The sequence below is a fragment of the Duganella violaceipulchra genome, assembly GCF_019166075.1.
In the GTDB taxonomy this organism is placed as follows: domain Bacteria; phylum Pseudomonadota; class Gammaproteobacteria; order Burkholderiales; family Burkholderiaceae_D; genus Rugamonas; species Rugamonas violaceipulchra.
On sequence record NZ_JAHTGR010000001.1, the window covers coordinates 571,918 to 629,588 of the forward strand.

Below are 57,671 nucleotides of genomic sequence, written 5' to 3' on the forward strand. Positions count from 1 at the left end.
TGAGCTCGCTGGCCAGGATGCCCCAGATCACGATGCCGGCCATCAGCCAGCTGCCCAGCATGGCGTTGCCGATCACGCAGCCGCCGACCAGCATCACCAGCAAGGCTGCGACGGCGGCGGGATTGGACACCAGCGCCAGCCCGACCACGGCCAGCGCCTCGCCCCACACGCCCGGCACCCGCGCCGCCAGTGGAAACAGCGGCCGCGCCCATGCCGACAAGGGCCGCAACAAACGGTTGACCAGCGCCAGCGGCGACCAGCGTCCACCGCCGCCGGGAGCGACCTTGACCCGGTCCGGCGCATAGCGATGGAACAGCGGCAGCGCCAGCAGCAGGGGCAGCAACGCCAGCAGCGCGCAACCCACGCGGCTCAAGATCAGCTGCATGCTCCACAAGGTGTCGGGCAAGGTGATCGGCGCCAGCGCCTCCTTGAAATCCGCGCCGCCGATGGCGAAGTTGGCCGTATCGACGCTGCTGTGAAACGTCATGAGCGAAGTGCTGATGCCGGAAAAATCGATCAGCAGCCATGGCGACCATCCCTTCACGCCGAGCATCAGCGCGGCCGGCGCGCCGACCTGCGCGATGAACAGCAGGAAGTACAGCACGTCGCCGCCCTTGCCCATCAGCGGCGCCCACGATTCGCACAACAGCGCCAGACTGGCCACCAGGAACACGGTGGGCAGCAGCAGCAAGGCGTAGGTCTTCAGGTAGATGTCCAGCTGTATCGGCCCGACGCCGCGCACCAGGTGCAGCACCAGGATGGTGGCCATGAAGATCAACAGCAGGCAGCACAGATAGGCCACGCTGCCCAGCCAGCGGCCAAACAGGAACACCGCATTGCCGACCGGCGCAGCCGCCAGCACCGGCGCCACGCCGCTGCGGACATCCTCGCCCATGCGCCCGCGCACCAGGTAAAAGCCGGCGAGGCCGAACAGCAGCCCGGCCAGCAGCGCGGTGCCCAGCGCCAGGCAGCTGCTGGTGTACAGCACGCGCGCGCTGTCGATGGACATCAGCGTGTAGCCCCACTGGGGATCGCCGACCATCATCCAGCTGACCGCGATCAGCCCCAGCACCGCCACCAGCGTGCCGGTGCGGCGCATGCGCAGCCGCACTTCGGTCAGCACCAGCAACTTCAAGGCCAGCGCGTTCATGCCGCCGCTTCCTGCACGGCGTAACGCTGCGTCATCAGCGCTTCTTCCAGCGTGGGCTCGGCCGGCACCGCGCCCGCGCACGGCGAGCTCGGATGGGCGATGCGCAGGTTGATGCCATGTTCATTGCGCTGCGCTTGCAGCACCTGCACCTCGGCGCGCAAGGCTTCGTAGTGCTGCGCCTCCACGGTAACCGACCATACCTGGCTGCGCGCGCCGTGCACAAAACTGTCCGGCGTATCGAAGGCCACCAGCTTCCCCTTGTTCATGATGGCCAGGTGGCCCGCCATGTTCTCGATGTCGGACACGATATGGGTCGACACGATCACCAGTTTGCGGAAGCCGATCTCCGACAGCAGGTGGCGGAAGCGCAGCCGTTCTTCGGGATCGAGGCCGGCGGTCGGTTCGTCGACGATCAGCACATCGGGATCGTTGAGCAGCGCCTGCGCGATGCCGAGCCGGCGCCGCATGCCGCCCGAGAAACCCGCCGCCTGCCGGTGCGCATGCTCGTGCAGGTTGACCATCTCCAGCAGCAGCCGCAGACGGGCCGGATCGCGCACGCCCTTCAGCGCCGCGAAGTATTGCAGGAACTCCAGCGCCGTCAAATTGGGATACACGCCGAAGTCCTGCGGCAGAAAGCCCAGGCGCCCGCGGATCGCGTCGGGTTTCTTCACGATGTCCGCGCCGTCGAACAGGATCTCGCCGCTGGTGGGTTTGGTCAGCGTGGCGATCATTTGCATCAGCGAGGTCTTGCCCGCGCCGTTATGGCCGATCAGGCCGACCACGCCGGCCGGAAGGTTCAAACTGACGTCGTCGACTGCCCGCACGTTGTTCGCATAAGATTTGACGACGTTACGTAATTCAAGCATGTACAAAGCGCTCCTGGAAATGAAAGCGGGGCCGCTCCAGCACCATGCCGGACCGGCCCCGCTTGCGGGTGCCTTTATTCTACTGTGTTATCTAATTAACACGGCAGCTTTTTGCACCGTCAGCCACACTAGTGACCGGTCCTAGGGGTAGCGTTTCAAATCCTCCAACGAAAACCACAGTTCCTTGCGCCCCAGCGGGGTTTGCGGGCTCAGCAAGGGGTTGGGAAGCTGAATGATCAGGCGCTGATCGAAGCGGGCGTTGCGCAGCAGGCGGCCATAGTGCAGATAAAATAGCTGCTCGAAACTGCCGTCGGCCAGGGCCGCCTCCAGCCCCGTCCGGACCGCCTCGGCCAACGCCGGGTTGTTGCGGTTGACGAAGAAATAGTCGGCGGTGGGATAGCGCAGCACGATATGGCTGTCGATCGCCAGCTCGGGATGGCGCGCCGCTTCGGCCCAGATCTCGTTGGTCGAGCGCGGCGCCCAGTCGATGCGGCCGGCGTTCAGCATGCCGAACAGGCCGCTATACACGGCGACTGGATGCACGTGCAGCCCGCTATGCCGCAGAATCTCCAGATCCGGCCAGTCATGCCCCTGGGCGGTGCTGAAGCGCTTCAAGTCCTCCACCGTGCGGACGTCGCGCAACAGGTCCTTGTGGTCGCCGCGCACCAGGCCGATGCGCCAGCCGATCAGGCCGCGCGTCATCGGTATCCGCACCGGCAGCAGCGCGGCCTCGCGCTCGGCCGAGGTCATGGTGCCGACGATGTCGATGCGGCCCGAGCCGGACTGCAACTCCACCAGCGCCCGGTTCTGCTGCATGCGTGTCGGCGACAGCTCGACCCGGTACAGGCCACCGGACTTGGCCAGCGCCAGTTCCAGCAGCGCCAGGCCGTATTCGCCGCGCTCGTCGTCGATGCTCTCGGCGCGCGGATAGTGGATCAGGATGGGATCGGCCGCTGCGGCCGCCGCAAGCAGGATCAGGCAGGCACACAGCAAGCGGCGCAGCGTAGGCATGGCTCCGGTTCCACAAAAGTATCTCCATGACAATAGTCACCCAGTTGCCCGGCGGCGTCAAGCCTGCTGAATTTTCAATCAAAAACGTGCATTCCGCCCGACACAGGTGTACACTTTCGGTACTTGCCGAAGGGAAATATCATGGCCATCGCCGCACTCAGCTCAGGAATCACCGGTCTCAACGCCTCCGAACGGGCCTTGGGCAACAGCGCGCACGCGATCGCCAACATCGGCACCCAGGGCTTCCAGCCGACGCAGGCCGTGTTCAAGGAAAACGCGCCGGCCGGCAGCGGCGTGTCGATCTCGTTCCAGGCGCAGCAGCTGCAAGCGGCGGACGCGCCCAGCGCCACCGACCTCGCCACCGAGACCACCAATTCGCTGGTCTACAAGGCGCAATTCGATCTGTCGGCCAAGGTGATCCAGGCCGCCGACCAGAATATCGGTACCCTAATCAACACCAAAGCTTGACAGGGTCTGGCCGAATCGGCACATTGAAGTCTGCCGAAGAGGGAGACCCATGATAAGAGACCAGGAAACGCTGAACATCCTGCTGGACAGCATCCGCCGCTTTGTGCGCGAACAACTGGTGCCGCACGAGCAGCAAGTGGCCGACACCGACGAAATCCCCCCCGCGCTGGTGGCGCGGATGCGCGAACTGGGCCTGTTCGGCCTGTCCATCCCCGAACAATACGGCGGCCTCGGCCTGACGATGGAAGAGGAAGTGCTGGCCGCGTTTGAAATCGCCCGCACCTCGCCCGCCTTCCGCTCGCTGTTCGGCACCAACAACGGCATCGGCTCGCAGGGCATCCTGATCGACGGCACCGAAGACCAGAAGAACACCTGGCTGCCGCGCATGGCCTCCGGCGAAGTGGTCGGCTCCTTCGCGCTGACCGAGCCGGGATATGGCTCGGACGCCGGCTCGCTCGCCACCTCCGCCGTGCGCGACGGCGACCACTACATCATCAACGGCACCAAGCGCTACATCACCAACGCACCGGAGGCCGGCGTGTTCACCGTGATGGCGCGCACCGACGGCACCCGCAAGGGACCGAGCGGCGTATCGGCCTTCATCGTCGAACGCAACACGCCCGGCATCTCGCTCGGCAAGAACGACAAGAAGATGGGACAGCAAGGCGCCCACACCTGCGACGTGATCTTCGAGAACTGCCGCGTGCCGGCCACCAGCATCATCGGCCGCAAGGAAGGCCAGGGCTTCAAGACCGCGATGAAGGTGCTGGACAAGGGCCGCCTGCACATCTCGGCGATCTGCGTCGGCGTGGCCGAGCGCATGCTGGACGACGCGCTGCGCTATGCGATGCAGCGCCAGCAGTTTGGCCAGCCCATCGCCGAGTTCCAGCTGATCCAGGCCATGCTGGCCGACAGCAAGGCCGAGATCTACGCCGCCCGCAGCATGGTGCTGGACGCCGCCCGCCGCCGCGACAACCGCGAGGACATCTCCACCGAAGCCTCGTGCTGCAAGCTGTTCGCCTCCGAGATGTGCGGCCGCGTGGCCGACCGCGCGGTGCAGATCCATGGCGGCGCCGGCTACATGTCGGAGTACGCGGCGGAGCGCTTCTACCGCGACGTGCGGCTGTTCCGCATCTACGAGGGCACCTCGCAGATCCAGCAGCTGGTCATCGCCCGCAACATGATCAAGGCGGCCGAGGCCTGATGGAGGCCATCGCCACCGACCACCTGCTGGCGACGCTGCCCGAGCGCCTCAGCGGCATCCCGCGCCGCTGGGCCGAACGCGCGCCGCAATCGTGGGCGCTGCACGACGGCGCGCGCCACTGGACTTACGCCGAGCTGGCCGCGGCCGTCGATGAAACCGCCGCCCTGCTGCGCACGCTGCAAGTGCGGCCGGGCGACCGCCTGATGGTGGTCGGCGAAAACTGCGCGGCACAAGTGGCGCTGATCTTCGCCGCCGCCGAAGTGGACGCGTGGATCGTCAACGTCAACGGCCGCCTGTCCGCGCGCGAGGTGGACCAGATCCTCGACCACAGCGGCGCGCGGCGCGCGATCTACCTGTCGATGCCCGCTTCGCCCGAATCCACCGCGCACGGCCAGCGGCATGGCGCCGTGTCCACGCCCTCGCCGTTCGGCGCGTGGATGATAGGCGCGCTCAATCCCGACTGCATGCCGGAGCCGGCACACGCCGACCCGGCGCGGCAAGTGGCGGCGCTGATCTACACCACCGGCACCACCGGCCAGCCCAAGGGCGTGATGCTCACGCACCGCAACCTGCTGTTCATCGCCGCCGTCTCCAGCACCCTGCGCGGTCTCACGCCCACCGATCGCGCCTATGGCGTGCTGCCCATCACCCACGTCTACGGCCTGGCCTCGGTCATGCTGGGCACCCTGTACGCGGGCGCCTGCCTGCACCTGTGCCCGCGCTTCACGCCGGACGCCGTGCTGAAGGCGATCCGCGACGACGGCCTGACCATCCTGCAAGGCGTGCCCGCCATGTATGCGCGCCTGCTGGAGACGCTGGGCGGTGGCGAACAGATTGCGTCGCGGCTGCGCTTCCTCTACGCCGGCGGCTCGCCGCTGGCACCCAGCCTGAAGGCGCAGGTGCAGCAGCTGTTTGGCCTGCCGCTGCACAACGGCTACGGCATGACCGAAACCTCGCCCACCGTCAGCCAGACCCGCCTCGACCGGCCGCGCGACGACGCCTCGGTCGGCCAGGTCATCCCCGGCGTCGAGGTGCGCCTGGTGGACGCCGGCGGCGACGACGTCGCACCGGGCGATGACGGCGAACTGTGGGTGCGCGGCCCCAACGTCATGGCCGGCTACTACCGCGAGCCGGAACTGACGGCGGCGGCGATGCGCGACGGCGGCTGGCTCAATACCGGCGACGTCGCGCGCCAGGATGCCGACGGCGCGCTGTTCATCGTCGGCCGCACCAAGGAGCTGATCATCCGCTCCGGCTTCAACGTCTATCCGCTGGAAGTGGAGACGGTGCTCAACGCCCATCCGGCGGTGACGCAGTCGGCCGTGGTCGGCCGCAATGCCGCCGACGGCAACGAGGAAGTGGTGGCCTTTGTCGAAATCGATCCGCGCCATCGCGTCACATGTGAAGAATTGCAGCACTACCTGGCGGGCCTGCTGTCGCCGTACAAATGCCCGTCCGAGATCATCGCAATGCAAGCCCTGCCCGCAGCGGCAACCGGAAAGATATTGAAAGGACAGCTGCGGCAACTGGCACAAAAATAACCACAAGGGAGACCAGCATGAAGAACACCACAATCGCGGCGCTGATCGCGATGGCACTGGCGGGCGGCGCGCGCGCCGAGGAATTCACGGTCGGCGCGGAGCTGCCGCTGACCGGCGCATTGGCCCGCGTCGGCTCGGGCATGCAGGAAGGCGTGCTGGTGGCCGCCGAAGTCTTCAACAAGACCAACGGCAAGCACAAAATCAAGATCATCACCATCGACGACGAATCGTCCCCGGCCAAGGCGGTGGCGGCGGTCGAAAAGCTGGCCAGCCAGGGCGCGGTGGCGATCACCGGCGGCTACGGCTCCAACAATATCTCGCCCGCGTCGGACGCGGCCAACAAACTGGGGCTGGTCTACATGACCTCCGGCGGCGTGGACGATAGCCTGGTCAACAGCGGCCGCAAGAACTTCTTCCGCATCAATAACACCGCCGGCTACGAAAAAGCCGTACTGGGACTGCTGGCCGACATGGGCGCGAAGTCCGTGTCGATCGTGTTCTCGACCAAGCAGGCCACGTCCGACCTGACTAGCTCCGTGCAGAAGGCGCTGACGGCCAAAGGCGTCAAGGTCACCACGCACTCCTTCGATCCGGCCATCACCGACTTCAAACCCATCATCAACAAAATCAAGCTCCAGGACAAATCGGAAGCGATCCTGATGGTCGGCTACGAGAACGATTACGTCGGCATCCTGCGCGCCGCGCGCGTGCTCAAGCCGCCGGTCAAGGCCATGATAGGCGTGTGGTCGCTGGCCACGCCCAAGATGGCCGCCGAGTTCCCGGACCTGATGCCCAACGTGTACGGCACCGCGCTGCTGCCCTTCCCCGCGGTTTTCGACACGGCGGACGGCAAGGCCTTTGCCGACGGCTACAAGGCGCTGTACAAGAAGGAACCGGACTACCTGGGCCAGTTCGGCTACGTGCAGGCGACGCTGCTGTTCGAAGCCATCGCCCGCGCCGCCGACAAAGGCACGGTGAAGAAGGGCGGCATCGTCGATGAGCTGCACAAGACCGACCGCGAAACGCTGATCGGCCGCGTGCAGTTCGGCGCCAACGGCGACAACCCCAACTTCGTGCACCGCATGGGCCAGCACCAGGGCAAGAACATCGTCATCGTCTGGCCCAAGGAGACCGCGACCGGCAAGATGGTGTATCCAGGCCTGCCCTGGTAAGCCGCCGTGACGGAACTGATACTCCAGGCGCTGTATTCCGGCCTGCTGCAGGGCGGCTCCTACGCGCTGATCGCGCTGGGACTGGCGCTGGTGTTCGGCACCATGCGGGTGATTAACCTGGCCCACGGCGAGCTGGTGCTGCTGGCGGCCTACATCGCCTACTCGGTGGAGTCGGGGCTGGGGCTTAATCCTGCATGGGCGATACCGATCGCGGTGGTGGTGGTCGGCGCGACGTCGGCCGGCGTGTACTGGATCGTCAGCCGCATCAAGCAGGACCGCGAGATCAATTCGCTGATACTCACCTTCGGCATCGGCGTGATCCTGACCAATCTGATCCTGCTGATCTGGAAGGCCGACGTCCGTTCGACCAGTTCCAGCTGGTTGCAGGAAGCCTTTGTGGTCGGCCCCTTGTACAGCATGCGTAGCGAGTTGATCTTCTTCGTGGTCAGCCTGGTGCTGATGGGCGGCCTGTGGTGGTGGTTGTCGCGCAGCTGGTATGGACGCGCGTTGCGGGCCGTCTCCAGCAACCGCGACGCCGCCAAGTTGATGGGCATCGCGCCCGGACGCACGGAGCTGGTGTCGTTCATCGTGGCGGGCATGCTGGCTGGTTTCGCCGGCGTGGCCTTGTACAGCTACGGCGTGATCCAGCCCGCGTATGGCGGCGCGCTGACGGTCAAGGCCTTCATCATCACCGTGCTGGCGGGAATAGGTTCGATCCCCGGCGTGCTGCTGGGCGCAGTGCTGCTGGGCGTGGCCGAGGCGCTGACCGTGACGCTGGCCAGTTCCGCCTTGCAGGAGCTGGCCGGCATGACGCTGTTCCTGCTGGTGCTGCTGGTGATGCCCAATGGCCTGATGGGCGCAACAAGGAGACGAGGATGACCCCGGCATCCAGCTTGCGGGGTAACGCTCAATCGAAGTCCGCAGGGCTGATCTACGCCCTGTTGATCGCGGTCGCCTATCTGCTCGTTCCAGCAGTCCTGGGTTCCAACAACTACGTCATGAGCCTGATCGTCGCCGCCATGGTGATCGGCTGCGTCGCCCTGTCCTGGGCGCTGCTGGGGAATATGGGCGGCATGGTCAGCTTCGGCCACAGCGCCTTCTTCGGCGTCGGCGCTTATGTCTCGGCCATCGTCACCGTCAAGCTGGGCGTGCCGGTGCTGGCGGGGATCGCGCTGGGCGGCGCCGGCGCGCTGCTGGCTTCCGTGGCGATGCTGCCGGTGCTGCGGCTGCGCGGCCCCTACTTCGCGCTGGCCATCCTGGCCTACGCCCACATCTTCCGCATCCTCGCCACCGAATGGAGCTCGCTCACCGGCGGCTCCGGCGGCATCGCCAACATCCCGGTGCTGCCGACCATCTTCGGCTACGACATGAGCGGCAAGACCGGCGCCTACCTGACCATATTGACCATCGTGCTGCTGTTCGCGCTGGCCTACCGCGCCATCCGCGCCAGCTACTACGGCATCGCGCTGCGCGCCATGCACGACAGCGAGGACGCCACCCGCGTGGTCGGCGTCAACAGCACGCTGCTCAAGGGGCTGATGCTGATGGTATCCGCCTTTATGGCCGGCGTGGCGGGCGCGTTCAACGCCCACTACATCAACTTCCTCGAACCGGACTACGCCTTCAACAGCGTGTGGGTGACGGTGCCCATCGTCGCCGCCATCTTCGGCGGCTACCGCACCATCGCCGGGCCGGTGGTCGGTGCGCTGGTGGTGTACCTGCTGGACCAACTGGTGTTCAAGTCGCTGATCCCCACCGGGCATCAGCTGGTGTTGGGAGGACTGCTGGTGGCGATGATCATCTTCAGCCCCACCGGACTGCTTGCCCTGCTGCGAAGGAAGAACCATGCTTGAGTTGATCAATCTCTCGGTCCGCTTCGGCGGCCTGACGGCGGTCAACACGGTCAACCTGACGGTCGGCACGCACGACGTGGTCGGCCTGGTCGGTCCGAACGGCGCCGGCAAGACCACGCTGTTCAACGCCATTTCCGGCCTGGTGCGCCCGACCGGCGGCACCATCCGCTTCGACCGCCACGACGTGATGCGCACGCCCATCTACCGGCGCGCGCGGTTGGGCATAGGCCGCACCTTCCAGATTCCGCAGCCCATGCACGAACTGACGGTGCGCGAGAACCTGATCGTGGCCCAGCGCTTCGGCACCGGCAAGGTCGACCAGGACAAAATCGACGAGATCCTGGAGTTCACCAGCCTGACCGACAAGGCTCACCGCGACGCCGCCACCGAACTGGCGCTGACCGAACTCAAAGCGCTGGAAGTGGCGAAGGCGCTGGCCACCACGCCCAAGCTGCTGTTGCTGGACGAAGTGCTGGCCGGCCTGGAGACCAGCGGCAAGCGGCGCTTCATGGGCATGCTGAAGGAGATGCACGCGCGCTTCGGCGTCGGCATCATCATCATCGAGCACGATATCGAGACCATCAACTCACTGTGCCAGCGGGTGGTGGTGCTCAACTTCGGCCAGCTGATCGCGGACGGCACGCCCGATGAGGTGTTCAACGATCCGGAAGTCATCCGCAGCTACACGGGAGCGGCGCATGCTTGAAGTAGACCAGATCCGTGCAGGCTACGGCGCGATCAACGTGCTGTGGGATGTAACGCTGAAGGCGGAAGCGGGCAAGCTCACCACCATCATCGGCCCGAACGGCGCCGGCAAGACCACGCTGCTGCGCGCGATCATGGGACTGACTCCGCTCACCGGCGGCGCGATCCGTCTGGACGGCCAGCGCCTGAACGGCACGCCGACGTGGGACATGGCGGACCATGGCATCGCCATGATCCCGGAAGGCCGCATGGTCTTCCGCGACATGGGCGTGGAAGAAAACCTGGTCATGGGCGCCTTCCACCAGTCGCACCGCGCGCATGTGAAGCAACGGCTGGAGCAAGCCTACGCAATGTTCCCCCGCCTGCGCGAACGCCGCACGCAACTGGCCGGATCGCTGTCCGGCGGCGAGGCGCAGATGCTGGCGATGGCGCGCGGGCTGATGTCCAACCCGCGCCTGCTGATTATCGACGAGCCGTCATTGGGCCTGGCGCCGCTGGTCGTCAATGAGCTGTTCGAGATACTGGAACGGCTCAAGGCCGGCGGCCGCACCATCATCCTGGTCGAGCAGAATACCGAACGCGCGGTAGGCGTGGCGGATCACGTCTACCTGATGCAAAGCGGGCGCGTGGCCTTGTCCCAGCCGGCGTCCCAGGTCGAACTCCAGCACCTCCACGCGCTTTACTTTGCACGCTGAAGGACGCCTCCGCAAAACGCGGCTCAATGATCGCTGTGGCCGGATGCCAACAACTGCCGGCCGCTGGCGGCCCTGAGCGGGCCACCCAGCGTTAGAATGGGCTAAGACTTTCCTTCTGCAAGCGCGCGTATGATTTTCGTCCCGCACCAATGGCAGCCCTTGCGCCAAACGCCACGTCGCGCTTTGCGGCGCCGTGCCCGTGTGTGCGCAATGCTGGCGGCATGCTGGAGCGGCATCCCGCTGCAGGCGGCGCCAGCGACGCCGACCGAGCCGGTCGTGGTCGGCGTATTCACGGTGGCCCCGTTCATCCTGCCCGGCCCGAACGGACCGCAGGGCGCGCTGATCGACTTCTTCGACCGCGAGATCGCCCCCCGCATGGGTGTGCGCTTTCAGTGGCAGCGCCCCGTCACGGTGGCGCGTCTGGAAATCAGCCTGGCGAGTGGCGCCGTGCTGTTCACCCCCATCCTCGCCCGTACCCCGCAGCGCGACAGCGCCGGCATACGCTTCGACGACACAGCCTATATCAAGTTCGAGCCCTGCATCGCCGTGCTGCCCGGACACCGCCTCGACCACCTGCGCAGCGCATCCGACCTGGCCGGCATGACCATAGGCTGGGTGCAAGCCGGCGTGCTGCCGCCCTTTATGCACAATCCGGCGATCCGGTTGGACCTGGTCGCCGGCGTAGACTGGGAAAAAGTCAACCTGGGCAAACTCCAGCTAGTGCGCATCGACGGCGCCTATTTTTCCAACTGCGCAAGCGCCAGCTATTACGCAGCGCGCAACAACATAAAGCTCAAGCTGCTGGCCGTGCCGGCGCCCGGCGTAACGCTGTATGGCGCCTTTTCGCCGCTGGCATCCCCGGAACTGGTGCAGCGCTACCGGCTCGCCGCGCAACAAGCCTTCGCCGGCGGTCGCTTCGACACCTATCTGAATCAGGCACTGAACGAAACGCACCCCTGATCGAAAGCTTCGGCGGCTGCAGGCACCTGGTGCAGAGCGCTAAACAGTTGCCCTGATACGCTTAGGCGCGGCGGCGCGCGCGCCAGCCCAGCAGCGCCAGACCAGCGCCGAGCAAGGCCCATGACGAGGGTTCCGGCACCGGCGTCGTAGTCAGCACCATATTGTCCAGATTGAGAATGTTGCCCGGATTGTCAGGCAGGACGGCAAAGCCGGCGATCGCTTCCGCGCTGGACAAGGACAACGTCTGGCGCTGGAAACCCTGGCCAGCATTGAGAACGTGGTCACTGGCGATCACCTTGCCGGTGGCGTCGTATGCATACAGAGTCGCATTCCAGTAGGAATAGCTTTGGATGCTGATGCCGTAGACCGGGGTGCTGAAGGTGCCAACCGGATTGGTCGACGACAGAAAGTGATTGCCTGGATTGCCGTCGAAGAAAGGCCCCTCGAACAGCGTGCCTTGCGTGAAGGTGATGCCGGCAGGCGTCAGCTCGTTACGTATCCAGCGGATGCTATCGCTGAACATGGGCAAGTCATCGGCAGTCCCCAAGCGGCCATCGGCGCCTGGCGTGGTCTCAAAATCCACAAGAATGGTCGCGGCGGAGGCGGAACCCGCCATGAGCAGCGTAGCCAAGGTAGTGGCAAGCAGACGGTTGATTGCGGCCATATTTACTCCATATTGATTAAAATTCAATTATCAAATATTTAATAATACCTGTCCAGCATTGTAACGCCCCATCGTGAGGCTCCGGCTTCCCCGTCCCCCTGACTAACGCGCCGATGCCGGCACAGCGCGGAAGGCCGCAACCTGGTTCGACATGATGCTGATAGCAGGAAGCACATAGGTGGAGTCGGTGGCGGTGAACGTAAACGCTTTAACGGCCGCGGCAGCATTGGCGTTGAAGGCGGAGTTGGGGATAGCCGCCAGCGTATCGTACTGATAGACATTGTATTTAACACCGGCGGTCAAGCCGTACACGGTCGCGGTCAATGTCAATGGCGCTGCCGCTGGCGGCGTATTCGATCCATTGCTGATGGCCGGGTTCTCGTAATTCAAGTTGGTCGCCAGGCGCACCGGGACGGTCTCGCGATTCAGGTCGGTGACGCCGGTGATCGCAACGGCGGAATTCCGGTTGCCGCTGTTGCTATGCAGGGCCAGTGAATACGGCGGCGCAGTGGGCGAGTTGGCCTGGACACGGGTCATCTGGAATGCGCCGTAGCTGTATTGGAACAGGTAGGCCGCAGCCACCGGCGGGCTGCTTGCAGAGCTGGGGAACTTGACGTTGTGGTTGCCGCTGTTGTCGCTCAGTTGCAAAATGTCGTCGGCATAATAGCTCTGCTTAAATCCCTGTGCCAAGGGATGATTGGATGCGATGCCATTGACCGGGACAATGTGATCGTAGCTGGAAAAGCCGGTCGCCGGATCGCCGCCAGGCTCATACAGATTCACGTAGACCCCGATAATCACCGGGTAGCCTGCCAGCACATAGCCCTTCACCCAGGCCAGGTACTGGCTGGTAGTGACCGCTTCTGTCTGCCCATCCCACTCAACCGCATTCAGATGCATATTGGCCGCCGCCGTCAAATCGTTGACCGAAATGAGCAACTGGCTCTTGGGATCGCTTTGATTGACGCCCGGTGTCGCGGCAGCGCGCGCGGTGAATTGCGACACATACTGACCGTAGTACAAGCCGGCGCTGATGAATGCGGTTTCGCCGCGAGCCGTAGTTGCCGTTCCACTGGTGGCGCGGTGGAATCGCCAACGACATCGCGTAGCTCGCGCCGGTTGGAGGGCCGGGCGAATCCGACGGTATCGACCCCGGCAAGATCGCTGGCACGAGACTCACACTGGGTTCGCTTTGGTTGCCGGGGTCCGGCGCCGTGCTGGCGCTGCTGCCTGAGCCGCCGCCACAGCCAGCCAGCACTAATCCCGACAGGCTGGCCACCAAAGCGACCGTGAGTTTTTTATTCATTATGTCTCCGTTTTTTTGTGTACTCCCTGAGTTATTATAAATGCAATCTGATGCAATTGACTCCGGGGATGACTATGCCATTTCGAGTAGGCCAGTATGTAACGGTAGACAAAGGGCGGGCCGAGTGGCATGGCGAAATCATCGCGCGCCTGCCCGGCGCCATGTTCGAAATCCGCTTGGGCGGTACCTCCGGCAGTTCCATGATAAGCAGTCAGGTCGCGCAAGACCGGCTAAGCGCGATTGTGCTGACTCGCCCGGAAAAGCCATCACTCAACGTCGTCCGGCGCGTGTACGTTGGCATGCTTCTGGAAAATACTGATTTACAAAGCAAGGAAATTGAACAACGATTCGAGCTCGTTAAAAAAGCGCTGTGCGGCTTTGAGGCTATGGTAGAAGACAAACTTCCGATCTGCGACAACCAACACCGCTTACGTGGAATTTTCCTCGCTCCGGAATATATGTTTGCAAGACATAAACCCGCAAAAACAAGGCTGATAGGGATCGAAAAAAGAGAAAAGGTAGTCCCACAACTTCATGCAACGGGCGACACGCGTCATCTTGATGAGATAGAAATGCAGAATTTATGCCGCGCCTTCGCAGCGTTAAGCGCGACTCTAAAAAATATACTGATCGTCCCAGGCACGATAGCCTGGCGACGCAGTATCACGCACTGCACGCCGGAAAAAGTTGGGCGATACCGCCAAGCAGTGACCGAATCGTCCAAATTTCGTCCTGCGCCCAGAGACCTGACCAAGGATGTCCCGGACCCGGAAGACGTCGATTTGCGTTTTGTAGCGCCGCCGCTTGCCGGTACATTACTGCCGCAGACCTACAAGGAGAGAATTGCCTCGGCATCAGGCGCCAGATACTTCGCCCGTAATACGGCGTTTGTTTACTACAATGGAATTAACGTCGCAAAGTATCACAAGATCGGCGATTTCCACGAGGTCTTGGGGGCCGAGGATACCGTACACATTCCCAGTGTCCAACCTTGCAGATTTGATTGCGGCGGCACGACATTTGGCATGTCGATTTGTGCGGACGATGATCTGCATGCAGGTCCGTTCGGCCAGCGCGTTCAGATACAGCGGACGCTGGCCCCGGTCGATTTTCACATCAAACTCTCTGCCAGCTGCGAGGCGCAAGTCAGATGCGCATATTTGCTCCCCACCGGCTTTTTACTCAGCAGCGACAGTCAAGAACTGCATTGCAAGGTCATCAATGCCTCGGGGAGCGACATCGCCAGTCTCGCTCCCGAAAAGGTGGGCATCGAAGGTCTCAGAGTGTTTGCCCTGTAAAAACGACGATCAGCGGAGCCTGATGCGGCCGGAGAAATCCATGTCTTGATCGGCCGCGCGCGCCCTGGCGGTGATGTGGGCTTGCTGCCGCTGCGCAGCGAAGCCGCCCTGCCCGGCCAGCGCGCCGATATCGTACAGGTAGCGGTCCAGGTAGCCGGAGGCCAGCAAGCGCCAGTCCAGCGGCAGGCCGGGATCGATGCGGCGCGCCATCTCGAAGACGATGGTGGTGCAGTTGGCGGTGAGCGTGTTGTAGAAGCGCGGCTCGCGCTTGAGCAACGCGCCCTCGTCCAGATACGACAGGAACAGCGAGCGTATCACTTCCGGCGGCATCTTCAGGCGATACAGATACATGTCCTCGCCGCGCGCGTTGGTGCGCACGCGCAGGATGTCGCGCTCGTCGGCGGCGATCAGCACGGTCTCAAAGCGTTTGAAGAAACCGGCGATGCCGTCGAAGCGCTCGCCGCGCTCCTTGCGGATCTCGATCGAGAACGTCAGGTAGCGGCCATCGGAGAAACCGAATGACACCAGGGTATGCGCGATGGCCGGCCCCATCCAGTACGACATCGCCACGTCGACCGACTGCAACTGCTGCAGGTCATACGAACGCTGCTCCCAGCGCTGCGTGTAATCGGCATCGCTGCGCCAGTCGAAATTGCGCACCTGGTCCAGCGTCACGATGCTGCCCTGCACACGGCCCGTGACCATGCGCGCCACGTCGTCCGCCCACACGCGGTCATGGCTGGGTTCGATGGTGCGCCACCAGCCCATCATCAGCACGACCGCCAGCGCCCACGGCAACAGCACGCGCGCGCTGCGCCGGCGCCACCACCACACCAGCGTCGCGACGCTGGCCACGCCCCAGGCCACCGCCATCACAGGCGCGGCCTGGAACCACAGCGCGCCGCCGCCCCACAGCGACAGGCACAGCATCAAGAGGAAGGCGCACAGCTTGGCGGCGAAGGTCAGGATTTTTTTGAGCATGCGCGATTATAGGGGCATCAGTCCTCTTTATCGTCGACGCCGCTTCCGCAGCCGATCTGGACGCATATTAATTTTAATGCAATACTTACGATCACGCCGATTATTCCGATGAGTTCCAACATGGCGGTACCCGTTAGTGGTGAAGAGACGCTTCACTGTAACGGCGCTGCGCTGAGCAATCCAATATCAAATACGGCGTCCAACTATCTCGAAACGGCATAACGGTGATTTCGCTTAAACAGTTTAAATATTTTGTAGAGATCGTGGAGGCCGGCAGCTACTCGCGCGCGGCGGAAAAACTGTACGTCGCGCAATCGGCGCTGAGCCGGCAGATCAAGGAGCTGGAGGACGAGCTGCAAACCCAGCTGCTCACGCGCGACTCGCGCCACATCTTGTTGACGCCGGCCGGCCGCCTGTTCTTCGAACGCAGCAAGCGCATCCTCGAGGACATCGACCACACGGTCGTGCAGGCGCGCCAGGTGGGGCTGGGCGCGCAAGGCCTGATCCGCTTGCAGCATTCCAGCTCGGTGATCCTGACGCCGGCGATGACGGCCGCGCTGAGCCGCTTGCTGGCGGAGTTTCCCGGCGCGACCCTGGAGATCTCGATGGCGCCGTCGGAAGACCAGACCATGGACATCGAAGAAGGCCGCGCCGATATCGGCCTGATCCGCATGCCGACCTTGCGCAAGTATCCACACATCCAGGTGCGCGAGCTGACCACGGAGCGGCTGGTGGTGGCGGTGTCGCAGCATTCGCCGCTGGCCAAGCTGGACAACATCGAACTGGCCAGCCTGAGCAAGGAGCCGTTCATTTCGATCCCGCACAAGGACCGTGGCGGCCTGAGCTACCTGGTGGCCAACCTGTGCCTGGACCAGGGCTTCTTCCCGACGCCGGCGCGTGTGCTGTCGCGCAAGTCCTCGCAACTGAGCCTGATCGAAGCCGACCTCGGCATCGCCATCGTACCGGAGTGCATGCAGTTGATGGCGCCGGCCGGCGTGCGTTTCATCCCGCTCTCGCACGGCAGCCTGGTTACCAAGGTCGGCCTGGCCAGCCGGCGCGAGGCCGAACCGCTGGTGACCGCCTTCGCCGACGCGCTGCTTTGCGAACTGGCGCAACGCCCTTAGTTCCTTCGTCCGCGCAAAAAATGGCGGCCGGAGGCCGCCATGATGTCCCGTTTACACCTGCTTAACGGTCGTTCTTGTGGCTTTGACGCCCGGCTTCGGCATGCTGTTCCGGCGTGCCGCCGCGCGTGCCGCCGGAGGAACCCGTACCGCCCGAGCTGCCCTGATTGCCTTGACTGCCGCTGCGCGTATTGGCATTGGACGAAGCGCTTTGCTGATTGCCGTCGTTCTTGTGGCTCTGGCTGCCGGCCACGCGCGCCTCTTCGGGCGTGAACTCATGGGCATGGCCAGACGCGTGTGCCGCACGTCCGCCTTCGGCCGCGATCTCGCGCTGCTTGTCGGGGTCCATCGACGCGAACCCGCGATTGCTGGTGTCGCTCTGCTGGTTCTGTCCCCTGCCACCCTGGTTGCCTTGATTGCCTTGATTACCTTGATTCGAGTTTGCCATGATATAGCCTCCGGTTAGTGTAAAAAACCCTAGCTCATCAGTACTGTCACTGCCGATGTGTCAAGGAGGTGTCATCGTAAAGCTGGTTCAACGGACAGGATATAAGTCTGCTCGCTGTGTGCGTGTAGGAGATGACTGTCGAATTGGTACTGCAAGTTTTAGCGCGAAATTGTCAACTACTCGTTTCTGTTTTTCAAGCACTGTAGCGGGCGACTGATGGCGCTGGTCTATGGCACACTGCAATCCTGTAGACAGGCAAGAGGCAAGCATGAGCGCGGGACCGGAAGACAAGGAGCAGCCATCGCAACACCGGCGCAGCAGCGACCGCGACCGGCGCACAACGCGCCAGGAGATCGGCACGCCGAGCTATCTGGACCCCGGCGACACCGTCTTCAGCCTGTGGGGCCGCGTGCTGATGGCGCGCTACCGCCGCATCGCCGTCGCCGTCACGCGCCACATCATCCAGCGGCCGCTGCACATCGGCGTCTCGGCCCGCATCTTTCATCCGGAGCCCGGCGCCGCCGGCCTGCGCAGCAAGAACCTGCAATACCTTGAGGAATCCATCGCGCAGTGGGTGATGTCGCGCGACGTGCTGGTGTTCATGATCCCGACCGTCAATACCGACGGCCTGCTGCACCCCTCCAACATCCGCCTGCGCGACTACGCCAAGCACCTGGACGGCCTGGTGCTGCAAGGCGGCGCCGACGTTTCGCCGCAAAGTTATTCGGAAACGCCCACCCGCCCCGAATGGAGCGGCGACCGCGCGCGGGATATGTACGAGCTGGAACTGCTGCATGAATTTGTCGAAGCGGGCAAGCCGGTGCTGGGCATCTGCCGCGGCTGCCAGCTGATCAACGTGGCCTTCGGCGGCACGCTGTACCAGGACATTGCCTCCGATGTGCCCGACTCGCTGGCCCACGTCAACGACGACTACGACCGCAACCGCCACCAAGTCAGCTTCCCGGCCGGCTCTTCGCTGGCCAAGCTGTTCAAGGGCAAGGGCGCCGGCCTGGTCAACTCCATCCACCACCAGGCCGTCAAGACGCTGGGGCGCGACATGGCGGTGGAGGCGCTGTCGGTGCCGGACAATATGATCGAAGCGATCCGCTACCGCAAGGCGCCCTTCGTCATGGGCCTGCAATGGCATCCGGAATTCCACCAGGCCGGCGGCGTCGAACTGCTCGACTGCACCGCCATCCTCGACAACTTCCTGCGCGTGGCGCGCGAGACGCGGTTCTAGGTGATCCACGACGCCACCGCGCCGAACTGCGCGGTCGGTTGGTACCACTGCCGATAAATTGGAGGTGGTCACAAACTGTGGCCACCTCTCCAGCAAGAGAAAGAAGTAGATTCCTCCTCTTGACCGATCACTCGCCGCGGAAGCGCTGGATCGCCGCGTCGACCATGCCTTCGGCGCTGCCGCTGCGGTCGAACTGCTGGCGCAGGTAGTGGGCGTCGCTGCCCTCGTGCGTGACCTGCACCAGATGCTGCAAGCCCGCAGTGCCGCCCAGCGCCGCACCGTGCGGCTCCATCTTGCGCAGCGTGGTCAGGATGTCCTCGCGCAGCGACAGGCTCTCGTAGTTCTTCGGATGCACCAGCGTGCCGTCCAGGCCGAAGCGGCAGGCCTGGAAGCGGTTGTAGTTGTAGACCAGGTAGTCGTCCTCCACCGGCGGCGCCTCGCGGCGCTCCAGCAGATAACGGCACAGCGCCTGCAGATACACGGCCAGCGCCGCCGCCCGCTCCACCGTCAACGGCGTGTCGCACACGCGCAGCTCGATGGTGCCGAACTCCGGCTTCGGCCGGATGTCCCAGTAGAAGTCCTTCATGCTCTTGATGACGCCGGTGTGCTCCATCTTGGCGAAGTACTCATGCTCGAAGGTCGACCAGCTTTGCGTGAACGGCGCCCGCCCGCTCATCGGGAAGGCGAACACGGAGTTCAGCCGCGCCGAATTGAACAGCGTGTCGTTCCCCTGCACATACGGCGACGACGACGACAGCGCGATGAAGTGCGGCACGTAGCGGCTCAGCGAATGCAGCAGGAACAGCGCGTCGTCGCCCGAGGCGCAGCCGATGTGCACGTGCTGGCCGAAAATCGTAAACTGTTTAGCCAGATAGCCATACAGCTCCGACACTTCCTTGAAACGCGGCTTGGCAAAGATCCTGCGGTCCGACCATTTCTGGAACGGATGCGTGCCGCCGCCGCAGATGCCGATGTTGAGCTGCTCGCCGGCCTGCACCAGCGTGTCGCGGATCACCTGCAACTGCGACACCAGCTCGCTGTGATGCGTGTGCACGTCGCTGTTAATCTCGATCATGCTCTCGGTGATTTCCGGCGTGACGTTGCCGGGAAACGGCTTGCGGCTCAACAGGTGCAGCAGGTCCGGGCTGGACGCGGTCAGGTCGAAGTCCGACAGGCTGACCAGTTGCAGCTCCAGCTCCACGCCCATGGTGAGCGGTTGCGATGATTTGAAGGGTTCCAATGGCATGTCAATGCTCCTCTTTAGCGGCGGTTTCATTCGCCCAGATCAGCGCCCGCTGCGTGATGATGGGGCCTACCACTTCCAGCAATAAGGTCATGGCCGCCAACGCGGCCAGTTCGTCGACCAGCACGATGCCCATGTAACGCGTCTGTTCCAGCAGCAGCGTGACGAACACCGACATCGGCGACAGCGCGATCCCGGTCAGCAAGCCCTTGCGCCACGAGATGCCGCCGACGTGCGCGAACGCCGCCACGGCGGCCGCCTTGACCAGGAAGCGCGCCAGCACCAGCACCACGCCGAGGCCGGCGCCGGCCACCACGCGATCCCACTCCAGCGTGGAGACGGCAAACACGAACAGCAGCACCGTCAGCAGTTCGCCGATGCCGCCGAAGTTGCGCTCGGTGCGGCTGAACGCGACGCGGCTGTGGCGCGCGGCCAGGCCGAAGGTCAGCGTGGCCAACACCGGCGAGACGTCGAAGGCATGCGCCAGCGCCACCAGCAGCACCACGCCCATGGCGAAGGCGACGGTGCCGTCCTGCGCGATCGCGCCCAGGCGGCGCAGCACGGCCGGCACGATAAAGCCCAGCACCGCGCCCATCACGGCCGACATCACCAGTTCGATCAGGCTGTGCGACACGGCCTGCGTCAGGCTGCCCGAGGTCTGGAACACCCAGAAGCCCACCACCACCTTGAACACGAACACCGCCAGCACGCAGTTGATGGCCACCAGGTGCAGCACGCGCTCGGTCACCTGCCCCGAGCTGTCCTCCTCGTTAATCACGCGCAGCACGCCGGCCGGCGAGGTGGACATGGCCAGCGACGCCAGCAACAGCGAGGTCAGCGGCGGCATGCCGGTCAGATGCGAAATCAGATAGACCACGCCGAAGGTGGCGGCCGATTCGGCCAGCCCGCTGACCGCGATCCAGGGATTGATGCGCAGCCAGTGCAGGTTGATGCGATAACCGAATTCAAACAGTATCAGTCCGAAAGCCAGGTTGGCCAACAGCGTCACGGTGCTTGAAGCGCCGCTGCTCAGTGCAGTGGGAAACGCCTGCGCCATTAAAAAACCCACCAGGCCGTAGACGCTGATGCGCGGCAAACGGGTCCAGCGGTGTATGAATTCTCCTGACAGCCAAGCCAGCGCTATCGCCAAGGGCCAGCCTAGTTCGGCCATGAAGACCTGAATATCCGGCATGTACTTCTCCTTTTAAAAGATACTTGTACAATTCTGTACAATTGCTCGCGTTTTGACTGTGCGCTAAGAGACATAAGGGAGCAACATGCTTGAACTAATCAGCGAACACGCCTGTTTTGGCGGTGTGCAGCGCTTCTACCAACACGCATCGCGCGAAATCGGCCTGCCGATGCGCTTCTCCGTTTTCATTCCAGTCAAGGCCGCCGAAGGCCGCGCGCCGGCGCTGTTCTACCTGGCCGGGCTGACCTGCAACGAAGAGACTTTCATGATCAAGGCCGGCGCCCAACGCGCCGCCGCCGAAGCGGGCCTGATCCTGATCGCACCGGACACCAGCCCGCGCGGCGCCGGCGTCTACGGCGAAACGGACAACTGGGATTTTGGCGTCGGCGCCGGCTTCTATCTCGACGCTACGCAAGCACCGTGGGCCACGCATTACCGCATGTACAGCTACCTTCACGAACTGCGCGAACTGGTGGTGGAGGAACTGCCGGTGGACGCCGAACGCATCGGCATCTTCGGCCACTCGATGGGCGGGCACGGCGCGCTGACCATCGCCTTGAAACGGCCGGACCTGTTCCGTTCCGTCTCAGCCTTCGCGCCGATCGCGGCGCCGTCGATGTGCCCGTGGGGTAAGAAGGCTTTCAGCGGCTACCTCGGCGACAATCCCGGCGCATGGGAACAGTACGACGCCAGCCTGCTGATGGCGCGCTTGCAGACGCCCTTCCCGGCCGGCATCCTGATTGACCAGGGGCTGGGCGACAAGTTCCTCAAGGAGCAGCTGTATCCGGAAGTGTTTGAAGCGGCCTGCCGCACCGCCGCGCAGCCGCTGGAACTGCGGCGGCATGCGCGTTACGATCACGGCTACTACTTCATCGCCAGCTTCATGGAAGACCACATCCGCTTCCACGCGCGCTGCCTGGCGGCGCTGTAGCGCAAACTTGATCTACAGCTTGATTTCCGTGCCCAGGCGCTGCAGGAACTGGCCCAGCCACGCCGGGTGCGCGGGCCAAGCCGGCGCGGTGACGAAGTTGCCGTCGGTGACAGCCTGGTCCACAGGAATGTCGGCGTAGCTGGCGCCGGCCAGCTTGACCTCCGGGGCGCAGGCCGGATAGGCCGAGATGGTCTTGCCGCGGATGACGTCGGCCGCCGCCAGCAATTGCGCGCCGTGGCACACGGCGGCGATCGGCTTGTTCGCGGCGGCGAACTGCTGCACGATCTCGATCACGCGCGGATTGAGCCGCAGGTATTCCGGTGCGCGGCCGCCGGCGATCATCAGCGCATCATAATTGGCCACGTCGACATCGGCGAAGCTGGCGTTGAGCGCGAACAGGTGGCCCGGCTTTTCCGTGTAGGTCTGGTCGCCCTCGAAATCATGGATGGCGGTCTTGATGGTGTCGCCGGCCCGCTTGTCGGGGCACACCGCGTGCACCGTATGGCCCACCATCTGCAGCGCCTGGAACGGCACCATGGTTTCGTAGTCCTCTGCAAAGTCGCCCGTCAGAAACAGTATTTTCTTAGCCGCCACGGTATATCCTTTCGAGAAATGAAAAACAAAAAAAGGGCCGTGACGTCGCCGTCACGGCCCCTCGATAGTACCCTTGTTCGCGTCGGCGTGCTTAGGCCGCAGCCTTGGCCAGCACGGTGCGGATGGTGCCCGCCAGCTCCTCGGCCGAGAACTTGGCCACGTAGGCGTCCGCGCCTACGCCCTTGACGTGGTCTTCGTTGGTCTTGCCCGACAACGAGGAATGGATCACCACAGGAATCTTGGCGAAGCGCGCATCCTGCTTGACCAGGCGGGTCAGCGTGAAGCCGTCCATCTCCGGCATTTCCAGGTCGGTCAGGATCATGGCGACGCGGTCGGTGATCGGCACGCCTTCGGCTTTGGCGCCGTCGGAAATATGCTGCAGGCGATCCCAGGCTTCCTTGCCGGACTTGGTCATGATGAAGTGTACCCCCATCGCTTCCAGGCCCTTCTCGATCAGGTTGCGGGCGACCACGGAATCGTCCGCCGCCAGGATGACCGCACCCGGCTTGAGGATGACTTTCGGGCCGATGGTTTCAGGATCGACGTCCTTGCCTTCGGACGGCACCAGCTCGCGCAGGATGGTTTCCACGTCCAGCACCTGCGCCAGGCGGGTGTTCTGCACGTCGCCGTCGACGCGGGCGATGCTGGTGACCTTGCCGCCGGCGGTGCCTTCGGCGGTCAGCACCTGGCTCCAGTCCAGGCGCACGATCTCATCCACCGATTCCACGGCGAAGGCCTGGGTGGTGCGGGCGAATTCGGTGACCAACATGATGTTCAGACCGGTTTTTGGGGTCACACCGACGATGCCTGGCAAATCCAGCACCGTGATGATTTGTCCGCGCAGATTGACGACGCCCAGCATATGTGGCGGGGACCCGGCCACTGCGGTCACTTCCGGCATCGCGACGATTTCGCGAATTTTGAAGACGTTAATACCGAACAACTCGGAATGTTCGCCGTTGGCGTCGGCGCCAAGGCGGAACAGTAGCAGTTCGAATTTATTGGAGTTGGTCAGGTTACTGCGCTCATCAACTTCCTGCTGAACTGATTTCATAGATTTCTTCTCCGTCGGTGGTAGCTTCGTAGCAAGTATAGCGGCTGCCACTGCCCCCGTCACACTTTGGCGCAGAGATATTGTTATACAGCACGAGATACAACGTTTGCCGCACCATATGCACAACTGCGGACGCAAAAAAGGAAGCCCGCAGGCTTCCTTTTAATGTGCTACCGAATTCTGGAGCGGGAGAAGAGTCTCGAACTCTCGACCTCAACCTTGGCAAGGTTGCGCTCTACCAACTGAGCTACTCCCGCAGAAGACGAAATTATGACAGAAAGATCTCGACTTTACTAGTGCTCAGCTCCAACTTTTTACAAAACCATCGATGGTGTAAGCTGGCTAACATTTCGCAATGATGAAGGAATGGGATGGATTCGATCGAAGTCGTGCTGGTGATGCTGCTGGCAGTGGTGGCCAGCGCCTATCTGACCCGCTTCCTGCCGCGCGCGGTGCCGTTGCCGCTGGTGCAGATCGCGCTCGGCGCGCTGATCGCCGCCAAGTCCAGCCGCGGCGTCGACCTGGAGCCGGACCTGTTCTTCCTGGTGTTCCTGCCGCCGTTGCTGTTCCTGGACGGCTGGCGCATCCCCAAGAGCGGCCTGTTGCGCGACAAGGGCACCATCCTGGAACTGGCGCTGGGGCTGGTGATCTTCACCGTCATCGGCGCCGGCTTCCTGATCCACTGGCTGATCCCCGCCATGCCGCTGGCGGTCGCCTTCGCGCTGGCCGCCATCATTTCGCCCACCGATCCGGTCGCCGTCAGCGCCATCGCCGCCACCACGCCCATCCCCAAGCGCCTGATGCACATCCTGGAGGGCGAATCGCTGCTCAACGACGCCTCCGGCCTGGTGTGCTTCCGCTTCGCCGTGGCCGCCGCGCTGACCGGCGCCTTTTCGATCAGCGGCGCCACCCTCACCTTCGTCTGGCTGGTGGCGGCCGGCATAGCCGCCGGCGTCGCCGTGACGATGCTGGTGACGCGCATGCAGCACTGGCTCAGCTGCCGCTACGGCGAACCGGTGGGATCGCCCATCCTGGTCAGCCTGCTGCTGCCGTTCGGCGCCTACCTGGTGGCGGAGCGCCTGCACGCCTCCGGCATCCTGGCGGCGGTGGCGGCCGGCATCACCATGAGCTACGCGGAGCTGGGCGGCCACACCTTGGCCAACACCCGCATCCAGCGCTCGGCCGTGTGGGACACGGTGCAGTTCGCGCTGAACGGCATCATGTTCGTGCTGCTGGGCGAACAACTGCCCGACATCTTCCGCGGCGCCAGCGCCACCATCGAGGAGAGCGGCCATCTGAATCCGTGGTGGCTGGCGGTGTATGCGGTGGCCATCAATGTCGGCCTGCTGGTGCTGCGCATGCTGTGGGTGTGGGCTTCGCTGCGGCTGACCATCTACAAGCAAAAGATCCGCAACCAGCCGCGTATCAAGATCAACCCGCGCCTGCTGCTGGCGACCACGCTGGCCGGCGCGCGCGGCGCCATCACGCTGGCCGGCGTGCTGACGCTGCCGCTGGCCATGCCCGACGGCACGCCCTTCCCGGCGCGCGCGCTGACCATCTTCCTGGCCTGCTCGGTGATCCTGGTGTCGCTGCTGGTGGCCAGCCTGGGCCTGCCGCGCCTGCTGGCCGGCATGACCTTCCCCGCCTCGCCGGAGCAGCAGCAGGAGGAAGACCTGGCGCGGCGCGCGGCGGCCAACGCCGCCATCACCGCCGTCGAGCAGACGCAGATCGCCTTGATGGAGGCCGATTCCTGCGTCGACCCGGAGGTGTATCCGCAGGCGGCGGCGCGCATCATCGCCTTCTATCAGCACAAGCTGCGGGAAGTCGATCCCGACAACGACGCCGCCTGGCGCAAGACCGACCACGCGGAAAAGGAACTGCGGCTGGCGGCGCTGGCGGCGGAGCGACACGCCGTCTACGACCTGGCGCGGCACGACCATATCTCCGACGAGATTTCGCGCAAGCTGGTGCGCGAGATCGACCTGGTGGAAGCGCGCTACCGCTAGTCTTTATGGCTCATTGACGTATTGATAAGAATCGGTAATCATCTGGGCCATGCTACCGAAGCGCACACAAATCACCGTCGCCGCCGCCTGGATCTTATTCTGGCTGCTGATGAACGTCACCGCCGTTCAGGAATACCTGCGCGACCATCAGCATGGCGTGTGGAAGCCTATTCTGTGGGAGAGCTCCTCCGCGCTGACCGGCACCTTGCTGCTGCTGGCCCAGCGCCGTTTCACGCGCAGGTACGACCATCTGCTGGCGCAGCCGCTGCACTGGTTCGCGCGCCAGCTGGTGTGGTTGCCGATCTACTGGGTGCTGTTCGTGCCGGTCGCCTTCGGCATCCGCCAGGGCGGGTACGCGCTGGCCGGCGAAACCTACGACCACCTGCCGTGGCCGCAAACCTTCCTGTACGAAGACGTGAAGATGACGGTGTTCTTCAGTATCTTCGCCACCATCATGTTCGGCGTGCTGTCGTATCACGCGATGCAGAACGAGAAGCTGCGCGTCGAGCGCGTCAACGCCTCGCTGCGCGAGGCCCAGCTGCTGCGGCTTACCCAGCAGATGCAGCCGCACTTCCTGTTCAACGCCCTCAACACCATCTCCTCGCTGATGCACAGCGACGTGGCGCGCGCCGATGCGATGCTGATCCAGCTGGCCGACGTGCTGCGCGCCACGCTCGACGTCAGCGAACAGCACCAGGTGACGCTGGAGATGGAGCTGCGCCTGCTGCGCGGCTACGCGGCCCTGATGAGCGAACGGTTTTCCGACCGCGTGCACATCGACTGGCATATCGACGATGCGCTGCTGGGCTGCCAGGTGCCGGTGATGAGCATGCAGCCGCTGTTGGAGAACATCTTCAAGCACACCGTCGAACGGCGCCGCCAGGCCACCGGCATCACCATCTCGGCCAGCCGCGAGCAAGGCGCGATGCTGCTGCGGCTGGAGGACGACGGCGGCATGCTGCCGGCCGCCGACGCGGCGCCCGATCCGCGGCCCGGCGGCGGCATCGGCGTGCGCAACCTGCGCGAGCGGCTGGCGGCCCTGTACGGCGCCAGCGCCTCCTTCGATCTGATCCAGTTGTCGCCCGCCGGCGTGCGGGCAGAAATGCGCTTGCCATGCGCGTCCTGATCGTCGACGACGAGCGCCCCGCGCGCGACAAGATGCGGCGCCTGCTGGAGCTGGAACCGGACATCAGCGCCATCGACGAGGCCCGCGACGGCGTCGACGCGCTCGAACGCCTGCCCGGCTTCGCGCCCGACCTGCTGCTACTCGACATCCAGATGCCCGAGATCACCGGCCTGGAAGTGGCGGCCTCGCTGCCGGCGCCGGCGCCGCTGGTGGTGTTCGTCACCGCCTACGACGAATACGCGATCCGCGCCTTCGACGCCAACGCCATCGATTACCTGCTCAAACCCTACGACCAGCAGCGCCTGCAACGCGCCCTCCAGCGCGTGCGCGAACGCCTCGCCCAGCAGCGCGCCGCCCTGACCGTCCACCCCAAGCCGCCGACGCTCATCGAAGAAGCCCCTGCCCCGTCGCATCCGCTGCCCGCCATCAGCCAGCTGCTGATTCCGGAACGGGGCGGCACCCGCATCGTCAAGGTCGAACAAATCCAGTGGATAGAAACGGCCGACAACTACGTCGTGCTGCACACCGCCGACGGCCAGCCGCTGATGCGCCAGACCCTGGCCGGCCTGGTCGACAAGCTCGGGCCGCGCTTCCAGCGCTGCCACCGGCGCGCCGCCGTGCAGCTGGACTGGATCGCCAGCGTGCAGCATCTCGACAAGGGCGACGGTGAACTGGTGCTGCGCAGCGGCGTGCGCGTGCCGTGTTCGCGCCAGTACCGCGCCGAAGTGATGGCGCGCCTGCAAGCGCCGCCTATCCGTGCGCCGGAGCGGCCGCCGTCCTGCTAACCTGTCAGTCTCTCACCAGACCAGGAGACAACCATGCACAGCATCCAGAAGATCACCCCCTTCCTGTGGTTCGCGGGGCAAGCAGAGCAAGCGGCCGAGTTCTACGTCGGCATCTTCCGCAATTCCAAGATCTGCGACATCGTCCGCTACACCGAGGCCGGCCAGGAACAGCACGGCCAGCCGCCCGGCAGCGTGATGATCGTCAGCCTGAAACTGGACGGCCAGGACTTCACCCTGTTGAACGGCGGCCCGGCCTTCCAGTTCACGCCGGCGGTATCGTTCGTGATCAACTGCGAAAGCCAGGAGGAAATCGACCACTTCTGGAACCAGCTGTCCGAGGGCGGCGCGCCGGAAGCCCGCCAATGCGGCTGGCTGGCCGACAAGTACGGCCTGTCATGGCAAGTGGTGCCGACGGCGCTGCCGACCATGCTGATGGACGCCGACACCGAGAAGGCCGGCCGCGTCATGGCGGCCCTGATGGGCATGAAAAAGATCGACCTTGCCGCGCTGAAGAAGGCCTACGCCGGATAGCGGGCCGGCTCGCCCCACCGGCATCCCGGTTCGCCCCAGCGCGCTGGACGCCGGCAGTGGGACCTCGCTAGACTGGCTTCATTCAACCAGGAGCGAGCCCCATGAACCCTCACGAGAACAATCGCCTGTACTTCCTCGACTGGATACGCATCTTCGCGTTCTTCGTCCTGATCTTCTACCACACCGGCATGTACTACGTGAGCTGGGGCTGGCACGTCAAAAGCCCGTACGCCAGCGACACCATCGAGCCGCTGGTGATGTTGTCCTCGCCGTGGCGGCTTGGCTTGCTGTTCATGATCTCCGGCGTCGCCACCGCCTTCATGCTGCAAAAGATCCGCGTCGGCGCCCTGCTCAAGCAGCGCAGCTGGCGCCTGCTGGTGCCGCTGGTGTTCGGCATGCTGGTGATCGTGCCGCCGCAGCCCTATTTCGAGGTGATCGAAAAGTTCAACTACGCCGGCAGCTACGCCGACTTCATGCGCCTGTACGTCAGCGGCTACCACGGCTTCTGCAAGGACGGCGGCTGCCTCGACCTGCCGACCTGAAACCATCTGTGGTTCGTGATCTACCTGTGGGCCTATACGATGGTGATCGGTGGCGTGGCCGCACTGGCCGGCGCCGAACGTCTGCACTCGTGGTCCGCCGCGCTGGGCCGCCAGCTGACCGGCTGGAAGATCATCACGCTGCCGGTGCTGGTGTTGTTCGTCGCCCGCTATGCGCTGGTCGAGTCCTTCCCTGAAACCCACGCCCTGGTCAACGACTGGTACAACCACGCCCACTACTTCTTCCTGTTCGTGATGGGCGTGATGCTGGCGCTGCAAAAGGGCTTCTGGACCAATGTGGACAGACTGCGCTGGACCAGCCTGGGCCTGTGGCTATTCAGCTGGGTGGTGGTGGTGGTGCTGAATGCGATGCCGGAGCCGGTGGCCAACCTGCCTGTCATCGCGCAACTGAAGCCGCTGCTGCGCATGATCGTCTGCGTCGGCCAGTGGGCGCCGATCATGGCGATCTGCGGCTTCGGCCATCGCCACCTGGCCTTCGACAGCGCCAAGCGCCGCTACCTGACCGAAGCCGTGTTCCCGGTCTACATCGTGCATCAGACGCTGATCGTCAGCATGGCGCACTGGCTCAAGCCGGTGAAGCTGGCGCCCGGCATCGAAGGCGTGGTGCTGGTCGTGCTGACCTTCACCATCAGCTTCGGCGTGTTCGAGACGGTGCGCCGCATCGCCGTGCTGCGCCCACTGTTCGGCCTTGGCCGCGCTACTTCACAAACGTCAGCGTATGCGTCGCGGGACCAGGCAGCAGCGGTGAGTCCCGCCCGCTGAGCCAATCGCCACGGCCATCCAGGAAGTACGGCGACAATGGATGGCCGCTCTGGCCACCCGGCATGTTGAAGATGCCCTGCTCCTCGTGGCCCGGCGACACCGTCAGCCGCTCCGACTGGCCGAACGACGGCCCCGCCACGCGCGGCATATGCTGGTCGCCCGACAGCATGTCCGGCGCCACTTTCAGGTATTTGCCCAGCACCGGCACCACCGCGGCAAACGGATGCGCGCTGGCCGCCGTATTGCGCTCCCCCCAGGTGGCCTTGGCCAGCGGCTTGCCGTCCTTGGTCAGGTCGGCGATCACGCGGTCCAGCGCGGCCAGCTGCAAGGCCTGCCAGCTGGCGTACTGCGGCGGCAACCAGCCGGCCGGCTGCTGGTCCAGCACACGGGCCACCACCACCGGCCAACGCGAGGTCACCGCCGCCATGGTGGACTTGGGATCGATCTTCGCCATTTCCTCGTTGGCGCTTTCGAACAGGATGTCGTACAGCGCGTACATGTAGGCGCGCGTGATGCGGTAGCCCACCGAATCCACGCTGGCCTTGCCGGTCCAGCTGTCCTTCAACATCTTCAGTGCTTCGGCGCGTGGCGCGTTGCCTTCGACGGCCTTGCCATCCAGCGCCGCGATGGCGCGTTCACGCCACGGTGTCATGAAGATGGCGCGGTCGTCCAGCGTGATGGCGTAAACTTTTTTCACGTCGGTCTTGGGGCCCAGCGCGGTCAGGTCGTCGCGTACCTGGTGGGTGCGCGCGCCGAGATCGAAGCCGCCGTCGCCCAGCAGCTCCGCGCCGGCATTGGCCAGCTGGCGGCTGTTGGCGGTGGCCAGCTGGCCAGCGGCCGGGTTGACGACCTTCGGATATTCCTCAGGTTTGAGCCAGCCGGTCCAGACGCCGGCCTGGTCGTCCGCCGACAGCGGATAGGTGCCGGCCACGCCGGCCGGCGCGCGGCGCGGCAGCGCACCGGCGATGGTCCAGCCGATGTTGCCCTTGTCGTCGCCGCCGACAAAGTTCTGCGCCGGAATGCCCATCGTCGGCGCGATCGCCAGCGCCTGTTCCAGCGTATCGGCGAACTCCAGGTTCTTCGCATTGACGTTGACGGCGGCCGCCGTGTGCGCAACCCAGTGGATGGCGTAGCTGTGGCCCATGGCCTCGCGGATCGGACCGAGGCTGGTTTCGCGAACGGCCAGTTTGGCGGCCGGTTCGCCTTTGATTAATATCGTTTCCTCATGCAGCACCGGGGTCTCCCAGCCGGCCTGGGTGCGCACCTGTCCGGGCTTGGCCGGGTCGGTGTCGAGCTTGATCAGGTCGAGATAGTCGCCGTAGCTGTTGGTGAAGCCCCAGGCCACGTGGCCGTTACTGCCGACCACCACCACCGGCGCGCCGGGTAGCGTCACGCCGACCACGCGGCGCTGGCCACCCTTCCCGTCGGGGAACTGCAAGGCCGCGCGATACCAGATCGCCGGCAGCTGGATACCGAGGTGCATATCGTCCGACACGATGGCGCCGCCGGTGTCGCTGCGGGCGCCGGCCACGGCCCAGTTGTTGCTGCCCACGGTGTTGAGGAATTCCGCCGCCGCCACCTTGGGATCGGTGTGCGCCGCGCCGCCGTCGGCCTTGGGCTTGCCCCACCATGCGGGCGGCGCGGCGGGAATCACGATATCCGGCGCGGTGATCGATTGCGCGTCAAGCGGCGCATCCCACTGCGTCGATTCCGGCGCCAGGAAGGCGCGCTGTTCGTCCGTCGCATGGTCGCGGAACCAGCCACGCGCCAGTTCGCGCGGTTCCTGGCTGCCTTGCAGGTCGAAGTACATGGCCCAGATCACCAGCAGCGAATCGGCCGGCGCCCAGGCGCGCGGCGCCATGCCGATCAGCGAGTACTCGAATGGCTTGGCGCTCAGCTTTTCCAGGCCGGCGTTGACGCCCGCCACATAGCGGTCCAGCAGCGCGCGGTCGGCCGGCGGCATGGCAGCCAGGGCCAGCTCGGCGCGGGCGCGGAAGCGGTGCAGGCGATGGGATTTATCCAGCGGCAGTGCGCGCGCGCCAAAGAGTTCGGACAATTCGCCGGACGACACGCGGCGCAGCAAATCCATCTGGAAGTAGCGCTCCTGCGCGTGGACGAAACCGGTGGCGTAGGCCACGTCCAGCCGGCTGCCGCCGCTGATGACCGGCACGCCGTGTTCATCGCGCGCCACGCTGGCGCCGGACTCCAGCCCCGCCGCCTGCACCGTGCCTTCCAACTGGGCCAGGCTGCCGCGCAAATACATCCAGGCCGCCGCGATAGCCAGCACGATCAACACCACCAATCCGATTACGACACGCTTGGACCATACCGCCAGCCTGTTCTTTTGCATAGCATCCCCATGATTGATTAAAGTACCATGTTGAGGATAGTGCCAGAGAACCGGCCACGCAGGCAATCAGATGGTTGATGTCACAGCGCCAGCTCCCAGGTTTCGTTGACCATGTCCTGGCCGAAGGCGTGCACCGGCTCCTCGGCCACCAGCACATAGCCTTTGCTGCGGTAGATCTGGCGAGCTTCCTTCTGCTGGTCCGTGGTCCACAGGCGCATCTTGCGGTAGCCGGCGGCGCGCGCATAGCGATGGCATTCGTCCACCAGCCGCGAACCGAGGCCGTAGCCGCGCGCCTGCTCTTCCACCAGCAGCAAGCGCAGCTTGCCCACACCCGGCTCGCCACTGCGCGCCAGCGCGATCGAGCCGACCGGCTGGCCGCCCATCTCGGCGATCCAGCACTGCTCCCGCGCCGGATCGAAGTTTTGCGCGAAGTCGGCACAGATCTCGCCGACCAGCGTTTCAAAGCTGTCGTCCCAGCCCTGCTCCGCCGTGTACAGCGCGCCGTGGCGGCGGGTGATCCATTCCATGTCGCCGGCGCGGAAGGTGCGCAGCACGAAGGGCTGGGCGTATTTCAGGCCGCTGCCAGCGTCCAGCAGCTGCTCGATGGTGCGCATCGCATCGAGCATGCGCAGCTGGTCTGCCTCGCCCAGGCGGCCCAGCAGATCGCCGATTTCGTCGCGCGAACGGCGCTCCAGCGGATCGTAGACGGCGCGGCCCTGCGCCGTCAGGTGCAGCAGCTTGGAACGGCCGTCGGTGGCCGACGGCACCTTGGAGACCATTCCCGCGCTCTCGAACTTGGCCAGGATGCGGCTCAGGTATCCGCGATCCAGGCCAAGATCGCGGCCCAGCACCGCGGCCGGCTGGTCGCCATGCTGGGCCAGTTCGTACAGCACGCGGGTCTCGGTCAGCGTGTATTCGCTGTGCAGCAGGCCTTCGCGCAGCACGCCGATCTGGCGCGTGAAGAAGCGGTTGAAGGAACGGACCGCCGCAACGCGGTCATCAAAAACAGGAACAGGCATACGACCTCCGACTGGAACATCAGCCGATTTTGCAACAGATTGTTGACTCAGTCAACAATAAATCCCATGACCGGCCCGGCGGTGCTAGAGTCACAACAACCCGACTCCGAGCCGACGCCCATGCAAACCGCTCCGATCCCCGACAACGACGCCGAGCGCCTGGCGGCGCTGCGCGAACTGCTGATATTGGACACGCCGCCGGAAGAGCGCTTCGACAAGGTGGTGCAGTTCGCCGCCGAGGAATTCGACATGCCGATCGCGCTGATATCGCTGAGCGACGAGAACCGCCAATGGTTCAAGGCCCGTGTGGGCATGGATGCGTGCGAAGGCGCGCGCGACACCTCCTTTTGCGGCCACGCGATCCTGCAACCCGATATCTTCGTCATCCCCGACGCCCGCGCCGATGCGCGCTTTGCCGACAATCCCATCGTCACCGGCGAGCCTCATGCGGTCTTCTACGTCGGAGCGCCGCTGACCATGCCGTCCGGCTTCACCATCGGCACCCTGTGCATGATCGACCACAAGCCGCGCACGCTGGACGCGACCGAACTGGCGATCCTGGCGACGCTGCGCGACCTGCTGCTGGAAGAACTCAGCCAACGCCAGGAGGCGCCGCATGCCTGAGAACACGACCAGGAACCTGAACATGCTGCTGGTGGAGGAGCAAGCGCTGTTGCGCCGGACCGTCGCGCTGACGGCACGCTCACTGGGCTTGGGAACCATCCATGAAGCGGCCAGCATGGAGGCGGCGGAACGGCTGCTGCGGGAGCACAGCTTCCACGGCGCGGTGATCTCGATCGACTGCGGCTCGCTGCCAAACTGCACCTACAACCTGGCCTTGCTGGACCGGGTGCGCAAAGGCCTGTATGCCAGCGACAGCGGCATCCCCATCGCTGTGATGGCCCAACACGCCACCGCCGAACTGCTGAACGACCTGCGCGAGCGCAACGTGAGCCGCGTGATCCTCACGCCGTTCCGCGCCAAGGTACTGCTGGACACCTTCGCGGAGTTCGACGCGAACCACAAACCTGGCTGAAAGCGCGGCAACGCACAGAATGGCAGCTCCCTCCGACGTAGCATGATTTCAGTTCACCGCAACTGAAAGGACATGCCATGCAAACCGTAAACGATATGCAGGACTGCATAGACGCCTGCAACAATTGTCATCAAGCCTGCCTGCAAACCGCGCTGACGCAATGCCTGCAAATGGGCGGGCGCCACGTCGAGCCGGATCACTTCCGGCTGATGATGGACTGCTCCAGCATCTGCGAGCTATCGGCCAATTTTCAGCTGGGCGGATCGCCCTTCAGCCGCCGCCTGTGCGCGCTCTGCGCGGAAATCTGCCATGCTTGCGCGCTGAGCTGCCGCGGCCTGGATGACATGGAAGACTGCACGCGCGCCTGTGAAGCGTGCGAACACTCCTGCCGCGCGATGGCGGGCTAGTACATTTCCTGGGCCACCTCACGCACCGCCTTCAACAGCAGGCCGGCGCCCGGCGACAGGATGTGGCCATTCACCGTGATGATGCCGTAGGCGTCCATGCGGCACGGCAGTTCGATCGGCAGGATGCTGAGCACATTCTGCGACTCGTAGTATTTGGCGACGGCGATCGGCATGACGTTGAGCGCGTCCGTCTGCTGCAACAGCGGTTTAATCAGCAGCACGGCGGTGGTGTCGACCACGTTGACCGGCACTTCCAGGCCGGCGCGGCGGAACATCAATTCGCAGCGCGCCCGCAGGATGCTGCCCTGCGGCGGCAAGATCCACGGCTGGCTGGCGATATCGCGCAGCGACAGGTTGCGCGCCTCCAGCAGCGGATGGCCGGGACGCACCACCGCGCACGCCGGCTCGTCGCCCAGTTCCTCGTAGCTCAGGCCCTCCGCGCTTTGGCGCTCGGGAATGCGGCCGATCATGAAGTCCAGCCGCCCGCGCTGCAACTGCTCCAGCAGGATGTTGGACTGCTCCATCTCGACGCCGATGCGCAGCTTGGGCGCCTGCAGCTTGGTGCGCGTGATCGCCTGCGGCAGCAGCGCGATCCCCGGCGTCATGATGGTGCCGATATCCACCTGCCCGGACAGGCCGGCCTTGATGGCGACGATGTCCTCGTGCGCCAGCGAGAGGCTGGTCAGCGCCATGCGGGCGTGGCGTATCATCGTTTCGCCGTAGATGGTCGGCTCCATGCCGCGCGGCAGACGGTCAAACAGCTGCACGCCCAGCATCTCCTCCAGGTCCTTCAGCTGCTTGGAGGCGGCCGGCTGCGTCATGTGCAGCTCTTCGGAGGCACGGTGGATATTGCGTTGTTCGTCGAGCGCGATCAGCAGCAGCAGCTGGCGCGTTTTGAGGCGCGCGCGCAAGAACCAGTTCGGGTTAGTTTCCATGGAAAAATGATATCACAATCGGTATTGATGTTGATGGCATACCGACTGTTGCGGTATCACTTGCATGCGGCGGAAGGATTGGCGGCAGGGCCTTCCCTGGTCTGCTTGACGAACGGGATGGTGCCGTCGGCGTTGTACTGGAACTCCTCGACCGCGACCGAACGGCGGTACTCGGCGCCGCCCGGTAGCTTGGCGTTGTGATAGAAGATGTAGGACTTGCCGTTGAAGTCGACGATGGCCTGGTGGATGGTCTTGACCTTGGCGTTCTTCGACATGATCACGCCGCGATACTGCCAGGGGCCGGTGGCGCTCGGGCCGGTCATATACGCCGTCTCTTCCGGGAAGTTGCGGGAATAGGATAAATAGTATGTGCCGTTATGCTTGTGCAGGTAGGACGCTTCGGTGAACATGTCCATGCCGACGGTTTGAATCGGGCCGTCGAATTCGATCATGTTCGGTTTCAGCTTGGCGTACTTCAGCACCGTGTTGCCCCAGTAGAGATAGGCCTGGCCGTCGTCGTCCTGGAAGATGGCAGGGTCGATGTCGTCCCAGGCGATCGGGGTTTGCAGTGTCATATCGTTCGTGACCAGCGCCGAACCGCGTGCGTCGACGAATGGGCCGGTCGGGCTGTCGGAAACGGCGACGCCGATGGCGTGGCCGGGGATGGTCGCGTGGTCGACGGTCGAATAGAAGTAGTACTTGCCATCGCGCTTGGTGATATCGGCGGCCCAGGCATGTCCCTTGGCCCACTTGAAGGTGGACGCCTGCACCGGCGAACCGCGGTCGGTCCAGTTCTTCATGTCGCAGCTGGTGTAGACGCGCCATTCGTTCATCACGTAGTCCTTGCTCTTCGGCGTGGCTTCGTCATGGCCGACGTAGAGGTAGACGGTGCCGTTTTCCACATATGCCGAAGGATCGGCCGTGAACAGCTTGGGGAACAGCGGGTTGGCCGCCTGCGCGGCGCTCAGCGCCAGGCCAGCCATGGCAAGGGCTACGAATTTGGTCAGCTTGACTTTCAACGGTCTCTCCGGTTATTTTTTATGTTTTGCGCCCAGCGCCATCAAGCGCTGCACCAGGCAGAATACGAACAGCAGGCCGCCGATCACGATCTTGGTCCACCATGAGCTGAGGGTGCCGTCAAACGCGATCAGCGTTTGTATCGTGCCCAGCACCAGCACGCCGGACAGCGAGCCGGCCACGTAGCCATATCCGCCGCTTAGCAAGGTGCCGCCAATGACCACCGCCGCGATGGCATCCAGCTCCGTACCCTGCGCGTGCAGGCCGTAGCCGGACAACATGTAGAACGAGAACAGCACGCCGGCCAGCGCGGCGCAAAAGCCGCTGAAGGCGTAGATCAGCACCTTGGTGCGCCCCACCCTCAGGCCCATCATCAGCGCCGACTGCTCGTTGCCGCCGACCGCGTAGATGGCGCGGCCAAACGGCGTGCAGTGCGCGACGTAGATCGCTGCGGCCAGGGTCAGCACCGCGATCAACGCACCGGGCGAGATGAAACCGCCCAGTATCGGCAACTGCGTCTGCGACATGGCGACGTACAGCGGATCGTCGATGGTGATCGAGTTAATGCTGATCAGGTAGCACAGGCCGCGCGCCAGGAACATGCCGGCCAGCGTGACGATGAACGGCTGCAGCTTGAAGTAGTGGATCATGGCGCCCATCGCCGCGCCGAAGCCGGCGCCCAGCGTCAGCGCGATCACGATCACCAGCAAGGGCGGCAGGTGCCAGCTTTGCAGCAGCCAGGCGGAGATCATCGTCGTCAGCGCCAGCACCGAGCCCACCGACAGGTCGATGCCGCCGGAGAGAATGACGAAGCTCATTCCCACCGCGATCACCAGCAGGAAGGCGTTGTCGATCAGGAGATTGAACAGCACTTGCATGGAAAGGAAGCCGGGATAGGCCACGCCGCCCGCCGCCAACAGGACGATCAGCAGCATCACCGTGACCAGCGACGTGAAATACGGCGACGCCATCCAGGCGCGCCCGCGAAGTATCATGGTGCTCATGCTGCCCCACCTTTAATCCGGGCGCGGAAGGCGCGCCACATGTTCTTGAATTCCGCCGACTGCGACAGGCATACCAGGAACACCACCACCGACTTGACGACCATGTTGATTTCCGGCGGCAGGCCGATTGAGTAGATGGTGTAGGTCAGCGTCTGGATGATCAGCGCGCCGATCACGCTGCCCGCCAGGCTGAATTTGCCGCCGGCCAGCGAGGTGCCGCCCAGCGTGACGGCCAAGATGGCGTCCAGTTCCAGCAGCAAGCCGGCGTTGTTGGCGTCCGCGCTCTTGATGTTCGCGCTGATCATCAGGCCGGCGAGGCCGGCGCAGGCGCTGCAGAACACGTAGACGAAGAGGATCAGCACCGCAGTTTTCAAGCCCGCCAGCCGCGCTGCGACCGGATTGATGCCGACCGCCTGGATGAACAGGCCCAGCGCCGTCTTGCGCATCAACAGCGCGGTGACCAGGAATACCGCCGCGACGATGTAGAGCGAGAACGGCAAGCCAAACAGGTAGCCGCTGCCGAGGAAGAAGAACGGTTTGTAGTAGACGGTGACGATCTGGCCGTCCGTGAACAGCTGCGCCAGGCCGCGCCCCGCCACCATCAGGATCAGCGTGGCGACAATGGGTTGCAGTCCCAAGCCGGCCACCAGCAGGCCGTTCCACGCGCCGCACAGCAGCGCCGCGCCCATGGCTGCGCACAAGGCCCAGACCATCGGCGTGTTGGCGACGTATTCGGGCACGCCATCCTGCATCACCATCGTGCCGCCGATGAGCATGGCGGCGACGGTGCCGCTGATCGCGACCACCGCGCCGACCGAGATGTCGATGCCGCGCGTGGCGATCACCAGCGTCATGCCGAGAGCGGCCAGCACCAGCGGCGCGGCGCGGTTGGCGATGTCGATCAAGCTGCCGTACAGGTGGCCGTCTTTGATCTCCAGGTGGAAGAAGCCGGGAACCAGCAACAGGTCCACCAGCAGCAGCAACACCAGCGCTGCCAGTGGGCGGAATAAGGGATGGCGCACAAACATGGATGCAGTCGATGGTGAGGTGGGGCCGGATGTCAGGGTGAGCAGCGGGCTATTCATGGACGTCTCCTGCGGCGATTACCTGCAGCACCGAGCTCTCGTCCAATGCGCCGCGTGGGTACTCGCCGCCGGCTTTACGGTCGCGCATGACGACGATACGGTCGCTCACGCGCAGCACTTCCGGCAGCTCGGACGAAATGAACAGGATCGCCATGCCCTTGCGGCACAAGGCGGTCACATAATCCATGATCTCCTGCTTGGCGCGCACGTCGATGCCGCGCGTCGGTTCGTCCAGGATCAGCATCTTCGGCTCGGTGGCCAGCCAGCGCGCCAACAGCACTTTCTGCTGGTTGCCGCCGGAGAGCGTGCCGATAGGCGTTTCGATGCTGGCTGTCTTGATGCCCAGCGCCCTGACGTATTCCTCCGCCAGCTGCTGCTGACGCTTGAGGGGAATCGCGCGCAGGATGCCGGTGCGGGCTTGCAGGGCCAGGATCAGGTTCTCGCGCACGGACAGTTCGAGCACTGCACCTTCATGCTTGCGGTCCTCCGAGCAGAAGCCGATGCCGGCGGCGATGGCGTCACGCGGCGAGGCGAAGCTGCACTCCTTGCCATCGATGACGATGCTGCCGCTATCCGCCTTGTCCGCGCCGAACAGCAAGCGCGCAGCCTCGGTGCGGCCGGAGCCCAGCAGTCCGGCCAGGCCTAGCAACTCGCCCTGCCGCAGCTCGATATCCATCGGCGACAATGCGCCCTTGCGGCCCAAGCCGGTCGCACGCAGAAAGGTTGCCAGCTTTGACGGCGCAGCAGCGGTGGCGGGTGCGGCAGTACTCTCGCCAACCGTAGCCGGCGCGCCGACCATCTTGTTCACCAGATCAAACCGCGACAACTCGCTGCAGGCGTACTCGCCTTCCCGCTCGCCATTGCGCATGACGGTGATGCGATCCGAAATCGCATAGGTTTGATCGAGGAAGTGCGTCACAAACAGTATCGCCATGCCCTGCTCGCGCAGGCCGCGCAATACGCTGAACAACAAGTCCACTTCCTTCTCATCGAGACTGGACGTCGGCTCATCGAGTATCAGTACCTTGGCCGATACCAGCAAGGCGCGCGAAATCGCCACCATCTGCTGGATCGCCAGCGGATAGCGCGCCAGCGGCTGCGATACGTCGATCCGGATCTGCATCCGTTCCAGCAGCTCCACCGCCTGCCGCTGCATGTCGGCCCAGTCGATGCCGCCGCGCTTGCGCGGATAACGGCCGATGAAGATATTCTCCGCGACCGAGAGATTCGGACACAGATTCACTTCCTGATAAACGGTGCTGATGCCCAGGTTCTGCGCCTCCAGCGTGGATGCAGGCTGTATCGCCCGCCCCTCCAGCAGGATCTGGCCCTGGTCCGGCGCATACACGCCGGTCAGCACTTTGATCAAGGTCGATTTGCCGGCGCCGTTCTGGCCCATCAGCGTATGCACCTCGCCCGGATACAGGTTCAATGCCACGCCGCTCAACGCCTGCACTCCGGGGAATGCCTTGCTGATGCCGCGCAGCTCCAGCACCGGAGCGGGCGCGGAAGTTAGGATAGTCATTGGATCAGTATTTACGGTTCGGGAATTCCTTGGCCGCGACTTCGGCCGGGAACACACCTTCTTGAGTAACAACGCGCTTCGGCACCGGCTTTCCAGCGACGACATCGCGCGCCAGCTGCATCAATTGAGGCCCCAGCAGCGGGCTGCATTCCACGGTCACGTTCAGCTTCCCGGCGATCATCGCCTCGAAGGCACCTTTGACGCCGTCAATGGAAATGACGACGATGTCCTTGCCCGGTTTCAGGCCCGCTTCCTCAATGGCCTGGATCGCGCCGATCGCCATGTCGTCGTTATGCGCATACAGCACATTGATCTTCTTGCCCTCGGCCTTGAGGAAAGCTTCCATCACCTCCTTGCCCTTGGCGCGGGTGAAGTCGCCGGTCTGCGAGCGGAGCACCTTCAGCTTCGGATTGCCGGCGATGACTTCCTCGAAGCCCTTCTTGCGGTCCAGCGCAGGGGCCGAACCGACGGTGCCTTGCAGCTCAACGATATTGATAACGGTATCGGGCGTCTTCTTCGCGCGCTCCAGCAGCCAGCGGCCGGCGCGGCGGCCTTCTTCCACAAAATCCGAACCGATGAAGGTGGCATACAGCGAAGGATCGCTGACGTTGACGGCGCGGTCAGTCAGGATGACAGGGATCTTGGCGGCCTTGGCCTCGCGCAGCACAGTGTCCCAGCCCGATTCCACCACCGGCGAAAACGCGATCAGGTCCACGCGCTGGGCGATGAAGGAGCGGATCGCCTTGACCTGGTTTTCCTGCTTTTGCTGGGCGTCGGCGAATTTGAGGGTAATGCCGTCCTTCTTGGCCGCGTCCTTGACCGACACGGTGTTCGCGGTGCGCCATTCGCTCTCGGCGCCGACCTGAGAGAACCCGATCACCAGCGGCTTGGCCGCGAAGACCGGGGTGTTGAAGGTAAAGGCGGCGAGGAATGCGGCGGCCAGCACGGTTCTGCGATTGCACGTCATAGCGAAGTCTCCAGATGGATTTTTATGTATTTTCTGGATCACATATTATGAGAAACGAGAATATCTATCCAATGACATTTTCCGCCAGTTTGATACCTATTTTGATATTAGCGCAGCAATCGCAAACCGTACAAACCACCCGCCATCGAGCCTTTGCGGGCGACGAACTTGACCACCAGTTTGCCGCCAGCCGCCATTGCGGGCGGGATGGCGTAGTCCCTGGTGTAGATCTCCTGCGGCGCGGTGGCGTCCAAAATCACCTCTGCCAGCAGCTGGTCGTTGATGAAGATATCGAAGCGGCGGCCTGCATCCAGCATCGAATAAGTCAGCCTGAGTGCCTTCGCTTCGCTCTTCTTGTCCGTCAGGTCGTAGCTAAACCAGCCGCTCGCGTGCCGCCAATGCAGGCCTTTGTTGATGCCGGCGTCGGCGCCCTCGCCCTTGAAGAAATGATCGGATTCCGGCTGCTGCTCGCCTGGCGCCACCTGGTCGATGGTCTGGGCGTTCAACGCCAGGCGGGCCGCCTCGTCTTGCGCGGCCTTGGACTGCATGGACGCCAGGTTGGCCGGCGTCGAATATGGCCAATACACCACGTAGCGCGAATCGTGCAGGCGGAAGAACGGGATGAAAGTCACGCTGCCGACGTTCTTGCCCTGCACCAGACCTGGCGCCGTGAACGTCAGCGGCTTGCCGGACACCGGCTTGAAACGGTCCATGAAGGCCTTGGTGTCGCTGACCAGCATGGGTGCGGATTCGAGCGGACAGACCTGCCCTTGCGCCACATGTCCCATGCGCGAGTCGTCGGCGAAGAAGTCCAGTTTTTCGCCGGCGAAGGGATTGGTCTTCGCCGCCAGCACGATGGGACCGTGCAGCACCGCATAGTAGTTGGACTTGTCCGGCATCTGCTCCAGATGGGTTTTCATGGGCAGGAGGATCTCGACCTTGTCGCCGTCGCGCCAAGCGCGGTGGAGGCTGACGTAGCGGTCCGAACCCGCGTCGGCCGCCACCGGCTTGCCATTGACCGTGACGCGCAAGGCACCCTGCGCCACCCATTCGGGATAGCGGATCTTCATCGTGAACGCATTGTTGCCCTTGACCGTGATGGTGCTACGGTCTTCATCCGGGAAGCGGTTGGCCTGCGTGATGGTCACGCCTTGCTCGCGCCAGTTCAGCGTCGACGGGATGAAGAGGTTCACGTACAGCTGGTCGCCGCGATGCGCGTAGATGAATTCGCCGTACTTGGCATGGCTTTCGATGCCGGAACCCACGCAGCACCACATGGCCTTGTCCACCTGCGAATAGACGCGATAGTGATTGGGACGCATCGGCGTGAAGTACACAAAGCCACCGCTGTCCGGCCGCTGCGAGGACAGGATGTGGTTGTACAGCGCGCGCTCGTAGTAGTCACTGTAGCTGCCCTTGGCGTCGCCAAGGAACAGCAGCTCGGTAAGCTTGAGCATATTGTAGGTGTTGCAGGTCTCAGGGCCTTCGACTTCATCGACCATCGACGAGTAGTCCTTGTCGTCGTGGAAGTGCTCCTTGACGCTGTTGCCACCAATGGCCACGGTGCGGTGATCGTGCACGGTCTGCCAGAAAAATTGGGCGGCCTGCTGCCAGTCGCGGCGACCGGTGATGTCGCCGATGCGCTTGAAGCCTATCACCTTGGGGATCTGCGTATTCGCGTGCAGGCCGGTGAGCTGGTCCTTGCCCTCTTCCAGAGGCCGCAGGATGGCCTGATGGGAAAAGCGGATCGCCAGATCCATGTATTTTTTCTGCCCCGTCATCTGCGCGACGTCGGCCAGCACTTCATTCATGCCGCCGTGCTCACTGCGCAGCATGGACTGCATCTGCTCCTCGCTCAGGTGCGAGGTCAATTCCAGCGCCCAGTCGGACATGGCGATCAGCATGGCGCGGGCGTCCGCGTTGCCGGCGTAGGTGTACGCATCGCGCAGACCCGCATACACCTTGTGCAGGTTGTACCACGGGACCCACTTGCCGTTGACGGAAAAATTGTCAGCATGGAGTTCGCCCTTGGCGATGGCCTGCCACGCCGCGCCGCCGTCGGGGATGCCGCCAATGTAGCCGTTGCCGTTGCGTTCCTGGCAGCGCTTGAGCTCCGCCACGAAGTAGTTCAGGCGGCGCAGGACTTCCTCGTCGCCGGTGGATGCGTACATCAGCGCCAGCGCAGACAGATAGTGACCGCCAAGGTGGCCGTCCAGACCGGACGACTCCCAGTTGCCGTAGCTGGGCTGCTTCAGCGGCAGGCCGGCTTCGCGCAGGAATGGCGCCAGCAGACGGTCGGGCTCCATCTCCAGCAGATAATGGAGGTCCGTCCGCTGGGCTTCCAGGAAGGGACTGTCGCCAAGCCGCACGTCGGCCAATGGGAATAGCTGTAGCGGAGTCGCCGCTGCCGATGCACACAGCATCGCAGCAACGACCAGCGCCGCCGCGCCGCGCAGCGCCACCACCATCATGGCGATGGCAGCTGGTTGCTGCGGTATCGGTTCAGGTCCGCCGCATCCACCACCGGCCAGCCGCTGGCGTCCCACTTCATTTCCATGATCTTCAACTTTTGCAGGTAGTTGTCCGCCGTCTCGTAGGCGTGCAGCACCAGGAAGTCCTTGCCATCGATGGTGTAGGCGCTGTTGTGGCCCAAGCCCTTCCAGTCCTTGTCGCCGGCGATGACGGTGGAGCCGCCGCCCTTCAACATGTCGACGCCGTTCCTGTCCACGTAAGGGCCGGTGACATTCCTGGATCGGCCAACCACGACGTAGTAGGTGCTGTCGCCCTTGCGGCAGCAAAGCCCAAACGACGCGAACAGATAGTAGTAGTCGCCCTTCTTGAAGACAAATGGCGCCTCGATCTCGTCCGGCCCTGCCGACTGTCCCGCCACCGAAGGACCGCGCGAACGGCTGGCGATCGCATGCCACTCCTGCGGCTCCGCGAGTCCGGTCCAATCCGCATTCAGCTTGACCAGCTTCAGTCCACTCCAGAAGGAGCCGAACGCCATCCACGCCCCATCCTTGCCATCTTCAACGATGTTCGGGTCGATGGCGTTCCAGTCGTCGCGCAGCGGCACGGATTGCAGCACCATGCCCTTGTCTTCCCAGCGATAGTCCGGCGAACGGGGATTGAGCGTCTTGTTGACCGTGACGCCGATGCCCGAAGTGTTCTTGCCGAAGCCCGAAACGGAATAGTACAAATAGTATTGTCCGTTATGGAAGTGCACATCCGGCGCCCAGATATGGCCGTCGAAGGTCGGTGCGGCGCGCTTGGCCCACACCGGCTGGTCCCTGAAGACGCGGCCCTCCGGTGTCCAGTCCTTCATGTTCCTGGAGCTGTAGAAGGTGATGCCCGGACCTGTGCTGAACACGTACCAGGTATCGCCTTCCTTCGCCATCACCGGGTCGTGGACGCTGACTTCCTTGGCTGAGCAAACCGACAGCGCCAACAGGCCCAATGCAAATATCGCTGACTTCATCCTAACTCCCTGTGCGCGCGCCCCAGATCGACACGCCATCCACCGACTGCGCGGTCCACGTCACCACGAAGGCGCTAGCGTTGGTATTCCATTGGCGCGACAACACGCCATTGAAGGTTCCGGTGGCGCCCAGCGTGATCGTGATCTTGTTGGCGCCATTATGCTTCCAAGTGCCGGTGGCGGCGCCGGAAACCGTGCCGTCGGCCGCCAGCTTGATGTTCTGCGAAGGCTTGATCGCCGCGGTGATGTCCTTGCCGTGATTGATCATCTTGTAGGCGCCGGCAGCATCGGCAACGGTCACCTCGGCCGACAGCGCCGTCGAGTTCTTGCTGAGCGGCGCATAGCGGAACGGCGACACGACGATCCAACCGTCTTCGTTGATGAACATTTCGTGCACGCGGATCTGATGGAGCTCGCCGGTGCCAGGAAAGCGGGTGTGGAACACCAGGAAGTACTGGCCGGTCGACGCCTCGTAGTAGGCCGAATTATGGCCCGGCGATACGTAGCCCAGCGGCGTGCCGGTTTCGCCGTCCGCCAGCGCGAATTGGTGGTTGCCCATGATTTTCTGGCCGAACGGCGCGATGCTGGCGTCGTCGAACAGGGGCAGCGACGGATTGGCCTTGACGTTGGCCATGTCGTTGCCCTTGGCGTCCACGTAGGGGCCGTCCGGGTTCAGCGAACGCGCCACGCGCATGTTGTAGGCGCCATTGGCATCCAGTCCACCGAAGGATGTGAACAGGTAGTAGAACTTCGACTGCGGGCTGTACATCACATACGCGCCTTCGATGCGGCTGTGGTTCCCACCCATCAGATGCTTGCCGTAGCCCTGGCCTGGTTTCTGCAAACCGGTGGCAGGGTCCATCGCCAGGATGAAGATGCCGCCCGAGTAGGAGCCGTAGATCATCCACAGCTTGCCGTCCTTGTCGAAGAAGGTGTTCGGGTCGACCACGTTCGGCATCGTCAGCGCATCGTAGACGTTGACGCCGTCCTCGCTGATCTGGCCCCACATGCCGGATTTGAGCATGATCTGCTTGTTGACATAGGGGCCTTCGATCTTGTCCGCCACGGCCACGCCCAGCGCCGAACGGGGCGAGTCGCCCTTGCAGGCGTTGTAGTAGAAGTAGAATTTACCGTCGCCGAGTTTGACCACGTCCGGCGCCCACAGGTCCGTCACCTGCGCCCAGGTGAAGGTGTCCGCCAACGCGGTGACGACGTTGTTGAACAGCGGATTGGCGGCGTTGACGCCGTCCGCGATCTTGGTCCAGTTCATCAGGTCCGTTGATTTGGCGGCGGCCAGGTGCGAGCCGAATACGTAATACGTGCCGTCTACCTTGATCACTGCGGGATCGTGTACCGATGCATCGCCAAACGTGATGGTGGTCGGAGACGGCGTTGGGGTCGGAGTCGGTACAGGTGTCGGCGCTGGAGTCGGCGCAGGTGTTGGCGTCGGCACCGGCGTAACCGGATTGCTGCTTCCCCCTCCACCGCCACAACCAGCCAGCAGCAGCGCTACGCCACCGGCGATAGCCTTGCGGCGCGAGATCGAAATATCGTGTTCACTCATGTTCTCACTCCACCGCGACAACGACAACGGCCTTGGCCGGAATCTTCACCGCCAGCTTGCCGTCGATTGCGGCAGCGCTGTACGGCGCCGGCTTGATCGCCTGCGGCGCCTGGAAGGTGTTATGCGCATCCATCGCGGCGGCGGTCAGCACACGGCCCTTGACCGACTTGATCACCTGGCCCGGCACGTTGATCGCCACGTCCGCAGCCTGGCCCGGATTGGTGTTGACCAGCGCCAGATACAGCTTGCCATCGGTGCCGCGAGCCGCCGATGCGCTGATCTCCGGCACGCTGGCACCATCCAACGCATATTGAGGATTGTTCGACAAGGTCAGCGGCAGTGAAGTCGCACCCTGGAACGGCACATACATCTCGAAGGCATGATAGGTTGGCGTCAGCACCATTTTGTCCTTGTCGGTGATGATCATCGATTGCAGAACGTTGACCATCTGCGCGATATTGGTCATGCGCACGCGGTCTGCATGGGCATGGAAGATGTTGAAGTTAAGCGCTGCAACAACCGCATCGCGCAGGGTGTTCTGCTGAAACAGGAAGCCGGCGTTGGTACCCTTCTCCACGTCGTACCAGGTACCCCACTCGTCGACGAACAGGCCCAGTTTTTTCTCCGGATCGTTCTTGTCCATCGCCGCGGAGTTCTTGCGGATGTGATCATCCATGCGCAGCGTGTTGGACAGCGTGGACATCCACTCCTTCTCCGGGAAGCCGGTGGCGGCGCCCTTCACTTCCCATTTTCCGGTGGGGATGGTGTAGTAGTGGAAGCTGATGCCGTCGGTCTGGCGCTTCAGCTGCTTGCTCAGTACTTCGGACCAGGTCAGATCGTTGTCGTTGCCGCCGCTGGCGATCATCTTTGGACGATACTGCTGCGGCGCGCGCAGGAAGGTTTCGACATTTTTGTACAGGTCCGCGTAGTGTTCCGGCGTCATATTGCCGCCGCAGCCCCATGCCTCGTTACCGATCGCGAAATAGGCGACCTTGAACGGCTTCTCATGACCGTTCTTGCGGCGCAGGTTGGCCAGCGTGGATTGGCTGTCGGAGGTCATGTACTCGACCCATTCCGACATCTCCTGCGCGCTGCCGGTGCCGAGATTGCCGTTGACGTAAGCATCGGCGCCCAGCAGGTCGACCAGGTCGAAGAACTCGTGTGTGCCGACGGCGTTGGATTCCGCCACGCCGCCCCAGTTGGTGTTGACCTTGACCGGGCGCTTCTCGCGCGGGCCCAGGCCGTCCTTCCAGTGGTATTCATCGGCGAAACAGCCGCCCGGCCAGCGCACCAGCGGCACATGCATCGCCTTCAAAGCGCCGACGACGTCGTTGCGCCAACCCTTGGTGTTGGGGATCTTCGATTTAGGGCCGACCCACATGCCTTCGTAGATGCCGGTGCCCAGATGCTCGGCGAACTGGCCGTAGATATCCTTGTTGATGACGGCGCCCGGCTTGCCGGCGTCGATGGTCAGGCCGACGGTGTCGGCTGCGAAGGCGCCGCCGGAAGCCAGCAGGCAAAGGGAAAGTACGCCATGTTTAATGTAATTCATTCTGATCTCCTGTTTATAATTTGATGACGAAGCCGCCGTGCGGCTTGATCGTTACGACTACTTTTTTGCCCGCTGCGATGCTGCGCTGGCTGAAATCGCGTTCGGCGCTACCGTCGCCGATGATGACGCCATGCTTCGCGCCGACGAAGGACAAGTCCAGCGTCAAGGCCTTGTCCGCACTGGTGGCGTTGATGCCGGCGATGTACCAGGTATCGCCGAAGCGGCGGGCGATGACGGCGTACTGGCCTGGATAGCCGTCCACAAGGCGGCTGTCGTCCCAGCTGCGCGGCAGTTCCTGCAGGAAGGATTTGACGTAGGCCGGCACGGTGGCCATACCTTCCGGGATCTCGGCGAAGTGCTGGATACCGGAGATGTAGAGCACCGACGTGGCCAGCTCGAAGCCATTGCTGGAGGTACGCTTGATTTTCGGGATATCGCCGAAGACCATCGGCGTGAAGTCCATCGGATCGAACAGATTGCGGGCGAATGGCAGCATGGCCGCGTGGGTCGGCATCTTGTCCTCGTCGGCTTGCTCGAAGGTGGTGAACTCCATGCCGCGTACGGCTTCCATCGTCATCAGGTTCGGCCAGGTGCGGGTCCAGCCGCGCGGCAGCGTGGCGCCGTGGAAGTTGACCAGCAGGCCGGCATCGGCGGCGTCGCGCAGGATGTTGACGTAGTAGGCGATCATCGATTGCGCGTCGCCATTGAAGAAGTCGATCTTCACGCCTTTGACACCCATGTCGTGCAGGCGCTTGAACTCGGCCACGCGCTGTTCATGCGTCAGCAGCTGGCTTTTGGGCGAGTACTCGGTTGCGTTCCACGGGCCGGACGAGTTGTACCACAGCAGAATGCCGACCTGCTTCGTCGCCGCGTAGTCGACCAGTTCCTTGATCTTGTCGTAGCCGATCTTGCGGTCCCAGTCGGCGTCGATCAGGGTGTAGTCCCAATGCATGTCGGCGGCGTAGTCGATAAACTTCTTCTGCACGTCGAAGACCGTGGCGTCGTCCTTCATCAACGCCCAGCTCCACGAAGCATGGCCTGGCTTAACCAGCTGCTTGTCGAAGGCGATGGCCGGTGCGGCCAGGTCGGTGCCGAGGGTGGAGTTGGTCACGGTCTTCAGGGAACCCAGCGCCAGAAGGCGCCATGGCGATGTCAACGTATCATCGACGTCAGCCAGCAAGCCGCCACCCGGATAGATTTCAACCGCCATCGGATTGCCGATGCTGTATTTTCCGCCGGCGGATTCGGGCGCAAGGCGCGAAGCCTGGAAGCTGCCATCCATGCCGGCCTCGGAGATTGCCACCCAGTTATCGCCGCTCTTGAACAGCGCCGGGAACACCCAGCCGGCTGGCGATGGCGACGCCGTGCCGACCGGGATGTCCATCTGATAGTGCTCTTCGTAGGATGGATTGGTTCTGCTCCAACCGGTTTGCGCGACCGCGATCGGTTGCAGCCATGCCTTGGCCGCAGGCGGCAAGGCGAAGGTGGTGCGTTCCTGGATCAGTTTTTTGTGCGGCAGCGAAGGCTCGGCAACGATATAGCGGAACGCCACGCCATCGTTCGACACGCGGAACACGATGTCCATCGCCTGCTGCTGCGCGTTGCGCACGGTGTAAGTCTGTTCATTGGCGCGATAACTGATGCTGCTCTTTTTACCGACAGCCATCTGATACTGGTCGCTGACGGTGCGGGCCTTGGAAGTAGCCGTCAACGTCAAGCCGTTCGTCAGGTCTGCGCCCTGCAATTGCAAGCCAAGCTCGGAAGCCAGCAGCACCGGCTTGCCGTCGCGGGAAATCGAATACGCCACCCCACCGCCGGCAGTGGCCTGCAGCTTGACGCTGATGTGATGATCCGGACTGGTCAGCACAGGCTGCGCCGCGGCGGCCGTCATTGCACTGGCGGCGAGCGTCAGCGCGACTAAACATGTCTTTGCCATGTTCCTACCTTTTTTATGGTTATGTATCCCCGCCGCCTCATAGGACGGTTGTCTCCGGGGCCAATCGGGGGTCAAGTCTGACATTCGGACACGAGCTGAACCGTAACGACTCCCTACGGTTCAGCTCGTGTCCGAATGTCAGACTTGACCCCAGGGTTATACCCAGCCGGCGTCGACGATGAACTCCTGGGCGGTGCACATCGCGCCGTCTTCGGCGGCGAGGAACAGCACCATCGACGCGACGTGCTGCGGCAGCAGCTTGGTCGGCATGCACTGGTTGCGCTTGATGTCTTGTTCGCCCGCGTCGTCCAGCCACAGGTCGATCTGGCGCTGGGTCATCACCCAACCCGGTGTGACGGTGTTGACGCGGATGCCGTGCGCGCCAAACTCGCGTGCCAACCCGCGTGTCAAGCCGTGTACCGCCGCTTTGGAGGTGGCGTAGACCGCATAGCCTGCGTTCTTGACGTGCCACGAGATCGAACCGACGTTGATGATCGAGCCGGCGCCCTTCTTCTTCATGCCTTCTAGGACCGCCTGGCAGGTGAAGAACATCGGGCGCTGGTTGATGGCGATGCGCTCGTTCCAGTAATCGACCGTCACTTCGGCCGTCTCGTGACGCTGATCGTTGGCGGCGTTGTTGACCAGGATGTCGAAATCGCCGACATTGGCCGCCATCTCCGCCATCGTGCTTTGCAGCGCCGGGATATCGGTGATGTCGCACTGGCGAAACAGTGGCTCGGGATAGCCGGCTTCCTTCACCCGCCGGATCAAAGCCAGGCTGGCGTCGCGGGCGATGTCGACAAACGCCACTTGCGCGCCCTGCTCGGCGAAGGAAATCACCATCGCCTCGCCGATCCCTGTGCCACCACCCGTAATAAATACACGCTTGCCACGCAAGCTGCCAAATTTGGCCAGTTGGGTCATACAGTCTCCGTTTTTATTGTTATCAGCCGCGCGTCAGTTCGCCCTCGCGGCGACGCCAGGTTGCGGCGCCGTTGTCGCGCAATACCTCGGGCAGCAAGGCCTGCGACAGGTTCTGGTACGACACCGGACGCAGGAAGCGAACGATGGCGCCCGTACCTACGGACGTGCTGCGGCCATCGGAGGTCGACGGAAATGGGCCGCCGTGCACCATCGCACTGCACACTTCCACGCCGGTCGGGAAGCCGTTGGCCAGGATGCGGCCGGCCTTGCGCTCCAGTACCGACAGCAAGGCGTGCGCCAGATCCAGGTCACCATCGTCCAGTTGCAGGGTGGCGGTCAGCTGGCCTTCGAGGCTTTCAGCGACTTGATGCAGCTCCGCGATGTCCTTGCACGCTACCAGCAACGAGGCCGGACCAAACACTTCTTCCGACAAGGCGTGCTGCGACAGGAAGGCCGCGCCACTGGTGACGAACAGCGCCGGAGCGCCCTTGCCTTCCGCTTGCGGCGCCAGCGCCAGCGTCTTCACGTCCGCATGTTCCGCCAGGTGCGTGATTCCGCGCTGGAAGCTGCCGGCGATCCCCGGCGACAGCATCGCGCACGCCGCGCCGCCGGCCAGCGCTTGTGCGGCGGCGTTGGCAAAGCGGTCCAGATCCGGGCCGCCCACGCCAATCACCAATCCCGGATTGGTGCACATCTGCCCCACGCCCAGCACCAGCGAACCGGCGAAACCGGCGGCGATTTCCTCGGCGCGCGCAGCCAATGCGCGCGGCATCAGGAACACCGGATTGATCGAACTCATTTCCGCATACACGGGAATCGGCACCGGACGCGCGGCTGCAACGGCCATCAGCGCCATGCCGCCGCTGCGCGAGCCGGTGAAGCCGACCGCCTTGATCGCAGGATGACGCACCAGCTCCTGGCCGATGCCGTTGCCGCTGCCGGTCAGCAGCGAGAACACGCCGACTGGCAAGCCGCAAAGCTCCACTGCCTTAACCACGGCGCGGCCCACCAACTCGGACGTGCCGGGGTGCGCGGAGTGCGCCTTCAACACCACCGGGCAGCCGGCCGCCAGTGCCGACGCGGTGTCGCCACCAGCGACAGAAAAAGCCAACGGGAAGTTACTGGCCGCGAAGACCGCTACCGGACCGAGGCCGATCATGCGCATCCGCAGGTCGGGACGCGGCGGCGCCCGTTCCGGCAGCGCCTTGTCGATGCGGACGTCGTTCCACGAACCTTCGCGCAGCAGGTTGGCAAACAGTTTCAACTGGCCGATGGTGCGTCCACGTTCACCTTCGATACGTGGGCGCGGCAGGCCGCTTTCGGCCATTACGCGCTCCACCAGCACATCGCCCAGCGCCATGATCTGCTCGCCGATGGTTTCGAGGAAGACGGCGCGCTGCTCGTCGCTCAGCGCGCGGAATTTGTCGAACGCGGCGTCGGCCAAACGGCAGGCCTGGTCGATCTGCTCGAAATCGACAGCATGGAATTCAGGCTCCATCGGCTGTTGCAGCGACGGATTGTAGCCACGGAGCGCAGCGCCTGTGCCCTTGACGGCAACGCCGCCTATCAGCGCTTCACCGGTGATGATCATAACGCTTTCACTTTCGCGATTTCGGTTTTGTACACGGTCAGCTTGTTGCGCAGGGCCGGGCCGAATTGCGCCGCTTCGATTTCAAAGGTCTCGCCGGGTTTGACGACGATGTTGTCGGCCACGCTCAGCGTCGCCGTGCCGAAGAAGTGAATATGCACATCGCCCGCACGCTTGAACAGCGGGTACTTGAAGTGGTGGTGTTCCAGGTTGCCGATGGTGTGCGACATGTTCTGCTCTCCGCTGAAGAAGGCTTTCTCCCAACGGACCTTGCCTTCCACGTCGTAGATGCGCGAGGTACCTTCGATGTGCGCGGGCGCTTCGCCGACCAGCAGCGCCGGACCCAGGCCGCAGGCGCGCAGCTTGGAGTGCGCCAGGTACAGGTAGTTCTGGCGTTCGGTCACGTGGTCCGAAAACTCGTTGCCGATGGCGTAGCCTACCCGGTACGGCTGGCCGTCATCGCCGATCACGTACAGGCCCGCCACTTCCGGCTCTTCGCCGCCATCGAGCGCGAAGTCCGGCATGCTCAGGGCCTGGCCGCTGGCGGCGACGATGGAGCCGTCGCCCTTGTAGAACCATTCCGGCTGCACGCCTGCTTCTCCATCGGCAGGCTTGCCGCCTTCAACGCCCATGCGGAACATCTTCATGGAGTCGCTCAGGGATTCGACGTCGCCGCCAATTTTCTTGTGCATGGCGTCGCGGGTGTCGGCGCTACCCAGGTGGGTCAAGCCGGTACCGGTGACGTAGCAGTGGGCGTCATCGTTGTGGTCCAGCGGCGGCAGCAGACGGCCCGACGCCGCGACGGTGTCGAACGATACCAACGTGGAACCGGCGGCCTTCACCGCCAGGTCGGCCAGGCCGATCGACTGGCGAATCGCGGCTTGCGCCAGCGCGTAGGTGGTGTCGTAGCCTTCGATGACGCGGATGGTGTTCTGTTCCAGCACGCCGATCTGGCGCGCGCCTTGTTCGTTCTTGAATTGCACGAGTAGCATGGTGTCTCCGAATGTTGATTAGTGCGAGTGGCGCGGCACGGCCGATCCGCGGTTCCCGACCAGGAAGTCGAAATCGCAGCCTTCGTCGGCTTGCAGCACGTGATCGATGTACAGCTTCTGGTAACCGGTCTTGGGCCCCGGCGCCGAGCCGGCGACGCGCACGGCCTGGCGCTCCGCCATCTCCGCATCCGATATCTCCAGGTTCAGCAAACCACCTGCGCAATCGAGCGTGATCCAGTCGCCATCCTTGACGATGCCCAGCGGGCCGCCGGCCATCGCTTCCGGCGCCACGTGCAGCACCACGGTGCCGTAGGCGGTGCCGCTCATGCGCGCATCCGAGATACGGACCATGTCCTTGACGCCGGCCGCCAGCAGTTTCGGCGGCAGGCCCATATTCCCTACTTCAGCCATGCCTGGATAACCTTTCGGGCCGCAGTTCTTCATCACCAGCACCGAGTTGGCGTCGACTTCCAGCTCGGGATCGACGATGCGGCTCTTGTAGTGCTCAAAGTCCTCGAACACCACGGCGCGGCCGCGATGCTGCATCAGTTCCGGCGTGGCGGCCGATGGTTTCAATACCGCGCCGCGCGGCGCCAGGTTGCCGCGCAGGATGCAGATGCCGCCATCCTTCAGCAGCGGCTTGTCCAGCGGACGTATCACTTCGTCGTCGTAGATCGGCGCTTCCTTGCAGTTTTCCCACAGCGATTTGCCGTTGACGGTCAGCGCATCCGGATGCGGCACCAGGCCGCCGTCGCCCATGCGGCGGATCGCGCCAGGCAAGCCGCCGGCGTAGTAGAACTCTTCCATCAGGAAGCGGCCCGACGGCAGCAGGTCGACGATGGTCGGCGTGCCGCGACCCACGCGGGTCCAGTCTTCCAGCTCCAGATCAACGCCGATGCGGCCGGCGATGGCCTTCAGGTGGATCACGGCGTTGGTCGAACCGCCGATGGCGGCGTTGACGCGGATCGCGTTCTCGAAGTTCTCGCGCTTGAGGATCTTGGACAGCGTCAGGCCTTCCTTCACCATCTCGACGGCGCGGATGCCCGACATATGCGCCAGGATGTAGCGGCGCGAATCGACGGCGGGGATGGCGGCATTGTGCGGCAAGGTGGTGCCCAACGCCTCGGCCATGCAGGCCATCGTGGACGCGGTGCCCATGGTGTTGCAGGTGCCTGCGGAACGGGAGTGGCCCGATTCCGCCGACATGAATTCGTGCATGGTGATTTCGCCGGCCTTGACCTGCTCGTGCAGCTGCCATACGGCGGTGCCGGAGCCGATGTTCTTGCCGTTCAGCTTACCGTTCAGCATGGGGCCGCCGCTGACGACGATAGTTGGAATGTCGACCGAGGCGGCGCCCATCAGCAGCGCCGGCGTGGTCTTGTCGCAGCCGACCAGCAGCACCACGCCGTCCATCGGATTGCCGCGGATCGATTCTTCGACGTCCATGCTGGCCAGGTTACGGGTCAGCATGGCGGTTGGACGCAGGTTCGATTCGCCGTTGGAGAACACCGGGAATTCGACCGGGAAGCCGCCCGCTTCGAGAATGCCGCGCTTGACGTGCTCCGCCAGTTTGCGGAAGTGCGCATTGCAAGGGGTCAGTTCCGACCACGTGTTGCAGATGCCGATGATAGGTTTGCCCTGGAATTCGTGATCAGGAATGCCCTGATTCTTCATCCAGCTGCGATACATAAAGCCGTTCTTGTCTTGCGTACCAAACCACTCGGCGGAGCGCAGCTTCACCTTTTTGTCGTTATCGGACATGCATATCTCCTCAGTATGTTCTTGTACGGGGGTGTGGTTGTCATACCCCCGCATCGATAAGCCATACTAAGTTGTGTTGAGATATCTTTCCAATAAATTATTATTCGACTTTGATACCTGAATCGGTATCAGTCCTCGACGGAGAAGCGGTAGCTCATGACGGTGCTGTACTCCTCGCCTGGGCGCAGTATCGTCGACGGGAATTCGGGACGGTTCGGCGAGTCGGGATAGTGCTGCGGTTCGAGGCAAAAGCCGCTGCGATGGCTGTAGATGCGTCCTTTTCCGCCCATGCCGTCGTGCAGGAAGTTCCCGCTGTAGAACTGCACGCCCGGTTCCTGGGTCAGCACTTCCAGCACGCGGCCGGAGGACGGATCGCGCACGCGGGCGGCCAGTTCCAGCGCGTCGGGCGCGGATTTGTTCAGCACGAAGTTGTGGTCGTAGCCGGCGCCGTGGCGCAGCTGTTCGTCGTCCTCATTGATACGGGCGCCGATCGCGTGTGGCGTGCGGAAGTCGAACGGCGTGCCTGCCACCGCTGGCAGTTCGCCGGTGGGTATCAGGCCGCTGTCGACCGGGGTAAAGGCTTCGGCGGCGATGGTCAGCTCGTGGGACAGGATGTCGCCCTTGCCGGCAAGGTTGAAGTAGGCGTGGTTGGTCAGGTTGACCGGCGTCGCTTTGTCGGTGATTGCGTGGAAAGCGATACGCAATTCGTTATTGTCGCGCAGTTCGTAGATCACGGTCACTTCCAGGTTGCCTGGGTAGCCTTGTTCGCCGTCGGCGCTCAGGTAGCTCAGGATCAGGCCTGCCGATTTGGGCGTGGCGAAGGTTTCGGCTTCCCACATGCGACGGTGGAAGCCGTCCAGGCCTCCGTGTAAATGGTTTACACCGTTGTTCACGTTCAGCTGATAGGTTTCGCCGTCCAGCGTGAAGCGGCCGTTGGCGATGCGGTTGCCGTAGCGGCCAATCAGCGCGCCGAGGTAGTGCGATTCGCCCAGGTAGGCGGCGGCATCGTCGAAGCCGAGGCAAACGTCGGCCAGCTGGCCGTCGCGGTCAGGCACGTGGATTTCGGTGATCACGCCGCCAAGGTCGCTGATCTTGACGATCATGCCGTTGGCGTTGGTCAGGGTGTACAGCGTGGCTTCGGGACCGAAGGGGCTTGTGGTGATGGTGGGCTGCATGGGTGCTTTCTACGGCAACGGCGGCCGACGGAATTGGTTCCGTGGCCGCCGCTTATGTTCTATGGGTCCCCGCCTGCGCGGGGACGACGTCTTTTAGGCCATCGAGGGCTTTCCGAATACCGGCATGCCCTGCTTGTCCCACTTCAGTGGTTTGACATAGGTGTGCCGGTCCGGATTCCACAGCGGATCGCCGATAATCTCGGTATAGGTGCGTGCATGATAAACCAACATGACGGTCTCGCCATCATCGCCGATGGTGAAGCTGTTATGTCCCGGTCCGTACACGCCATGCTCGTAGCAGGTTTTCAGCACCGGCTGCGGCAGCTTGGTCCACGAGGCCGGGTCCAGCAGGTCGGCGTTTTCGTCCGCCCACAACAAGCCCATGGCGTAGTTTTCGTCGGTGGCGCTGGCCGAGTAGCTGATGAAGATCTTGCCGTTCTTCTTCAGTACCGACGGCCCTTCGTTGACCCAGAAGCCGCGGATCTCCCAGTCGAATTCCGGCTTGCTCAGCATGACCGGCGGGCCGCCCAGCTGCCACGGCGTCTTCATCGGCGCGATATACAGGTTGGAATTGCCCTCGATGGCCATGTCCTTCTGCGCCCACAGGTAGTACAGCTGGCCCTTGTGGGTGAAGGTGGTGGCGTCCAGGCAGAAGGTGTCGATGCCGGTGTCGACCTGGCCCATGAACTCCCAATCGCCTTCCAAGGGATTGGGATTGTCGTTGCGGATCGCGTACATGCGGTGCTGGAACAGCTTGTGTTTGATCTCGCGGCTGGGCGCGGCGGCAAAGTAGACGTACCAGACGCCGTCGTTGTAGTGCAGCTCCGGCGCCCAAACCAGTTCGCTGTACGGCCCCGTATCGGGCTTGTGCCAGACATCGACCTTCTCCGCATCCGCCAGGCCGGCGATGGTTTTCGCGCGGCGCAGCTCGATGCGGTCGTACTGCGGCACCGAAGCGGTGAAGTAGTAATAGCCGTCGCTGTGACGAATGATAAAAGGATCGGCGCGCTGCTCGATCAGCGGGGTGAGAACTTCTTCCATTGCTTCGATTTCCCAAAAATTAGACTGCCACATAACCTTTGACTCCCATCGCCGTCTTGACCTCGGTGTAGTACTCGTCGTTGATACGATACTTGAACATCAAAAGCCCCATGACGGTATGGAAGAAGCCAGGTATCAGCGTCATCATCAAGACGATGCCGTGCAGCGCATAGGCGCTCTGCTCGACGTTGGGCACATACGCGAAATGCGTCAGCAGCTTGCCGACCAGGATGCCGGCGACGCCCATGCCCGCCTTCTGGCAGACCGAGATGCCGCCGAACGCGAAGCCCGATACCCGCTTGCCGGTCTTGACCACGCCGTAGTCGATGGTCTCGGCGATGGACGACCAGAACACCGGCGCATGCAGGTCCACCACGAACGACAGCAGGAAGTACAGCACAAACGCCAGCATGGTGTCGCCAGGCCCGACGAAGAAATACATCGCGGCGCTGATCAGGCCCACGCCGATCTGCGTCCAGCGGAACAGCTTGACCTTGCAATAGAACTTGGTGATCCAGGTCGAGGCGATCATCGACAGGATGGCGGCCACCACGCCGGTGGACAGGAAGGCCGAGATGGTCGGGCCGTCGGCGCCGAGGTAGTATTTTGCGTAGTAGATGGCGACCGAGCCGCGCACCACATAGCCGATGGTGCCGGTCACGCAGACGCCGCACAGGATCAGCCACTGGTCGTTCTTCACCAGCACCTTGGCCTGCTCCCACAGCGACTGGCGCTGCACCACGTGCCGCACGCGCTCCTGGGTGGTGAAGAAGCAGAACAGGAACAGCAGCACGCCCATGCCGGCCATGACGGCCATGGCGAACTGGTAGCCGGCGGCCGCATTGCCA

Annotated in this window: 51 protein-coding genes, 1 tRNA gene and 1 pseudogene (2 of these 53 only partly in view); 21 read left to right on the forward strand and 32 right to left on the reverse strand. The window is 63.6% G+C overall.

The features are described 5' to 3' along the window. The 3 genes from KVP70_RS02435 to KVP70_RS02445 form a co-directional block, all read right to left on the reverse strand. A protein-coding gene (locus tag KVP70_RS02435; RefSeq protein ID WP_217940397.1) for an ABC transporter permease crosses the window boundary here: on the reverse strand, positions 1–1,150 show its 5' portion. 422 nt of this gene lie to the left of the window's left edge; the window shows 1,150 of its 1,572 coding nt (coding positions 1–1,150); the start codon lies at positions 1,148–1,150; the stop codon falls past the left edge of the window. Continuing rightward, entirely contained in the window at positions 1,147–2,016 is an 870-nt protein-coding gene (locus KVP70_RS02440; RefSeq protein ID WP_217940398.1) for an ABC transporter ATP-binding protein, read from the reverse strand. Before KVP70_RS02440 ends, KVP70_RS02435 begins: the two co-directional genes overlap by 4 nt. Before the next feature lie 141 nt (positions 2,017–2,157). After that, positions 2,158–3,027 (reverse strand): substrate-binding periplasmic protein, encoded by an 870-nt coding sequence (locus KVP70_RS02445; RefSeq protein ID WP_229224530.1) that lies wholly within the window; start codon positions 3,025–3,027, stop codon positions 2,158–2,160. Between the two features lie 141 nt (positions 3,028–3,168). On the opposite strand from KVP70_RS02445, the gene KVP70_RS02450 reads away from it, so the two are divergent. From KVP70_RS02450 to KVP70_RS02490, 9 genes are all read left to right on the forward strand, one after another. Next, positions 3,169–3,495, forward strand: a complete 327-nt coding sequence (locus tag KVP70_RS02450) for a flagellar basal body rod C-terminal domain-containing protein (RefSeq protein WP_217940399.1) — start codon at positions 3,169–3,171, stop codon at positions 3,493–3,495. Between the two features lie 49 nt (positions 3,496–3,544). Continuing rightward, complete coding sequence (locus tag KVP70_RS02455) at positions 3,545–4,699, forward strand: acyl-CoA dehydrogenase family protein (protein ID WP_217940400.1); 1,155 nt, start codon at positions 3,545–3,547, stop codon at positions 4,697–4,699. Further along, positions 4,699–6,240 (forward strand): class I adenylate-forming enzyme family protein, encoded by a 1,542-nt coding sequence (locus KVP70_RS02460; protein ID WP_217940401.1) that lies wholly within the window; start codon positions 4,699–4,701, stop codon positions 6,238–6,240. Before KVP70_RS02455 ends, KVP70_RS02460 begins: the two co-directional genes overlap by 1 nt. Before the next feature lie 17 nt (positions 6,241–6,257). Next, a complete protein-coding gene (locus tag KVP70_RS02465) occupies positions 6,258–7,412 on the forward strand; it encodes an ABC transporter substrate-binding protein (protein WP_217940402.1) in 1,155 nt (384 codons plus the stop codon). Between the two features lie 6 nt (positions 7,413–7,418). Further along, positions 7,419–8,291, forward strand: coding sequence for a branched-chain amino acid ABC transporter permease (locus tag KVP70_RS02470; RefSeq protein WP_217940403.1), 873 nt, complete (start codon positions 7,419–7,421; stop codon positions 8,289–8,291). Beyond that, positions 8,288–9,265, forward strand: coding sequence for a branched-chain amino acid ABC transporter permease (locus KVP70_RS02475; RefSeq protein ID WP_217940404.1), 978 nt, complete (start codon positions 8,288–8,290; stop codon positions 9,263–9,265). Before KVP70_RS02470 ends, KVP70_RS02475 begins: the two co-directional genes overlap by 4 nt. After that, the gene (locus tag KVP70_RS02480; protein WP_217940405.1) at positions 9,258–9,971 is read left to right on the forward strand and encodes an ABC transporter ATP-binding protein; all 714 of its coding nucleotides are present in this window, start codon (positions 9,258–9,260) and stop codon (positions 9,969–9,971) included. The genes KVP70_RS02475 and KVP70_RS02480 overlap by 8 nt, the downstream gene beginning before the upstream one ends. Next, positions 9,964–10,665, forward strand: a complete 702-nt coding sequence (locus tag KVP70_RS02485) for an ABC transporter ATP-binding protein (RefSeq protein WP_217940406.1) — start codon at positions 9,964–9,966, stop codon at positions 10,663–10,665. The genes KVP70_RS02480 and KVP70_RS02485 overlap by 8 nt, the downstream gene beginning before the upstream one ends. 210 nt (positions 10,666–10,875) lie before the next feature. Further along, complete coding sequence (locus tag KVP70_RS02490; protein WP_217940407.1) at positions 10,876–11,625, forward strand: substrate-binding periplasmic protein; 750 nt, start codon at positions 10,876–10,878, stop codon at positions 11,623–11,625. 61 nt (positions 11,626–11,686) lie between these two features. On the opposite strand, the gene KVP70_RS02495 is transcribed toward KVP70_RS02490, so the two are convergent. Beyond that, complete coding sequence (locus tag KVP70_RS02495; protein ID WP_217940408.1) at positions 11,687–12,289, reverse strand: PEP-CTERM sorting domain-containing protein; 603 nt, start codon at positions 12,287–12,289, stop codon at positions 11,687–11,689. Positions 12,290–12,391: 102 nt separating this feature from the next. Further along, positions 12,392–13,294 (reverse strand): hypothetical protein, encoded by a 903-nt coding sequence (locus KVP70_RS02500; protein ID WP_217940409.1) that lies wholly within the window; start codon positions 13,292–13,294, stop codon positions 12,392–12,394. A 351-nt stretch (positions 13,295–13,645) separates the two neighbouring features. Between KVP70_RS02500 and KVP70_RS02505 the strand changes: the two genes are divergently transcribed. Continuing rightward, a complete protein-coding gene (locus KVP70_RS02505; protein ID WP_217940410.1) occupies positions 13,646–14,893 on the forward strand; it encodes a hypothetical protein in 1,248 nt (415 codons plus the stop codon). 9 nt (positions 14,894–14,902) lie between these two features. Here KVP70_RS02505 and KVP70_RS02510 read toward each other — a convergent pair whose 3' ends face one another. Beyond that, positions 14,903–15,874 (reverse strand): Lnb N-terminal periplasmic domain-containing protein, encoded by a 972-nt coding sequence (locus KVP70_RS02510; RefSeq protein ID WP_217940411.1) that lies wholly within the window; start codon positions 15,872–15,874, stop codon positions 14,903–14,905. Between the two features lie 224 nt (positions 15,875–16,098). On the opposite strand from KVP70_RS02510, the gene KVP70_RS34125 reads away from it, so the two are divergent. Continuing rightward, a complete protein-coding gene (locus KVP70_RS34125; RefSeq protein ID WP_217940412.1) occupies positions 16,099–16,998 on the forward strand; it encodes a LysR family transcriptional regulator in 900 nt (299 codons plus the stop codon). Positions 16,999–17,059: 61 nt separating this feature from the next. Here KVP70_RS34125 and KVP70_RS02520 read toward each other — a convergent pair whose 3' ends face one another. Further along, complete coding sequence (locus KVP70_RS02520) at positions 17,060–17,443, reverse strand: KGG domain-containing protein (protein ID WP_217940413.1); 384 nt, start codon at positions 17,441–17,443, stop codon at positions 17,060–17,062. A gap of 268 nt (positions 17,444–17,711) precedes the next feature. Between KVP70_RS02520 and KVP70_RS02525 the strand changes: the two genes are divergently transcribed. Then, a complete protein-coding gene (locus KVP70_RS02525) occupies positions 17,712–18,683 on the forward strand; it encodes a gamma-glutamyl-gamma-aminobutyrate hydrolase family protein (protein WP_217940414.1) in 972 nt (323 codons plus the stop codon). A 127-nt stretch (positions 18,684–18,810) separates the two neighbouring features. On the opposite strand, the gene KVP70_RS02530 is transcribed toward KVP70_RS02525, so the two are convergent. Both KVP70_RS02530 and KVP70_RS02535 read right to left on the reverse strand, forming a co-directional pair. After that, on the reverse strand, positions 18,811–19,929 hold the full coding sequence (locus tag KVP70_RS02530) for a YbdK family carboxylate-amine ligase (RefSeq protein WP_217940415.1): 1,119 nt from the start codon (positions 19,927–19,929) through the stop codon (positions 18,811–18,813). Position 19,930: 1 nt separating this feature from the next. Beyond that, positions 19,931–21,118 (reverse strand): cation:proton antiporter, encoded by a 1,188-nt coding sequence (locus tag KVP70_RS02535; protein ID WP_217940416.1) that lies wholly within the window; start codon positions 21,116–21,118, stop codon positions 19,931–19,933. A gap of 85 nt (positions 21,119–21,203) precedes the next feature. Here KVP70_RS02535 and fghA point away from each other — a divergent pair, with 85 nt between their 5' ends. Continuing rightward, a complete protein-coding gene (gene fghA / locus KVP70_RS02540) occupies positions 21,204–22,049 on the forward strand; it encodes an S-formylglutathione hydrolase (protein WP_217940417.1) in 846 nt (281 codons plus the stop codon). Positions 22,050–22,061: 12 nt separating this feature from the next. Here the strand turns inward: fghA and KVP70_RS02545 are convergent, their stop codons facing one another. From KVP70_RS02545 to KVP70_RS02555, 3 genes are all read right to left on the reverse strand, one after another. Next, positions 22,062–22,643, reverse strand: a complete 582-nt coding sequence (locus tag KVP70_RS02545; RefSeq protein WP_217940418.1) for a DJ-1/PfpI family protein — start codon at positions 22,641–22,643, stop codon at positions 22,062–22,064. 91 nt (positions 22,644–22,734) lie between these two features. After that, positions 22,735–23,697 (reverse strand): chemotaxis protein, encoded by a 963-nt coding sequence (locus KVP70_RS02550; RefSeq protein WP_217940419.1) that lies wholly within the window; start codon positions 23,695–23,697, stop codon positions 22,735–22,737. 181 nt (positions 23,698–23,878) lie between these two features. Next, positions 23,879–23,954, reverse strand: a tRNA-Gly gene (locus tag KVP70_RS02555). Positions 23,955–24,068: 114 nt separating this feature from the next. On the opposite strand from KVP70_RS02555, the gene KVP70_RS02560 reads away from it, so the two are divergent. From KVP70_RS02560 to KVP70_RS35190, 5 genes and pseudogenes are all read left to right on the forward strand, one after another. Further along, positions 24,069–25,703 (forward strand): Na+/H+ antiporter, encoded by a 1,635-nt coding sequence (locus KVP70_RS02560; protein ID WP_217940420.1) that lies wholly within the window; start codon positions 24,069–24,071, stop codon positions 25,701–25,703. Positions 25,704–25,752: 49 nt separating this feature from the next. After that, positions 25,753–26,829 carry a sensor histidine kinase gene (locus KVP70_RS02565; RefSeq protein ID WP_217940421.1) on the forward strand — a complete coding sequence of 359 codons (1,077 nt, stop codon included), beginning with the start codon at positions 25,753–25,755 and terminating at the stop codon, positions 26,827–26,829. Further along, a complete protein-coding gene (locus KVP70_RS02570; protein ID WP_217940422.1) occupies positions 26,817–27,614 on the forward strand; it encodes a LytR/AlgR family response regulator transcription factor in 798 nt (265 codons plus the stop codon). Before KVP70_RS02565 ends, KVP70_RS02570 begins: the two co-directional genes overlap by 13 nt. A gap of 33 nt (positions 27,615–27,647) precedes the next feature. Then, complete coding sequence (locus tag KVP70_RS02575) at positions 27,648–28,145, forward strand: VOC family protein (RefSeq protein WP_217940423.1); 498 nt, start codon at positions 27,648–27,650, stop codon at positions 28,143–28,145. A 101-nt stretch (positions 28,146–28,246) separates the two neighbouring features. After that, positions 28,247–29,467: pseudogene (locus KVP70_RS35190) on the forward strand (acyltransferase family protein). Here KVP70_RS35190 and KVP70_RS02585 read toward each other — a convergent pair. Together KVP70_RS02585 and KVP70_RS02590 are read right to left on the reverse strand one after the other, a co-directional pair. Further along, on the reverse strand, positions 29,403–31,817 hold the full coding sequence (locus KVP70_RS02585; protein ID WP_217940424.1) for a penicillin acylase family protein: 2,415 nt from the start codon (positions 31,815–31,817) through the stop codon (positions 29,403–29,405). The pseudogene KVP70_RS35190 and the gene KVP70_RS02585 sit on opposite strands and share 65 nt — an antisense overlap. An 80-nt stretch (positions 31,818–31,897) precedes the next feature. After that, complete coding sequence (locus KVP70_RS02590) at positions 31,898–32,836, reverse strand: bifunctional helix-turn-helix transcriptional regulator/GNAT family N-acetyltransferase (protein ID WP_217940425.1); 939 nt, start codon at positions 32,834–32,836, stop codon at positions 31,898–31,900. Between the two features lie 120 nt (positions 32,837–32,956). Here KVP70_RS02590 and KVP70_RS02595 point away from each other — a divergent pair, with 120 nt between their 5' ends. From KVP70_RS02595 to KVP70_RS02605, 3 genes are all read left to right on the forward strand, one after another. Further along, entirely contained in the window at positions 32,957–33,460 is a 504-nt protein-coding gene (locus KVP70_RS02595) for a GAF domain-containing protein (RefSeq protein WP_217940426.1), read from the forward strand. After that, on the forward strand, positions 33,453–33,872 hold the full coding sequence (locus tag KVP70_RS02600) for a DNA-binding transcriptional response regulator (RefSeq protein WP_217940427.1): 420 nt from the start codon (positions 33,453–33,455) through the stop codon (positions 33,870–33,872). Before KVP70_RS02595 ends, KVP70_RS02600 begins: the two co-directional genes overlap by 8 nt. Positions 33,873–33,949: 77 nt before the next feature. Then, a complete protein-coding gene (locus tag KVP70_RS02605; RefSeq protein WP_229224533.1) occupies positions 33,950–34,279 on the forward strand; it encodes a four-helix bundle copper-binding protein in 330 nt (109 codons plus the stop codon). Here the strand turns inward: KVP70_RS02605 and KVP70_RS02610 are convergent. From KVP70_RS02610 to KVP70_RS02695, 18 genes are all read right to left on the reverse strand, one after another. Continuing rightward, positions 34,276–35,214, reverse strand: coding sequence for a LysR family transcriptional regulator (locus KVP70_RS02610; RefSeq protein ID WP_217940428.1), 939 nt, complete (start codon positions 35,212–35,214; stop codon positions 34,276–34,278). The genes KVP70_RS02605 and KVP70_RS02610 overlap by 4 nt on opposite strands. A gap of 56 nt (positions 35,215–35,270) precedes the next feature. Then, a complete protein-coding gene (locus KVP70_RS02615; RefSeq protein WP_217940429.1) occupies positions 35,271–36,233 on the reverse strand; it encodes a glycoside hydrolase family 43 protein in 963 nt (320 codons plus the stop codon). A gap of 12 nt (positions 36,234–36,245) precedes the next feature. After that, positions 36,246–37,235: a galactofuranose ABC transporter, permease protein YjfF gene (gene yjfF, locus KVP70_RS02620; RefSeq protein WP_229224534.1), complete on the reverse strand. Its 990-nt coding sequence runs from the start codon at positions 37,233–37,235 to the stop codon at positions 36,246–36,248. Then, a complete protein-coding gene (locus KVP70_RS02625; RefSeq protein ID WP_217940527.1) occupies positions 37,232–38,263 on the reverse strand; it encodes an ABC transporter permease in 1,032 nt (343 codons plus the stop codon). The genes yjfF and KVP70_RS02625 overlap by 4 nt, the downstream gene beginning before the upstream one ends. A 49-nt stretch (positions 38,264–38,312) precedes the next feature. Next, positions 38,313–39,845, reverse strand: a complete 1,533-nt coding sequence (locus KVP70_RS02630) for a sugar ABC transporter ATP-binding protein (protein WP_217940430.1) — start codon at positions 39,843–39,845, stop codon at positions 38,313–38,315. Between the two features lie 4 nt (positions 39,846–39,849). Continuing rightward, positions 39,850–40,812: an ABC transporter substrate-binding protein gene (locus KVP70_RS02635; RefSeq protein WP_217940431.1), complete on the reverse strand. Its 963-nt coding sequence runs from the start codon at positions 40,810–40,812 to the stop codon at positions 39,850–39,852. Between the two features lie 107 nt (positions 40,813–40,919). Then, entirely contained in the window at positions 40,920–43,283 is a 2,364-nt protein-coding gene (locus KVP70_RS02640) for a glycoside hydrolase family 127 protein (RefSeq protein WP_217940528.1), read from the reverse strand. Further along, positions 43,280–44,290, reverse strand: a complete 1,011-nt coding sequence (locus tag KVP70_RS02645; protein WP_217940432.1) for an arabinan endo-1,5-alpha-L-arabinosidase — start codon at positions 44,288–44,290, stop codon at positions 43,280–43,282. The genes KVP70_RS02640 and KVP70_RS02645 overlap by 4 nt, the downstream gene beginning before the upstream one ends. A 1-nt stretch (position 44,291) precedes the next feature. After that, entirely contained in the window at positions 44,292–45,854 is a 1,563-nt protein-coding gene (locus tag KVP70_RS02650; protein WP_217940433.1) for a glycoside hydrolase family 43 protein, read from the reverse strand. A gap of 4 nt (positions 45,855–45,858) precedes the next feature. Next, entirely contained in the window at positions 45,859–47,406 is a 1,548-nt protein-coding gene (locus KVP70_RS02655; RefSeq protein ID WP_217940434.1) for an alpha-N-arabinofuranosidase, read from the reverse strand. A gap of 13 nt (positions 47,407–47,419) precedes the next feature. Then, a complete protein-coding gene (locus KVP70_RS02660; RefSeq protein WP_217940435.1) occupies positions 47,420–49,342 on the reverse strand; it encodes a glycoside hydrolase family 97 protein in 1,923 nt (640 codons plus the stop codon). A gap of 156 nt (positions 49,343–49,498) precedes the next feature. Then, positions 49,499–50,266, reverse strand: coding sequence for an SDR family NAD(P)-dependent oxidoreductase (locus KVP70_RS02665; protein ID WP_217940436.1), 768 nt, complete (start codon positions 50,264–50,266; stop codon positions 49,499–49,501). A 22-nt stretch (positions 50,267–50,288) separates the two neighbouring features. After that, complete coding sequence (locus tag KVP70_RS02670) at positions 50,289–51,857, reverse strand: aldehyde dehydrogenase (NADP(+)) (protein ID WP_217940437.1); 1,569 nt, start codon at positions 51,855–51,857, stop codon at positions 50,289–50,291. After that, on the reverse strand, positions 51,854–52,846 hold the full coding sequence (araD1, locus tag KVP70_RS02675; protein ID WP_217940438.1) for an AraD1 family protein: 993 nt from the start codon (positions 52,844–52,846) through the stop codon (positions 51,854–51,856). The genes KVP70_RS02670 and araD1 overlap by 4 nt, the downstream gene beginning before the upstream one ends. A gap of 18 nt (positions 52,847–52,864) precedes the next feature. Next, on the reverse strand, positions 52,865–54,607 hold the full coding sequence (locus tag KVP70_RS02680; protein WP_217940439.1) for an IlvD/Edd family dehydratase: 1,743 nt from the start codon (positions 54,605–54,607) through the stop codon (positions 52,865–52,867). Between the two features lie 128 nt (positions 54,608–54,735). Beyond that, a complete protein-coding gene (locus KVP70_RS02685) occupies positions 54,736–55,782 on the reverse strand; it encodes an aldose epimerase family protein (protein ID WP_217940440.1) in 1,047 nt (348 codons plus the stop codon). A 93-nt stretch (positions 55,783–55,875) separates the two neighbouring features. Next, a complete protein-coding gene (locus KVP70_RS02690) occupies positions 55,876–56,823 on the reverse strand; it encodes a glycoside hydrolase family 43 protein (protein ID WP_217940441.1) in 948 nt (315 codons plus the stop codon). A 19-nt stretch (positions 56,824–56,842) separates the two neighbouring features. Next, a protein-coding gene (locus KVP70_RS02695) for an MFS transporter (protein ID WP_217940442.1) crosses the window boundary here: on the reverse strand, positions 56,843–57,671 show its 3' portion. Its footprint extends 524 nt past the window's final position; the window shows 829 of its 1,353 coding nt (coding positions 525–1,353); its start codon lies beyond the right edge, outside the window; the stop codon is at positions 56,843–56,845.

Coding starts and splice junctions, on each gene's coding strand:
- KVP70_RS02665 (WP_217940436.1), bottom strand. CDS start 50,266: ATGACCCAACTGGCCAAATTTGGCAGCTTGCGTGGCAAGCGTGTATTT.
- KVP70_RS02560 (WP_217940420.1), top strand. CDS start 24,069: ATGGATTCGATCGAAGTCGTGCTGGTGATGCTGCTGGCAGTGGTGGCC.
- KVP70_RS02530 (WP_217940415.1), bottom strand. CDS start 19,929: ATGCCATTGGAACCCTTCAAATCATCGCAACCGCTCACCATGGGCGTG.
- KVP70_RS02450 (WP_217940399.1), top strand. CDS start 3,169: ATGGCCATCGCCGCACTCAGCTCAGGAATCACCGGTCTCAACGCCTCC.
- KVP70_RS02630 (WP_217940430.1), bottom strand. CDS start 39,845: ATGACTATCCTAACTTCCGCGCCCGCTCCGGTGCTGGAGCTGCGCGGC.
- KVP70_RS02610 (WP_217940428.1), bottom strand. CDS start 35,214: ATGGAAACTAACCCGAACTGGTTCTTGCGCGCGCGCCTCAAAACGCGC.
- KVP70_RS02585 (WP_217940424.1), bottom strand. CDS start 31,817: ATGCAAAAGAACAGGCTGGCGGTATGGTCCAAGCGTGTCGTAATCGGA.
- KVP70_RS02670 (WP_217940437.1), bottom strand. CDS start 51,857: ATGATCATCACCGGTGAAGCGCTGATAGGCGGCGTTGCCGTCAAGGGC.
- KVP70_RS02475 (WP_217940404.1), top strand. CDS start 8,288: ATGACCCCGGCATCCAGCTTGCGGGGTAACGCTCAATCGAAGTCCGCA.
- KVP70_RS02455 (WP_217940400.1), top strand. CDS start 3,545: ATGATAAGAGACCAGGAAACGCTGAACATCCTGCTGGACAGCATCCGC.
- KVP70_RS02660 (WP_217940435.1), bottom strand. CDS start 49,342: ATGGCAAAGACATGTTTAGTCGCGCTGACGCTCGCCGCCAGTGCAATG.
- KVP70_RS02480 (WP_217940405.1), top strand. CDS start 9,258: ATGCTTGAGTTGATCAATCTCTCGGTCCGCTTCGGCGGCCTGACGGCG.
- KVP70_RS02655 (WP_217940434.1), bottom strand. CDS start 47,406: ATGAATTACATTAAACATGGCGTACTTTCCCTTTGCCTGCTGGCTTCC.
- KVP70_RS02525 (WP_217940414.1), top strand. CDS start 17,712: ATGAGCGCGGGACCGGAAGACAAGGAGCAGCCATCGCAACACCGGCGC.
- KVP70_RS02495 (WP_217940408.1), bottom strand. CDS start 12,289: ATGGCCGCAATCAACCGTCTGCTTGCCACTACCTTGGCTACGCTGCTC.
- KVP70_RS02575 (WP_217940423.1), top strand. CDS start 27,648: ATGCACAGCATCCAGAAGATCACCCCCTTCCTGTGGTTCGCGGGGCAA.
- KVP70_RS02590 (WP_217940425.1), bottom strand. CDS start 32,836: ATGCCTGTTCCTGTTTTTGATGACCGCGTTGCGGCGGTCCGTTCCTTC.
- KVP70_RS02680 (WP_217940439.1), bottom strand. CDS start 54,607: ATGTCCGATAACGACAAAAAGGTGAAGCTGCGCTCCGCCGAGTGGTTT.
- KVP70_RS02605 (WP_229224533.1), top strand. CDS start 33,950: ATGCAAACCGTAAACGATATGCAGGACTGCATAGACGCCTGCAACAAT.
- KVP70_RS02685 (WP_217940440.1), bottom strand. CDS start 55,782: ATGCAGCCCACCATCACCACAAGCCCCTTCGGTCCCGAAGCCACGCTG.
- KVP70_RS02440 (WP_217940398.1), bottom strand. CDS start 2,016: ATGCTTGAATTACGTAACGTCGTCAAATCTTATGCGAACAACGTGCGG.
- araD1 (WP_217940438.1), bottom strand. CDS start 52,846: ATGCTACTCGTGCAATTCAAGAACGAACAAGGCGCGCGCCAGATCGGC.
- KVP70_RS02510 (WP_217940411.1), bottom strand. CDS start 15,874: ATGCTCAAAAAAATCCTGACCTTCGCCGCCAAGCTGTGCGCCTTCCTC.
- KVP70_RS02550 (WP_217940419.1), bottom strand. CDS start 23,697: ATGAAATCAGTTCAGCAGGAAGTTGATGAGCGCAGTAACCTGACCAAC.
- yjfF (WP_229224534.1), bottom strand. CDS start 37,235: ATGAGCACCATGATACTTCGCGGGCGCGCCTGGATGGCGTCGCCGTAT.
- KVP70_RS02460 (WP_217940401.1), top strand. CDS start 4,699: ATGGAGGCCATCGCCACCGACCACCTGCTGGCGACGCTGCCCGAGCGC.
- KVP70_RS02520 (WP_217940413.1), bottom strand. CDS start 17,443: ATGGCAAACTCGAATCAAGGTAATCAAGGCAATCAAGGCAACCAGGGT.
- KVP70_RS02600 (WP_217940427.1), top strand. CDS start 33,453: ATGCCTGAGAACACGACCAGGAACCTGAACATGCTGCTGGTGGAGGAG.
- KVP70_RS02595 (WP_217940426.1), top strand. CDS start 32,957: ATGCAAACCGCTCCGATCCCCGACAACGACGCCGAGCGCCTGGCGGCG.
- KVP70_RS02565 (WP_217940421.1), top strand. CDS start 25,753: ATGCTACCGAAGCGCACACAAATCACCGTCGCCGCCGCCTGGATCTTA.
- KVP70_RS02690 (WP_217940441.1), bottom strand. CDS start 56,823: ATGGAAGAAGTTCTCACCCCGCTGATCGAGCAGCGCGCCGATCCTTTT.
- KVP70_RS02535 (WP_217940416.1), bottom strand. CDS start 21,118: ATGCCGGATATTCAGGTCTTCATGGCCGAACTAGGCTGGCCCTTGGCG.
- fghA (WP_217940417.1), top strand. CDS start 21,204: ATGCTTGAACTAATCAGCGAACACGCCTGTTTTGGCGGTGTGCAGCGC.
- KVP70_RS02465 (WP_217940402.1), top strand. CDS start 6,258: ATGAAGAACACCACAATCGCGGCGCTGATCGCGATGGCACTGGCGGGC.
- KVP70_RS02445 (WP_229224530.1), bottom strand. CDS start 3,027: ATGCCTACGCTGCGCCGCTTGCTGTGTGCCTGCCTGATCCTGCTTGCG.
- KVP70_RS02490 (WP_217940407.1), top strand. CDS start 10,876: ATGCTGGCGGCATGCTGGAGCGGCATCCCGCTGCAGGCGGCGCCAGCG.
- KVP70_RS02485 (WP_217940406.1), top strand. CDS start 9,964: ATGCTTGAAGTAGACCAGATCCGTGCAGGCTACGGCGCGATCAACGTG.
- KVP70_RS02570 (WP_217940422.1), top strand. CDS start 26,817: ATGCGCGTCCTGATCGTCGACGACGAGCGCCCCGCGCGCGACAAGATG.
- KVP70_RS02650 (WP_217940433.1), bottom strand. CDS start 45,854: ATGAGTGAACACGATATTTCGATCTCGCGCCGCAAGGCTATCGCCGGT.
- KVP70_RS02645 (WP_217940432.1), bottom strand. CDS start 44,290: ATGAAGTCAGCGATATTTGCATTGGGCCTGTTGGCGCTGTCGGTTTGC.
- KVP70_RS02635 (WP_217940431.1), bottom strand. CDS start 40,812: ATGACGTGCAATCGCAGAACCGTGCTGGCCGCCGCATTCCTCGCCGCC.
- KVP70_RS02640 (WP_217940528.1), bottom strand. CDS start 43,283: ATGATGGTGGTGGCGCTGCGCGGCGCGGCGGCGCTGGTCGTTGCTGCG.
- KVP70_RS02505 (WP_217940410.1), top strand. CDS start 13,646: ATGCAATTGACTCCGGGGATGACTATGCCATTTCGAGTAGGCCAGTAT.
- KVP70_RS02625 (WP_217940527.1), bottom strand. CDS start 38,263: ATGTTTGTGCGCCATCCCTTATTCCGCCCACTGGCAGCGCTGGTGTTG.